The organism is Pauljensenia sp. C0254C2 (assembly GCF_056583835.1).
Genome location: NZ_JBWPJO010000001.1, coordinates 230,686 through 288,356, shown reverse-complemented (window position 1 = coordinate 288,356; position 57,671 = coordinate 230,686). Strand labels below are relative to the sequence as shown.

Sequence of the window (57,671 nt, the reverse complement as noted above, 5' to 3'; positions counted from 1 at the left end):
GTTCGAGCTGCTCCAAGAATCGCAGCGCTCATGAGAATCCCTCACTTTCAATCGTCGTACAAATGTTCGTCGAACACTTGTACGATATCATCATTTTATGAGGGCAACAAGACTTGCTCGAACAAATGTTTCACATTTGCCTAAGTCTTCGGTACCCTGTAAACACAGTGAAACAACGACCATGTGCATTTGCGTTCCAAATACTGATTGACCTGCATAAACGGGAGGATCGATGGCGAAGAAGACGGATGAGGCGACGTTAAGCCGTCGCAGGCGTGAGATTCTCGACACGATTCGTGAGAGTATCCGCGAACGCGGTTACCCTCCCTCGGTGCGTGAGATTGCACAGAACGTGGGGCTGGCCTCCCCCTCGACAGTGAAGCATCATATTGACGCACTGGAGGAGGCTGGTTTTATCCGTCGTCTTCCTGGCCAGGCGCGGTGCATTGAACTCACGGAGCAGGGTCTTGGAGATTCCCGCGATCCCCACGATGCTCAGGATCAGGCACCTGCCACTGTCCATGAAATCGAGATCCCGGTCAGCCATGCTGACCAGGACACAGTTCCTGTCCCCCTCGTCGGGCAGATCGCTGCCGGCGCGCCTATCACGGCAGAACAGCATGTTGAGGACACGTTCGAGCTTCCCACCTCACTGACGGGGCAAGGCAACGTGTTCATGCTGCGTGTCAACGGCGAGTCAATGATTGATGCGGGGATCCTTGATGGTGACTATGTCGTGGTACGCTCTCAGCCCACCGCTGTTGACGGGCAGACGGTTGCCGCGATGATCGATGGTGAAGCAACTGTCAAGATTCTGTCTCACGCCGACGGTCATGTGTGGCTGCTGCCGAAAAACGAGTCCTACAGTCCGATCCCTGGTGACGAGGCAACGATCCTCGGCCTCGTCGTCACCGTGATCCGCTGCCTGTAGGTCAGAACCCGAGCTCTTGCGCAACAGCACGCAAGCGTCGGGCTGATTCGGTCAGACCGTCGCGCTCAGCCAGCGTCAGCGGCGGGTTCAGCACCCGTCCTGCACCCATTCGCCCAACGATGGTGGGTGCAGCCATGCAGACATCTGAGATGCCTTCCCAGTCTTCAAGCAGCGAGGAGATCGTCAGAACTCGGTTTTCGTCTCGCAGCACCGCGCGGGCAATGTTAGCTGCCGACAGGCCAATCGCGTAATTCGTGGCGCCTTTACCTTCGATGATCTTGTAGGCCGATTGAGTGACTTCTTCCGCAATTTCCTTGCGCAGATCACTGTCGAAGAGCCTGCCGCTCAGGGTGGGCCCCCAGTGCCGGATCGGCACGTTTCCAATTTCAGCGGATGACCACAGTGCCACCTCTGAATCACCATGTTCGCCTGTCACGTAGGCGTGGATGTTCTGTGTGGCCACTCCGGTTTCGCGCGAAACCAAGTAGCGCAGGCGCGATGTGTCCAGCACGGTGCCCGAGCCGAAGACCTGGTTGCGTGGAACACCCATGATTTTCAGCGCCGCATAGGTCACGATGTCAACGGGGTTCGTGATGAACATGAAGCGGGCGTGCGGTGCGACGTTCTGCAGGTTCGGCACAATGGTTTTCATGAGGTTGACGGTGGAGCCGGCCAGCTCAAGGCGGGTTTGTCCCGGTTTCTGCTTCGCGCCGGCGGTGACAATCACCAGGTCGGATCCTCGCACGATTTCCACATCGTCGGATCCTTCAACGGCACCGCATGGGGTGAACTGGATGCCGTGAGCGATATCGAGCGCTTCAGCCTCGACCTTCTTCTTGTTGATGTCCTGGAGGACGATGGTGCGGGCGTCGCCCCTCATGGCGCACGCATAGGCGACTGCGGTGCCAACCGCTCCAGCCCCGATCACCGCGATTTTCGACGGGTGTCCTTCCGTCCCTGAGGGGTACAAGGTTTGAGCAGTCATGTGGTGCACCTGATGCCTCCTTCATTCCGATCCGGCACCATCATCCCAAATCAGATGAATTTTGAGAAGTGGTCTATGGTCTCATTCACGAGGGCGACTGGACGAATCGAGTGTGTCAAGACTGGCTGCAAGACGTTCAAGCGCCTGTACCACGATGCGCGAATCTGTCGTCGGCCACATCTGCGGCATGGTGGCGCGGATAAAGCTGCCATACGACTTTGTGACCAGTCGCGGATCCAGCACTGCCACAACTCCCTGATCCTGCGAGGAACGCAACAGTCGGCCTGCGCCCTGGGCCATCAACAGTGCTGCGTGAGGCAGTGCCACCGCGCCGAAACCGCTCACTCCCCGTTTCGCTGCATCGTTTTGCAGCGCCTGGAACACCGCGTTATCAGGATGAGGAAACGGAATCCGGTCGATGACAACAAGCCGACAGGACGGGCCCACAACGTCGACCCCCTGCCACAGTGACAGTGTGCCAACCAGACACGAATCGCGTTCGTTTCGAAAACGCGACACCAACGCCGACGTGGTTTCCTCTCCCTGCACGTACACGTCCAGAGATGTCCCCTCGCGAAGTGCTCGCGCACCGGCCTTCAGACCACGCCATGCTGAAAACAGGGCGAGTACACCTCCACCTGCCGCTTGAGTCAGGGCGACAAGCTCATCAAGCGCTTCCCCGCTCGGGCCCTCGCGACCCGGAACTGGCAGATGCCGCGCCACGTAGATGACGCCCTGACGAGCCACGTCGAAGGGCGAACCAACGTCAATGCCATGCCAGGGCACGTGGGAGACCATCAGCCCGCATTCCCGAGCCGCCGAATCAAAAGACCCGCCCAGTGCCAGCGTGGCAGACGTCAAGATCGCCGCACGCTCCCCCAGCCCGACCGCGCCGAGCGGTCCGGCGACATCCAGAGGCGCAATCTTCAACGAAACAGCGCTGCTATCCGTGTCCCTCTCGATGTACGTAATCGTCTGAGCTGGATCGACATTCCATGCGTCGATCGCCTCGATGAACTCATCACACGCCGCCTGCGCCATGAGTTTCTGACTCTGCTCCACCGAGGACTGCTCAACTTCACTGGCCACGGTCCGCACCGTTGAATCACATACGCTGATCGCCTCAACTACCGCATCTGGCCTGCACACCATCAGCCCGTCAGGCTGCGCGTCGAGGGCATCCATCAATGCGCTCGCTGCCTGCTCGAACGGTTGAATATCAACGGATTTGACCAGCGTGCGCACTACTCGCGCCACGCGCGTACACAGTGCCTTGGATATTTCACAACAGGCTTGAGAGCGAACGCGGGAAGCAAGTTCGTGGCATTCATCAACCACCACATGATCCAACTCTCCAAACAGGTTGAGCGCACTCATCGTGTCAATACCGAAGAGGGAATGGTTTGAGACCACCACGTCAGCTTCAAGCGCTTCATCGCGCGCGAGGCCAGCAAAGCATTCCTCCACAAATGGGCAGTCGCGCCCCATGCATTCACGCTTCGAGACACTCACCTGTCTCCACGCCCGGTCGGAGACGCCGGGGATCAGATCATCACGATCACCTGAATCCGTGGTGCGCGCCCATTCTCGCACCCGCGTCACTTCTTTGCCGAGGTCACTGATTGGTCCCTGATGCGCGTCGGCAGCGTCGAAAAGAGTATCCAGCTGGGAGCGCCCACCGTCAGCTCGAAACTTGCAGACGTAATTCGACCATCCTTTGAGCAGTGCGACATGCGGACGCACACCCGTTTCATCCGCCACGGCGTCAATGACCAAAGGAGCGTCCTTCGTCAGAATCTGGCGTTGCAGTGCCAGCGTGGCCGTTGTGATCAGGGTTCGTGCGCCTGATTCAGCTGCCCGAGCCAGCACCGGAATCAGGTAACCAATCGACTTGCCCGTGCCGGTTCCCGCCTGAATCATCACATGGTGACCTGATTTCAGCGCGGCGGCGCCCTCGTCAATCATGCGAACCTGGCCGTCGCGCCGACTGCCTCCCATCGCGGTGAGCACTCGGGTCAAAATACGATGTTCAAGGGCAGTCTCCTGCTCGTCAGCCTCACCCATGGGGCGCGGCATTCACATGATGAAGTCGGTCTGCAAGCGCACTGTCGACGTGAGCAGTGATATGCGTGCCTGCTGCCTCGTAGTCTTCACTGAGGACCTCGCCCTGTTCGTGGGCGGCATGGACGAGGTCGCCGTGGTCGTACGGGACGACCACGTCAACATAGACGCGCGGACGCGGCAACGTGTCTTCGATGAGCTGGCGCAGCTCCTCGATTCCCTGCCCAGTGCGAGCACTGATCGCAACAGCTTTGGGAAACAACGTACGGTTCAGCGCCCGGCGTTCAGGCGAGGCCAGGTCACTCTTGTTGAGCACAAGAATTTCGGGAATCGTCTCCGTGCCGTCAATCGTGTCCAGCACGCCGCGCACGGTTTCGACCTGGCCGACCGGATCAGGGTGAGCCGCATCAACGACGTGGACGATCACGTCCGCTTCACCGACCTCTTCGAGCGTGGATCGGAAGGCCTCCACCAGTTGCGTCGGCAGATTACGGACGAACCCCACCGTGTCAGACAGTGTGAAGACCCGGCCATCAGAAGTTTGCGTCCGGCGGACAGTTGGGTCGAGAGTCGCGAACAGCGCGTCCTCCACAAGCACGCCGGCATCAGTGAGCTGGTTGAGCAGGGTAGATTTCCCAGCGTTCGTGTACCCGACAATCGCCACAGAGGGCACACCCATGCGACGGCGTGCAGCTCGTTGAGTGAGTCGGGCGGGTTCCATGTCACGGATCTGTGCGCGCAGGCGCGCCATGCGTGATCGAATGCGGCGCCGATCCAGTTCGATTTTCGTTTCACCGGGTCCTCGTGAGCCGATACCTTCACCGCCGGCCACACGGCCACCGGCCTGACGCGACATGGACTCACCCCAACCTCGCAGTCGCGGCAACAGATATTCGAGCTGAGCGAGCTCCACCTGTGCCTTGCCTTCACGAGACTTGGCATGTTGGGCGAAAATATCAAGGATCAACGTCGTACGATCAACAACTTTCACTTTGACGACGTCTTCCAGGCCGCGGCGCTGAGAAGCGGTCAGTTCACCGTCCACAATGACCGTGTCTGCCCTGCTATCCGCCACGATTTCAGCGAGTTCACGCGCCTTACCGGAGCCGAGGTAGGTGCCAGGATCTGGGGTGGGGCGCCGCTGAATGACGCCATCGAGGACGTGGGATCCGGCTGTATCAGCCAGTGCTGCCAGTTCACGCAACGAATTTTCCGATTCCTCCAGACTCTGCGTTGTGCGCAGGCCCACCAGGACCACACGTTCGAGACGCACTTGGCGGTATTCAACTTCACTGACTTCGTCAAGCTCGGTCTGGCTCGCAATGTCATTGACGCGGCGCATACCGGCGCGCGCCTCCCGTTCCAGGTCACCAGCATCGTGCGTCGTGTCCTGAAAGCGCGTGGATGCCAGTGCTGTGCCCTGGCGGGCGAGGATACGCGCCACGACGTCTTCTGCTGCTTTGAACGATTCGTCGTCATGCGCTGAGGTTGAATCACGTGAGTCGGCCACTGATCTCCTTCGTTGCGGGTTCATCCTAGTGTGCCACGAGCAGACCCACCCGCGCAGATGCGACAGCGATGGGTGTGGACACCTGAGTGATCCACTAGGCTGGACATCATGACTGACCAGTACTTCACCAACGCTGCTCCTGCCGAAGAATCTGAACTGCGCCGCATTGACGTGGCGCTGCGCGGACACGATTTTCGCGCCTGGGTCAGTGATCATGTTTTTTCTGCCAACCGTCTGGACCTGGGGACACGCCAGCTTTTGGCAGAAGCTCCCACGCCGCCTTCGTCAGGAACGTTTGTGGATGTCGGGTGCGGATGGGGGCCGATCGCGCTGGCGATGGCGCTGGAGTCGCCCGAGGCTCAGGTGTGGGCAGTCGATGTGACAGACAGGGCGCTCGATTTGACGCGCCGCAACGCCACAGCCGCGGGAGTGTCCAATATCACGGCGTACCGTGCGCCCGCTGCCCTGGCCAAAGCTCACTCCGAGAACGTGCGTTTCGACCTGATCTGGTCAAACCCTCCGGTGCGTATCGGGAAAAAAGCATTGCGTGAATTGCTGACTCAATGGCTCAACCTGCTGGCCGATGAGGGTGAGGCGTACCTAGTGGTACAGCGCAACCTTGGCGCAGATTCCCTGATCTCCTGGCTATGCGAGCAAGGCTGGGATGCCGGCAAGATTGCATCCAAGAAGGGCTACCGCATTATTCGGGTCGCGCGCCGCTAGATCGCGATTCAGGCTGCGCAGCGCTAGAACGATTCGGGCTGTGCATCACTGAGTGCGCGCTCGATCAACTTCAACGCGTTCGCGCGCAGTGCCGCCTCATCGCACCCGTCTGCATCGATCCACATGATGCGTGGGTCCCGTCTGAACCATTTGATCTGTCGCCGTGCAAGCTGACGGGTGGCCAGTGCAACCGACTCAATCGCCTCATCACGACTCATATGACCGTCAAGCACGGACAGAGCCTGCGCATATCCCGTTGCCCGGGATGCCGTCTTGCCCTCGCGCAATCCGAGAGGAATCAGGTGGGCAACCTCGTCAAGCAGGCCCTCGTCAAACATGGCGTGCGTTCTGACCGCGATGCGCTCATCGAGGCGGGCAGGCTCACGCCTCATTCCGAGCATGACCGCCGGCTGGGCGAACTCGTAGCGCGGCAGGCGCGCTGAGAACGGCTCCCCCGTCAGTTCAATCACTTCAAGTGCGCGCACAATTCGGCGCGCGTTATGCGGGTCGATTCGGGACGCAGCAATCGGGTCACGCTCACAGAGCTTGTCCCACAGCCCTTGGACGCCCAGTGGCCCGTCACCCTCAGCTTCAATGCGGGCGCGTATGTCCGGATCTGTGCCAGGAAAGTCAATGACGTCAAGGAGCGCGCGAACGTACAGTCCCGATCCGCCGGCAACCACGGCGATGCCCGCACGACGATGAATATCCGCGATGTCACGTCGTCCTTCGCGCTGATAGGCGGCAACACTGGCCTCGTCTGTCACATCCAGGACGTCGATCTGGTGGTGCGTGATCCCTCGGCGTTCCTCCAGTGGTGTTTTGGCCGTGCCGATATCCATTCCTCGGTACAGCTGCATCGCGTCCGCGCTGACCAATTCGGCCTCACCGGATGTTCCCAGCAATGCCGGCAGATCCTGCGCAATGGTAAGGGCGAGGTCGGACTTTCCTGAGGCTGTGGGGCCGACGACGGCGATAATCGGAGTGTGGTCAGAGGTCACAGGTTCTGATCACCCAGCGGTTTGTACCAGTCCACGTCAATGGCAACGGCGCGAGCGTCAAAGTTGCGGTTGAGCGCCAATACTGCGCGGTTGGTCACGGCATTCGATGTCACGATGTGACAGATGTCGGGGCGTTCACGTTCCAGTGCCTGAGCATTGACAAGCTTGATCCACGCTGACAGTTTCCTGCCCCGGTATTGCGGGTCGATCAGCGTTGTTTCCTGGTAAGCGTAGCCGGATGTGTCGTCACGATACGTCAGCGTTGTCCAACCAACCAGTGGTCCTCCGGCTGGTCGAATTGCGGTCGTCATCCACTTGGTGCCGGCGCGGTAGAGTCCGTCCTCCATCAGTCGGATACGCTGTTCGTCCCAGATTGCGCTTTGATCAGTGGGTAGCGCACCTGAAGGGATGTCACGCGCGCACATTTCGTAGAGGCGCACCATCTGCCTGGCGAGCGCGGGCCGAGTGAAGGGTCCTGTCCACGTCACTGTTTCAAAACCGTCAGGCGCGACCGGTGCGGCTTCACGGATACGTTGGGCAGGAAGAACATTCACCCATTCACCGCACACAGGCTCATAGCCCCCGGCTCGCAGTGCCCGAGTGTCGGCATCCTCATCAAAATTGACGAGGGTGTCCGGCCGATCCGGGTGATATCCACTGACGTCAGCGATGGCTTCGGAATCCTCGATCTTGTGCCACGAGGTCGACACAACCCACGTGTCGATACCGGTGCGCCCATAGCGCCGCGCTTTTTCTTCACATCGGGCGCGAAGCGCCTGAGCGATCGCCTCATTGTGGGAATCTGCCAGATAGATGTCATACGTTGCCAGATGAGTGTTCTCCAGCAGCGGTAGCTCCAGATAGGCAAAGCCGATCACGCTGGCTCGATCGACGTCGACGGGCTGGGAACCTGCGCAGGCAACGATAAAGAGCTGAGCGCACGAATGACGAGCCGTGGAGAGCTGCTGGGCGGTCAGCGCCCACACAGATGTGCCAAAGATTCGCTGCGAATGTTGCTCCGTGAGAGCCGCCAACCGGCAGTAAAGATCAGCGTGCGGGTGTTCATTGTTGAACGGACGGCTGATTTGGGGGCGCACCTCAATAAGCGTGACGTCCTGGACGGCGTCAACGTCGCTTTGCTTCATGCATTCATGATCTCATGCGCAGCGTCGGCATTCCAAGAGTTACGCGTGGATCGGATGCCTCGTTGTGTGCACGCTGAACCTCCTGCCATGCGTCCCCTGCACGGGTACGGCGAACGTCGAAAAGTCCCCCGGTCAGGGCCGAGTCAGCGAGCAGATGGTGAGGCGCACCGTGCGTGACCGTTGCGCGCACCATATCGCCGGGTCGTGGCCTGTCCGCTTCTACAAGAGTGTCGGGCAGGGCGACATGTACCAGTCGGTTATCACGCGCACGCCCCGTGATGCGTTGAGTGGCACCGTCTTTGCGGCCTTGTCCTTCGCTGACGAGGACTTCGACGGCAGTGTCTTCGAGCTTCTCATTGTCCTGCGCGCAGATCTTATCTTGCAGGGCGATAAGACGGCTGTAGCGTTCGGAGGCGACCGCGGGGTCAACCTGGTCGTCGCGATCGGCTGCGGGCGTGCCGGGGCGCGGTGAGTACAGGAAGGTGAAAGCAGATGCGAAGCGTGCTTCTTCGACGACTTCGAGGGTCTGCTCGAAATCTTTTTCCGTTTCGCCGGGGAAGCCGACGATGATGTCGGTCGTAATAGCCGCGTCGGGCATTGCTGCGCGAACGCGTTCCAAAATGCCCATGAATTTCTTGCGACGGTACGAGCGGCGCATCTGGCGCAGCACCGTGTCTGAGCCTGACTGCAATGGCATGTGCAGGGATGGCATGACGGTGGGTGTCTGAGCCATCGCCTCGATGACGTCATCAGTGAAAGCTGCCGGGTGAGGGGAGGTGAAGCGTACGCGCTCAATTCCATCGACTGCGCCGACTGTGCGCAGCAGATCAGCGAAGGCTCCTCTGTGACCGAATCCCACACCGTAGGAGTTGACGTTTTGCCCCAGCAGCGTCACTTCGATAGCGCCTTGTGCGACAACTGCTTCGACTTCCTGGAGGATCTCACCTGGCCTGCGGTCGCGTTCCTTTCCGCGCAGATGCGGCACGATGCAGAATGTGCAGGTGTTATTGCATCCGACAGAGATCGACACCCATGCCGCATACACGGATTCGCGGTGTGTGGGCAGCGTCGATGGAAAAACCTTCAGCGATTCTTCGATCTCAACTGCTGCTTCCTGGTTGTGTTCAGCGCGCCGCAACAGTGCGGGCAGAACATCGATGTTGTGTGTGCCGAAAACGGCGTCGACCCAAGGTGCGCGTTCCACAATACCGCCGCGCATTTGCTGAGCCAGGCACCCGCCCACTGCGATCTGCATGCCGGGGCGTTCACGTTTGACCTGGGCGAGCTGGCCAAGATTTCCGAACAGACGAGTCGCAGCGTTTTCTCTGACCGAGCAGGTATTGATGACCACCACGTCAGCGCCCATGTCGCCGGCATCAGTGGCGCGTGCTGCAGCTTCGGGTACTTGTGAGACGGGAACCAGTCCATACTCTTCCAGTAGTCCCGCCATGCGTTCTGAATCATGCTCGTTCATCTGGCATCCGAGTGTGCGCACCGCGTAGGTACGTGGCAGTGCAGACGGTGCGGCTGGCGCGGAAAGATCGGTCAAAGAAGTCATCGTCTGAAGATTCTACTCAACAATGCCTTACTCCACCCTGTTGGGTTCGTCATGCCCGCGTGTGACCACGTCACTCACCAGCGTGATTGCAGCGTCCACAGCCGCGGTGCGCACCTGTGTGCGTGAGCGGTCAGTGAAGTGATATTCACGCTGCGTGAAGCCTTCTGGAGTGACACAGGCGATGTGGACGGTTCCTGCTTCGTGCCCGTCTGCCGGACCTGGGCCGGCCACGCCTGTGGTGGAGATACCGATATCGGCACCCATCAGGGTGCGTACCCCCTGAGCCATCTGAATGGCCACGTCCGCATCTACCGGACCGGTTCGTGCCAGGTGTGCCCGATCGACACCCAGAATGTCAGCCTTCAGCTCAGTGGCATAGGTACACACGCCTCCGCGCACCGCATCGGATGCGCCTGCAATGTTGACCAGTGTCGAGCACAGGAGCCCACCTGTCAGGGATTCAGCTGTCGCAATCGTCAGGTGTGAGTCGATAAGGTCGTGCACCAGGCGAAAAGTCGCATCATCAGATGTCATCGTCCGATTCTCTACTCCACTCATTCAACGCGGCGCCGACAACGCTGACGCACACGTGAGCCGCATATCCTTTGCGCGCCAGCATACCCGTCAGCCTGCGAAAGGCTTTATCGCGTTCAGCGCCGTCGAGCCCTCGTGACAGCACCGACCGTTTCTTCGCGTCGACAAGTTGTCGAGCCCGCGCCTGTTCATCCTCGTGAGAAATCTCGCTCAGGGCCTCGTTAATCAGCTCCAGCGCAACTCCGCGTTTCGCCAGATCTGCTGCCAGGGCGCGTCCTGCTTTGCCGCCCAGCGAGAAGCGGTCCTTGACGAACATGGCGGCAAACGCGCGATCATCAACCAGTCCAACGCGTTCGAGCCGATCCAGTACGTCATCGGCAACATCACTGGAAAAGCCGCGCGACGTGATGGCCGTGTGCAGTTCGGCGCGTGATCGCGCCCTGGCGTCCAGCTGGCGCAGTGCCACCTCACGTGCCGCTTCAATCGCGACTGTCCCCGTTAAAGAAGCGTTGCGTTCGCGAATTCGCGCCATGCGTTGCGCAGCCGAATCCGCGGTTGCACGCCGACGCTGGTCACCCAGCTCAGGATGGTCTTCGGGATCCGAGTAGTTGACCACGTGCACACACCTTAGAATCCTGCATCTTCGGAGGGGTCAACGGCCGGCTCTGCTGTCTCCGAAGCCTCCTCGGACTGTGTTGATTCTTCTTCGGGAGATGCTTCGATGCCAACGGCCTGCAGGATCTTGTGTTCGATCTCGTCGGCAAGTTCAGCATTGTCAACAAGGAACTGGCGGGCGTTCTCCTTGCCCTGGCCCAGCTGATCATCTCCGTAGGTAAACCAGGAACCTGACTTGCGCACGATGCCGCTTTCCACGCCCATGTCAATCAGGGAGCCTTCACGTGAGATTCCCTTACCGTAGACAATGTCGAACTCCGCCTGCTTGAACGGCGGCGCCATCTTGTTCTTGACGACTTTGGCGCGGGTGCGGTTGCCGACGGGTTGATCGCCATTTTTGAGAGTCTGGATGCGGCGCACGTCGATGCGAACTGAAGCGTAGAACTTCAGTGCCTTGCCACCCGTTGTTGTCTCGGGAGATCCGAAGAACACACCGATCTTTTCACGCAGCTGGTTAATGAAGATCGCAGTTGTCCCTGTGGCCGACAGGACGCCTGCGATTTTGCGCAGCGCCTGGCTCATCAGACGGGCCTGCAGGCCGACGTGCGAGTCACCCATTTCGCCTTCGATTTCCGCCTTGGGAACGAGCGCGGCCACCGAGTCAATGACGATGATGTCAATGCCGCCCGAGCGGATCAGCATGTCGGCAATTTCCAGTGCCTGTTCACCGGTGTCGGGCTGTGAAACCAGCAGGGAGTCAGTGTCCACGCCCAAAGCACGCGCATACTCCGGGTCAAGTGCGTGCTCAGCGTCGATGAACGCAGCGTTTCCACCCGCTTTTTGTGCGTTGGCAACGGCGTGCAGAGCAACGGTGGTTTTACCGGAAGATTCTGGTCCATAGATTTCAACGACTCGACCGCGCGGCAAACCGCCGATGCCCAGTGCGATGTCGAGGGCCAGCGAACCTGTGGGAATGACGCGTACGGGCGGGCGCGCATCGTCGCCCAGTCGCATCACAGATCCTTTTCCGAACTGCTTATCGATCTGCGCGAGTGCCACTTCCAGTGCTTTGTCGCGATCTGTGGTCGCTTGCTGCGCACGCGGGGCTGTTTTCCTGGCCATCGTGTTTCTCCTCGTCGTTGCGGGCTCTCCGCCCAATGGATCAGTCCTGGTCTCGGAATGCGGTCCCCTCGCCGGGGTGCATGAGTGACGATATGCCCGACCATAGGCATTTGGGATTCGTCGCGAGCAATCTGTGGAAAGCTGGAGCGAATCGGGCCACCTGTGGATACAGTAGTGGAACACGTGTTCGATTGTGAAACGACACGCTGATGTCACAAACATGAGCCGCCTCGCCCGTCAATTCTCGCGCAGGCAACCGTTCGGCTCGCCTTCAGCGCTTCTTCTTCGGGCGCCTGTGCACCCAGCGGGCTTCTTCGCCTTTTCCGGTTTCATCGACGAGGGCGTCCCATATCACCTCAACGTCAACACCGGCATCCATCGCCTCACGACCGCTCATTTTCAGCGGGACGAGGTAGAGGTCCTGAAACAGGGAACGCCCCAACGCAGGTCCATAGACCTGGTCAAGGGCGTTCCAGAATTCTGATTTGAGCACGAAGCTGAACCGTTCTAGCTCAGCAGCGCAACCGACATCAAATCATCGGGTACCGTATCGGGCACCGTTGTGCTTTCAATGATCGCCATGCGATCTGACACGGTGCGCAGGACGACCCACAGCGGGACGCCTAGTGCTCCGGTAATGGCTTGCAGCAGTTCAGAGGAGGCTTCTTTCTGTCCCCTCTCAACTTCGGACAGATATCCCAGCGACACCTGTGCCTGAGATGAAACTTCGCGTAAGGTCCGGCCCTGGTCCTGACGCAGTGAGCGCAGCACGTCGCCGATCTCGGTGCGAAGCAGTGGTGCTGTTGCAGTTGTCGTCATGTTCTGACTGTATCCTCTCATTGAACTCACATGCATCCTATGTTCACCAACTGGGAAGTTACTGAACACCAGCTTGCAATGCGCAGGATCATTTCCTTGTCTGATCATTTCAACGCCCTTGACGATGTCTTTATTCCCGGCACTTGACAGATCCCTAATGTGGGGTACGTCTCGATTCGGGGAGTTGGTACTCCCCTGGCCGGCAGCGTCAGTGCGTGATTTCAAATTGTTTGAGCAGTGTGCGGCTGGCGTGCGAGTCTGTGGCCTGTAGCGCCAGGAGCTGCGCGTAGATTCCGCCACTGCGCGCCAGTTCAGCAGGCGACCCGACCTCATCGATCGTCCCGTTCTTCAAGGTGACGATTCGATCCACCGTTGCGATCGTGGACAGCCTGTGCGCGATGATGATCGTCGTGCGCCCATGCATGAGTTCGTCGAGGCCGGCCTGAACCTGCCGTTCAGCTTTGGTGTCCAGGGCTGAGGTTGCCTCATCGAGCACGAGGATCGGCGCGTCCTTGAGCATGGCGCGAGCAACGGAGATGCGCTGTTTTTGCCCACCTGACAGTTTGATGCCGCGCTCACCGATCTGCGTGTCGAAGCGTTCGGGAAGGCGCTCAATGAACGACAGGGCGTTCGCTCGACGCGCCACCTCGACAATCTCGTCGTCCGTAGCGTCGGGTTTGCCGTAGGTGATGTTGTCACGAATCGTGCCGGAGAACAGGCTCGCGTCCTGGAAAACAACACCGATCTGATCGCGCAACGTCTGAGTCGGCACCTGCGTCACGTCATGTCCGCGTACCCTCAGCACGCCTGAATCAGGCGTGTACAGCTTCATCAGCAGGTTGATCATCGTGGTCTTGCCACCACCTGACTCACCCACAAACGCGATGCGTTCACCTTTGCGAATAGCGAGGGAAATATCGCGCAGGACTGTCTCGTCGGTGTAACCAAAGTTGACGTGGGAGTACTCGACGTATGGATCCTCGCTGGACCAGTCGATTGTCTCGTGCACGGCGGTCAGCGGCTCGTCGGGTTCTGACATGACTTTGAAGTACTCGTTGGAGCCCGTGATCGCTTTTTGCAGGGTGTCCACGTAGTAGCTCATCGACGTGACGGGCTGCTTGGCCATGTTGATCAGCTGGATCAGCAGCACCATTGATCCAACGGAGAAGGCGCCGCGAGCAGTTTGGATGAAGATAATCAGGTAGACCGCGAAGAACACCAGGTCCAGGCACACGCGACGAAGAATGTCCATGCGGTGCCAGTAAGCAGACTGGGAGCGCGTGATGCTGATTGCGTCGTCGTAGTGCCCGTCGAAGGTATCCAGTTCGGAGCGCTCGCGCGTATAGGACTTCACGACGCGAAGCTGGCCGATAACTTCAGCGAAACGGCCACCCGAGATGTCGTAGTGCTCGTTCTTCTGATGCTCCCACACCTGCCATTTCACCGAGGTCAAAGCTGTAAGCCAGACGAACAGCGGGTAGATGATGAACAGGCACAACGCCAGCCACGGCGAATGCAGGCCAGCCACCACCAGCACCGTGACGACAGTGAGGATCGTGGTGAAAAACGAATTGGCGAATACCTGCAGGAAGTCAGCCACCGAAGTGATTGAACGGTTCAGGCGCGAAATAATCGTGCCGGTCAGCTCGGAATCAAAATAGCGCTGCGGCAGGCGCAGCAGTTTCGAAAAATAGTTGTGCGACAGGATCGCACGGATCCTCGTGCTCATCTGGTCACCCATATAGCCGGTGACGTTCGTGATCAACGAGTTCAGCACCATGAGTGCGAGCAGTCCAACGGCCAGCCACACCAGAGTGGTGATCGTCGCGTTCGACTTGCCGCGGATCATGTCCACGACGATCTGCGTGCCCTGCGCGATGACGAAGGGGCTGAGCAGGGAGGTCACCGTCGTGACGATGGCGCCGATGATAATGCCGACGTAGAGCGGCCACAGTGACCGGGCACTTGACAGGATCCGCCAGATATTCTTCATGTCTGAGATGACACCTAATGTTTGCCGAACAGTTTGACGCTTTCGATCACGTAGCCGGCTCCACTCCACAATGTGGCGATCAGAGTCAGTGCTGCAACGACGACCATGAACCATGATCCCGGCATAACGATGTTCGAAAAAGTGGACCAGGGCAGCAGCAGGATGAAGATCAGGAACATTTGCAACAAGGTCTTGAACTTGCCTGCAAGCGATGCAGCAACGACAACTGAGCGTTTGAGCAGGAGTGCACGCAACACCGTCACGCCTAGTTCTCTTGCCGCAATGACGATGGTGAACCACCACGGGAGGTAACCCGCGATGCTCAGCATGATGAAGGCGCTCAAGGTCAGTGCCTTGTCGGCAATCGGATCCATGATCCGGCCGAAATCGGTAATGAGGTCCTGCGAGCGGGCGATGTGCCCATCGAGCTGGTCGGTGACGCCGGCAATCACGAACACGCTGACCGCCCACCAGTGCAGGTTCCAGTCATGCTGCAGCATCAAGATGATGAGGATGGGCACCATGATGAGGCGAAAAACAGTCAGGATGTTGGGAACATTGACCCAGGAGCGCTTCGGCCCCTCATCCAACATCGAGACGTTTTCCGGTGCTGACTTCATCATGATGAATCCTATCGTGTTCAGCGACCAGTCAGTTGCCAGGCGTCTTCATTTGGACCTGACCCGTCGTCATAGTCCTTCTCATCGACCCAGTCATCAGGTGCGCCGATGCTGGTCAGGTCCCGGTGAGGGTGGGCGAACGGCCCTGCATGTGAGTCATGACCCATTGAGTCGCCGTACGCGTCAGGTGCGTGATCAGCGGACGAGGGCGCGCCGTGGTAGCCGCCCCGACTGGAGGCCGGATCGGCAGGTTGTTCCGGTTCGGAAGCATGTACGGAATCCGTTTCCCCGCGCAGCATTGCCAGCACGTCCGGCAAGGACTCAGGTGGAACCAGCACTTCGCGCGCCTTGGATCCTTCGGACGGGCCGACAATTTCGCGCGATTCCAGCAGATCCATCAATCGTCCTGCGCGCGCGAACCCGATGCGCAGTTTGCGCTGCAGCATGGAGGTGGAGCCCAGCTGAGTGGAAATCACCAGTTCGGCTGCCTGCAGCAGATCCTCAAGATCATCACCAATATCCTCAGCAACCTTCGGCTTCTTCGCAGGTGCCGTGACGTCTTGACGGTACTGCACTTCCATCTGCTCCTTCACATGCGTGACAACAGCATGGATTTCAGATTCAGTGACCCACGAGCTCTGAACGCGCAAAGGTTTCGCCGCACCCGCCGGCAGATACAGGCCGTCACCTTGACCGATCAGCTTTTCAGCACCGGTCTGGTCCAAAATCACGCGCGAGTCAGTTTGCGAGGCTGTTGCGAACGCGAGACGAGAGGGAACATTAGCTTTAATGCCGCCGGTGACCACGTCCACCGACGGGCGCTGGGTGGCCAGCACCAGGTGAATGCCGGCCGCACGTGCCAGCTGTGTAATGCGCTGAATGGACGCTTCCACGTCACGAGGCGCCACCATCATCAGGTCCGCCAGCTCATCGACCACGACCAGCAGGTACGGGTAGGGCTTGAGCGTGCGATCCAGTCCCGGCAGCGCGTGCACCTGCCCGGACAGCACGGCCTTGTTGAAGTCGTCAATATGACGGAACTTGTATGTGTGCAGGTCGTCGTAACGCCTGGTCATCTCTTCAACAACCCATTCAAGCGCTTCGGCGGCTTTCTTCGGATCCGTGATGATCGGTGCGATCAGGTGCGGTATTCCGTCATAGACCGTCAGTTCCACACGCTTGGGGTCCACCAGAATCATGCGTACCTGCTGCGGAGTGGCGCGCATCATGATGGACGTGATCATCGAGTTGATGAAGCTCGACTTACCCGAACCGGTCTGGCCTGCAACCAGCAGGTGCGGTGTCTTGGCCAGGTTGGTGACAACGTAGCCACCCTCGACGTCCTTACCCACACCGACCATGAGCGGGTGGTGATTGCGCTTGGCGACACCGGAGCGCAGCACGTCACCCAATGCGACCGTCTCGCGGTCAGGGTTCGGGATCTCCACACCGATGGCGGACTTGCCGGGAATCGGTGAAATGATGCGCACGTCTGCTGTTGCCACAGCGTAGGCAATGTTCTTCGACAGGTTCGTGATGCGTTCGACCTTGACGCCCGGACCCAGCTCGACGACGTATCGAGTCACCGTGGGGCCGCGCGAAAAGCCTGTCACTGTGGCGTCGACGTTAAATTCGGTCAATACGCGCTGCAGGGCCTCGATGATCTGATCGTTCGCGGCAGAACGCGTCTTGTGCGGCGCGCCGCGGACCAGAAGGGATTCGTCAGGCAGCGTATAGGAAATCGACTCGTCGAGCTCGGGCTGGAAGGAACTGGCAGGCGGCTCGGTCGTGGGCGGTGCGGCCAGTATGGAGGTCTCCTCCCCTGCTCCCGTATCTGCCTGCGGCAGGACCTGGGTTGCTGCTTCTGGTTCGTGGTCTGACGAGGGGGGCGCCGTTTCCTCGATGTCCTGGTGTTCTGACACATTCGGGACGGCGTGTGCGCTCTCGTGTGCACGGCGGAATGCTTCATCCGCGTCGTAGGAATCCAGCTGAGCGGTGGCCGCAAGCTCGTCCTCGTCACTATCGACATCGTCTGCATCAATGCGTTCACGCTGGTCCTGGCGTGACAGGATGCGCCACCATGAGCGCAGCACTGCGGGAATGTCACTGATCCGCGTGCGGGTGGCGAGCAGAAGTGAGTACAGGGCGAGCAGCACCAAAATAGGGATTGCGCCCCAGGGTGACAGCAGCTGAGCCAGCGGGCGTCCGATGAACCAGCCGGCAAGCCCTCCGGCTGCTTCGATCCGGTCGAAGGAATCGATGTTCGGGTTTCCCGCGGTGATGTGGGTGATGCCCGCGATCGACATGGCCATGCCGATTCCACCTGCAATGTGGTGTGGCAGCGCGTGCTGGCCGGAGCGCGCCTTGATGAGCTCGATCGACAGGGCGACGAACACGATCGGCACCAGAACGGAGAACAGTCCGACCAGGCCGGCTACCGCGTGATGCACGATCATTCCTGCGGTTCCGGAAATGCCGAACCATTCACGCAGGGCGATGATAATGGCCAGCCCACACAAGATGAATGCCAACGCGTCGCGTTTAAGCTGAGGGTCCGTAGCGCGCCACTGCTCGTGTGCGCTGCGAACCGCGTGGCCTGTTGCCGACGCTGCCCGCGCCAGGCCGCCTGGGCGTGCCGGAGCGTTCTCGGCGCGTGCAGAGGAGCGCCCCGAGGTTCGAGAGCTGCGAGTACGCGAAGATGATGCAGATTTTTTGGCCATGATACTTCGACGCTACCGCGAACGCTTTCCGATCCGTTTCAGACGCGCCGACTGACGCGCCAGATCGCCTTACATGGAGTATTTCACGCGTTTTTCCCGCAGGACTTCCTCGATCTGGCTGCGCGTGGGCACCGGCAGTGCCGATTCATGTGAAATGGTCACCGCTGCCGCGGCGTTGGCAATGCGGCATGCTTCGATCAGGTCGTGCCCCTCCAGCAGTGCGGCCGACATGATCGCGATATGCGTATCGCCCACACCGACCGTGTCAACGGTAATGGAGTCGAATGCGGGAATCTGTACGCGCGGCGAGTTCTCATCGACCTGCACTTCGCACCCCATCACGCCCAGGCGACGCACAATTGCGGCGTCGGGGCGTATGACATGTCGAATCGCAGTTCCCGGCTCAGTAGTTGCCAGAATCCGGCTCAACGTGGAGGCCTGGCGGATATTCATGGTCAGAACGTCCACGCGTTTCAGCAGTCGCCGCCACGCCCACACCGGAACCTGCTCCACAGCCGGTGACACGGAGACAACCAGCGTGACATCATCGGGCAGGTCTGCTCCCCATCCGGACAGGACGCGCGCACTGGACTCGTTGACCAGGTCAGCGCCACCGATATGGACAAGGTCCCCCTCGTGCAGCTCAATACGGTCGAGGGCGGCGCGCGATGGCTCAGATTCAACGCCTGACGTAGCGACGGACGTGGTCGAGCCGTCGTTTTCCACCAGCATGATGGCAGCGCCGATGTCGCCCACCAGTTCATCAGTCACGATCTGGACGCCAGCGTGGGCAAGCTGGCGGCGCACGGTGAAGGAGTTCGGTCCGGTTCCCAGTGGTGAGGCCAGCAGCGCGGGGATCCCGTAGGCTGCCACGGCTGACAGCGTGGTGAAACCACCTCCCGGTCGTGACATGGCGCTGTCTGCCCGCACGGATGTTCCCCGCTCGGGGATGTGATCAACGTGCAGCGGGAGCGACAGCACGATGGAATCTGTCGAGATGAAACGACCGGTCATGCCATTACCGTACCTTCTGTTCCTGCGTGAGTCATAGGACGCACATATGGGAACGCCAGAATCTGACGAATCGTGCTGCCGGTCAACAACATGACCAACCGATCCATTCCGATTCCCACACCTCCGGTCGGCACCAATCCCAGGTCGAGGTCATCGAGAAATGCCGTGTCGATGCTCATTGCCTCAGGGTCTCCCGCTGCTGCCGCCAGCGACTGTTCAACGAAACGTTCGCGCTGGTCAATAGGGTCTGTCAGCTCTGTGTAGGCCGTGCCTAACTCCATGCCAAAAGCCACCAGGTCCCACCGTTCGGCAAGACGGGGGTCGTCGCGATGTTTGCGGGTCAGTGGCGAAGAGGATGCTGGGAAGTCGCGGTAGAACGTCGGCTGAACCGTTTGCGCTTCAACTAGGTCATCGTAGAGTACCGCGATCAGTGCTCCGTGGTCGACAACGGGTGGTACGTCAATGCCGTGCGCGTGACAGAGGCCGATCAGCTCATCATCGTCCGAATCCGGTGTCACTGTGGTGTTCGTGGCAGCACTGATCGCCTCATGGACACCAATCACAGGCCACTCACCTGACAGGTCGTATTCGACCATGTCTACACCGTCGTAGCGGCACACCGTCTGCAATCCCTCGGTACCGAATGACCCTGCCGGCCGCAGACATACGCATTGTCCGTTGACTTCCAGGGCGCAGCGTTGGATGAGTTCCTGGGCCAGATGACGCATCGTTGTGTAGTCGCCGCCCGCTCGGTAGGCCTCCAGGGAGGTGAACTCGGGATTATGGGTCATGTCCGCCCCCTCGTTCCTGAAGGAGCGTCCCATTTCGAAAATGGCGTCCATACCCGCCACAGCCAGTCGCTTCAAGTACAGTTCGGGAGCTATCCGCAAGAATACGTTGGAACCATAGGCATTCAGGTGTGTAATAAATGGCCGAGCGTTCGCCCCGCCCTTAATCGGATGCAGGATTGGCGTTTCCACTTCGGTAAATCCGTTGTGCGCCAGCACAGCGCGCGTAGTGGCCATCACGCGCGAGCGTTTGCGCAGAAGATCCACCGCAGTGGAGTCTGTCAACAGATGTGTCACACGCTGGCGGGAGCGGGTCTGAGCATCCAGCGTCGTGCCGTGGGCAGGCAGAGGACGCAGCGATTTTGCCGCCATCGTCCACGTTGCCACCCGCACCGTCGGCTCGCCAAAGCGTGTACGACCTGGGTGCCCTGTTACTGCCACCGAGTCTCCGATGTCACACAGGCCCCACAGTTCGAACACTGCCGGTTCCGTCGTGGATTGTTCCAGCATGATCTGAATCGTCTGCCCGCCTCGGTCAAGGTCGGCGAAGATGATGCCGCCATGATCTCGGATGGCACGGATGCGCCCACCGGTAGTGACCTCGTCAGGGGACCAGGTATCATCGGCACACTGCCGCGCTTGAGCGCGCACCTGATCAGGGAGAAGCCCCAGCGACAGTGACGGAGGCCACGGTTCCATGCCGCTTTGGCGCAGACGCTCAGCCTTGGAGCGGCGGACGCGTTCTTGCTCCGTGAGTGCACGCTGCGGCACAACAGCCTGATGGGCTTCCTGCTCGATGGCGTGCACTGCCCTGCGGTGTTCGTCATCAATGCCCCATGACTGTCCATGGTCAATGTCAGCCCATACGGGCAGGAAACCCTCTAGTCCACCGGCTGCAGCCAGAACATGTGTGATTTCTGCGAACGTGCGATAGCACATATAACGAGGAAACCACTCGGGGCGGTAGCGGGAATTGGATTCATACAGGGACTCGAGCTGCCACCATTTGGATGCGGCGCGCATGATGCGCCGGAGCAGCCGGGCACGCCACGTGGCATCAACCGCCTCGCCCTCGCGAAAAATACGACGGAACATCGCAAAGTTCAATGAGATCGCGTTGATCGGCCCGTCAGCGCAGTCCGTTATCAGGGCGACAATCATGGCTTCAATGATGCCGTTTGTCGCTGTAGCTGATCGACGCATCAGGTTCAGTGACAGCCCCGTATTGCCCCACGGCACGAATGTCAGAATTGCTTCGATAGTGCCGTCACCTGCGCGGGCAACGACTACTCGTGTGCGTGAATCCACCGGGTCGAACATGCGGTCCAGCGCCATGGAAAAGCCGCGTTCGTCGCCTCTGCGATACTCGTTGGCGACCCGTTCCAGGCAGCAGCGTTCCTCGGCGTCGATCTCTCCGAGTTGGCGGATCGAAATATCGATACCGGCGCGTGCCACTCGGCGAACCGCATGGGCAAGATCTTTCATGTAGGGATCACGCAATTCGAAGTCGCGGACGTGGACGATTGCTTCATCCCCCATGGCTCGCACGGCAAACCCCTGCTGTCGGTAGGCACGCGCTCCTGATTCGGAGGCAGAAAGAACGGCCGGAATCCATCCGAAGCGGGCGCAACGCAGACGCCACTGCGCGATCGCGTTCTGCCATGATTGGGGATCACCCAGCGGGTCGCCGGCAGCCATGCAGACACCAAACAGAACCGAATAGGATACGCCGGCACGTTGATCTGTTGACAGCACCAGGGACCGGTCACCACGGGTTGCGAAGTACCCGAGCGAATCTGTTCCCCAACGGGCCAGCAGTTCGCGCGTTTTCAGGTCATCTCCGCAAGTGCGTCCCGGCGTTTTCTGCCCGCGCAGGAAGTAGGCCAGTGCCAACAGATAGATCAGCGCTGACCATAAAGACAACGCCAGTGCAAGGGGGCGCGGCCCTATCGGCTCGCTACCGTCGGTCAGTGTCAGCGACACGAAGCCCAGAGAACGCGAAATCACCCATCCGGGTCCAGCAGTGGTATGCGACCACGGTCCCCACGTCACCAGCACAATTCCCCACACGATCGAAGTGCTGATCCCTGTGACCAGAATGACCAAGGCACCGACGAGGGACCCGCGCACAATGTGCGAGGGAAACGAGGCCCGATAGTGCAACAGCGCCACCATCACGATGAGCGCCACGAGCGGCGAGATCAGTAAGGACGGCATATCTAGCCACACAGCGCTACCGTCCGCAACGAAAAGGATGATGAACAACACGGACGTGAGGGCGCCAATGATCTGGAAAAAGGCGATGGCCCATAGTACGACGCGTTTTCGTCGCGATGCGGCCAGCGCGATTGACCCACACACTACTGCTTCGAACAGGCCGGCACCCGACGGCAAGTTCAACGCGCTCGTGATCAACATGCCGATTTCAACGACGCGCGGAGCGATCAGGTGGATCAGCACCGACAGAAGGGACCAGATCATCGTAATGGCGTAAATGTCCGAGACGATGGTCGGTATTCTCAGCGCGCGGGCGGTGGCCTGCTCGCTGGCTGGTGGAAGCGGACTGCGTTTCGATGTGGACGGTGTTACGTTCACTGCTCGACCACGACAGGCACAATCATCGGGCGGCGACGCAGCTTGCGCGCCACCCACCTGCCCAGAACGCGCCGCATGGCCTGTTGCAGTTTGTAGGGATCCTGTCCTCCTGGCGCTGCTGCCTGGCGCAGTGCGTCATCCACATCAGGCAGGATCTCGTCGAAAACAGAATCGTCCTCAGCCATGCCGATCGCGCGGATCGTCGGCGGTGCGAGCACCATCCCTGAATCATGTTCCACCACGGCGTACACGCTGATGAACCCTTCGGCTCCCAGCGTGCGACGCGTCTCGAGTTCGTCGTCCGAAATTTCACCGATCGAGCGTCCGTCGACGTAGATGTATTCACATGGAACCGCGCCCACAACGCGCGCTTTCCCATCGATCAGGTCAACGACCACGCCGTCTTCAGCCAGCACGACATTTTCCGGGGAGACACCTGTCTTGACGGCCAGCTGTCCGTTGGCCACCAGGTGGCGGATCTCGCCGTGAATCGGCATGACGTTGGCGGGCTGCACGAGGTTGTAAGCGTAGATGAGTTCACCGGCAGAGGCGTGACCGGACACGTGAACCTTCGCATTGGCCTGGTGCACGACTTTTGCGCCCAGTCGAGTCAGGTCGTTGATGACCCGATAGACCGAGTTTTCATTGCCCGGGATCAGTGAGGAAGCGAACACCACAGTGTCGCCCGGTTCGATCGTGACGAATCGGTGCGATCCTACGCTCATGCGTGACAGCGCGGCCATCGGTTCGCCCTGCGAGCCGGTCGCCATGTAGACGCGCTGCTCTGGAGGCAGCTCCCCTATCATCGAGCGTTCGATCAGGACACCCTCGGGAATTGACAGGTAGCCTTTTTCTTCCGCGATGCGCATATTGCGTTCCATTGACCGTCCCACGAGGGCAACCCTGCGTCCACTGCGCGCCGCCGCATTGATGACCTGTTGGACGCGGTGCACGTGTGAGGCGAAGGAGGCCACAATGATCTGGCCGGTCGCATCTGAGAACACCTGGTTGAGGACGGGGCCGATTTCGCGTTCAGGAGTGATGAATCCTGGCACCTCGGCGTTTGTGGAGTCCACCATGAACAGGTCGACGCCTTCTTCGCCGAACCGGGCGAATGAACGCAGGTCGGTCAGGCGGTGGTCGAGGGGCAACTGGTCCATCTTGAAGTCGCCGGTCATCAGAACTTTGCCGGCGGGAGTGCGCACGAACACTGCGAGCGCATCCGGAATGGAGTGCGTCACCGCAATAAATTCCAGGCTGAACGGGCCGACCTCGGCAGTGTCATGTTCATCTACGACGTTCAGGGGTGGGTTCTCCAGGCGGTGCTCGCGCAACTTGGGCTCAACGAACGACAATGTCAGGTCCGACCCATAGATCGGGATGTCAGAGCGCAGTTTGAGCAGGTAGGGGACGGCGCCGATGTGATCTTCGTGGCCGTGGGTCAGTACCATCGCCTCCACATCGTCGAGGCGCTCCTCAATCCACGAGAAGTCAGGCAGAATCAGGTCAACACCTGGCTGACTTTCTTCGGGGAAGAGAACGCCGCAGTCGACGATGAGCAGCTTTCCGTCATATTCGAGGACGGTCATGTTGCGGCCGACCTCACCGAGACCACCGAGGGGCACGATCCGCAGGGCGCCCGCGGGTAGGGGTGCCGGTTCGGTTAAGTTTTCGTACAGGGACTTCATGGGGCAAGTGTCTCACGCATTGGACCGCGCTGAAAGCGGCGGCGCGCGTCCAGATGTTTTCCCACGCTATTTCACAGCAGGTTCATGCGTTCCATGACCTGACGCAGGCGCGTGAGCTCCTCATCAGATGCCGGCACGAGCGGCAGGCGGACGGCCGGTGTGTCGATGATTCCCTGCAGTGCCAGTGCGGCCTTCGCCATCACTGTCCCTTGTCCACCTCCCATGATGGCGTCGACCAGTGGGCGTAGTTCGAAGTGGATTTCGCGCGCTTCCCACACCTGGCTGTCATCCAGAAAATCAATCATCCGGCGGTACTGGGCGGCGGCAACGTGGGCAACCACTGAGATCAGTCCTGATGCGCCGGCCACCAGCCAGTTGAAGTTCTCACCGTCATCGCCTGAGTAGTATTCCAACCCTGTGCGATGCATACGTGCCGATCCTCGTTCCACCTGACCGGTCGCATCCTTCACGCCTTTAATGCGGTCGTATTGGGCCAGCTCATCGAACGTCTCGTCGCTGAACGCCAGGCCGGTGCGCCCCGGAATGTCGTAGAGCATGATCGGCAGGTCGGTCGCGTCCATTATGGCGCGCACGTGCGCAATCAGTCCAGCCTGGGAAGGACGGTTGTAGTACGGGGAGACGACCAGCAGACAGTCAGCTCCGCATGCCTGCGCTCCTTCCGCGATGCGCACGGCGTGAGCAGTGTCGTTCGAGCATGCGCCGCACATGATGTGAGCGCGCTGCCCCACAGCTTCCTTGACAGCTCTGGTCAGTTCGTCCTTTTCAGGTTGGTGGGTGGTCGGTGATTCACCCGTCGTACCCGACAGAAGGATCGTGTCGCATCCGTCGTCGACCAGTTTGGTGGCCAGCTTGGCTGCTGCCTCGGCATCAAGTGAGCCATCCTGGTGAAAAGGGGTCACCAGTGCGGGCGCGAGGGATCCGAATGTACGTGACGGAAGATGTTTCATGTTTCACAGTCTAGGAGATGGCGTCACGAGGGGCCGCGTTGTTTCAGTTGGTGGATTCTGCAGGGTGGTCGCACCCTTCAGGGCCGCGAGCACCGGCACTGTCTGCTTGCGCATTCGGCCTGCCACCGTCACCTGATCCCGCGGAGTCGAGTCCTGCCCACCACAGGTGCTGCGTCATCGGCGTTCCTGCCACATCGAGCCGTCTGAGCAGCCCTGCCGGCGCAAAACCTGCTGACTGGAAGAATCTGACGCGCGCTTCATCGTTGGGGCTGATCCACACCTGGAGACTGCGGGCAGACAGCCCCGCTTCCCGCGCGGTATCCACAATCGCGGCCAGCATGCGGGAGGCGTGTCCAGAGCGCCTGAATCTCTCGTCCACGTCGAGGGCGGCCAGCTCAAGGCCGTCTGGAATATCAGGTGCCTTCGCATGGTCAATGTGATGGGACGGTGCCGGCTGTGCGACCACGAACCCGACAACGCGGGTGCCGTGCAGCGCCACCATTGTGGAGCATCCCGGCGGTGGTATGCGTGAGAGCGTGTCATTCCAGGCGCGCTGCACCTCCAGAGGCGAAACGTCGACGGATGCTCCCCCTACGGCGCGGGCAACGCTGCGTAGGGATGCGACCTGAATGGCAGCAATGTCGGCTGCATCCGGGGCGGTTGCGGGGCGTACTGAGACGCGGCTATCAGCGTTGCTCATAGTGTCATGAGCTGATCGACACCGACGGTCAAACCAGGCTGTTCGTGCACGTGACGGATAGCGAACAGGACGCCGGGCATGAACGATGCGCGGTCAAAGGAATCGGTGCGGATGACGAGCTGCTCGCCCTCGTTTCCCAGCAGGATTTCTTCATGTGCGACCAGTCCACGCAGCCGCACGGCGTGCACGGGGACACCGTCAATGACGCCGCCGCGAGTTCCTTCAGGGTCGGTGCGGGTCGCATCGGGCATCGGATCGCATCCTGCTTCGCGGCGGGCACGGGCAATGTGTTCGGCTGTGGCGCGAGCCGTTCCCGAGGGTGCGTCCAGCTTGTTCGGATGGTGCATCTCGATCACTTCAGCCGATTCGAAGTACGGCGCGGCCATTTCGGCAAATTTCATCGCCAGAATTGCTGACATCGCAAAGTTCGGCGCGATGATGACGGATCTACCTGCGCGTTCGGCGTGCTCCGCGACGCGCCCGCGAGACTCATCGGTCCAGCCCGTTGTCCCCACCACGACGTTTACGCCGCAGTCCAGCAACGCATGCACATTATCTTCTGTCACGGCCGGAGCGGTGAAATCAACAGCGACCGTCGCCTGGTTGAGTGTGTCAGTGGCGATCTGGTCATCGACATCGATGCGCGCGACAACCTCCATGTCTGGTGCTGCGCTGACGGCCTCAACGACGGTCGCACCCATGCGTCCTCGAGCACCAACGACTGCAACTCGCAGTGTGTTCATCTCTCCTCCTTCGCCGCGGTGGCCTGCGGCTGTCTTAGCTGCGCGCGTTCGGCAGCACGACCGCGCGGCCCTGCTCGGCGTTGACCAGCTCAGCTGCCAGCGCTCGCACGTCTTCCTGGGTGACTGCGTTGATGCGGGCCAAGCCCTGATCGACCGTGAAATACGTGCCGGTCAGCTCGGCGTTACTCAGCCGGCCCATCCGTGACAGGTTATCTTCCAGCCCCAGGGCGATCGCGCCGCGCACGTGTCCACGTACCCGAACGATCTCTTCCTCGGTCGGCCCGTCAGAAGCCAGAGCCTGCAGTTGTTCGTTCATGAGCTGTTCAACCTGCTCCACGTGTGCGGGCGACGTACCGGCATACATCCCGAATGCGCCGGCATTCGAGTAGCGCATGTTGAAGGCATATGTCGTGTAAGCCAGGCCGCGTTTTTCACGGATCTCCTGGAACAGGCGTGACGACATCGATCCGCCCAGGATAGACAGCAGTACTGACATCGCAGGGATGCGGTCATCACCGACCTGCAGCGCAGGGCATCCGACGATCACATGAGCCTGTTCGACGTCGCGGTGACGTTCCTGGACAGTGGGTTGTGCCAGCTGTGCCGGTGTTGTGTCACGCCTGGGAGCAGGTCCGAGGCCTCCCTCGTCCCCACGCCACCCTGCCCGGTCGAGCGAAGCAGCAACGAGGTCGACGATGTGGTCGTGTTCAACGTTTCCGGCAACGGAGACGATGAGGCGGTCTGGACCGTAATGGGACTGGTAGTGCTCCCACACGTCGTCACGGCTGACGGCTCGGATTGCTTCAGGAGTTCCGCCGACCGGTTTGCCCAGCGTTGTGTCACCGAAAACAGCGGCAGCGAATGCTTCGTGGACTGCATCGAGCGGTGAGTCCTTCGCCATCGCCAGTTCGTCAAGGATCACGCCTTTTTCCACGTCGAAGGCGTCGGGCACCAGCGATGAGGAGGTCACCATGTCGGTGAGGACACTTAGCGCCATATCCACATCCGCGTCACGCACCCGCGCATAGTACTGCGTGTGTTCCTTGTCGGTTTCCGCGTTTGTTTCACCGCCGACCGCGTCGAATGCGACCGCAATATCGAGCGCAGTCATCGTTGGTGTGCCTTTGAACAGCAGGTGCTCCAGGAAGTGTGTGGCTCCAGCGTGAACAGGGCTTTCGTCGCGCGAGCCGACCGGCACACACAGCCCGATTGCCGCTGAGCGCGTGGCGGGGACGTGCTGAGTGATGATTCTGACGCCGCGTGGCAGGATCGTGCGCGTCACCGTCGTTTCATCATCGCTGACGGTCATTGACGAGGCCGCTGCCTGCGCGCCGCCGAGTGGAAGATCGATACCAGTTATGGTTGGTGCGGTCACTAACGAGATTCCTTTGGTGCATTCGTTGATGTGCCATTTGACGCGGATGGCGTAATTGACGAGTCGGGCAGGTCAAGCGGGTCGGTACCCTGGCGCGCCTGCTTCGACGTCATCTTGGAGCCTTCAGTTGTGGAGGCGCCGACAGGTGCGATGTCTTGTGGCGGATCGCTTTCCAGGCTCGAGCGGGATTTGTGCGGAGCCGTTGTGCGTGTTTTGGCGCTTGCCGTCTTGTCGTTGCGACTGGCTGAGGTGTCAGCGTTGGACTCCTTGGCGCTGGTGCCCAGGTGCTTTTCCGACGGGATGCCGCCGGTGAGTGCGATGATCAGAGCGATCAGAAGTGCGAGAGCCATGATGGCGAAGAACCACGTCATCCATCCGAATCCCACTTCAATACCCCATGCAGATGTTGCGGCGCTTGCGATTCCGACGATCACGGCGGCGGCAACCGTCATGCACAATGCCCACATATAGAAGCTGCGTGGTGACTGGCGGGTGATAGCGCGCGCAAAGCCGAGAACGGTGGCAACCAACAGAGCTGGGCAGGCGATGACAATGATGCTGCCGACCGTCATCGGTGCGACGTAGCCGGGGTCTGCGGTTTCAATGCCGCCGGTGGACATCAGTATCAGCCATGCCAGCGTATCCAAGACAAAAAGGGCGCCGAATAAGACCGGATCCGTGAAGCGCTTCATGAGCTGTCCTTTCGTTGGTTCGCAGCTGTGTTGCACGCGTCAGACTTAGCTTATGCCATTGAGCCGCGGCGCACCTGCCTGTGACCATACCGGCGTTGTTCGAGGCAGGCCTTCGGCCAGCCCACGAAGAAGGCGCGGCACCCTCAGTCGGGTGCCGCGCCTTGCCGAGTCAGCATCACTCAGCGTTCAGACTTATTCAGCGTTCTCACTTACTCAGCATCGTCGGAGGAGTCAGTGGAATCTGACTGATCCTTCGAGTCTGCGTCGTGAGAGCCGCCCTCGTCGTTGTGATGACGACGGGTGCGGGTGCGCTGGCGACGCTCTCCACGGCCGCGTCCGCGACCGCGTCCGGAGCGCTCTGAACGATCATCCTGGTCCTTGTCGGACTGTCCGGACTTGTCCTTACGCGGTTCCGGCTCGAATTCAGCGGCCTCTCCGTCAACGACGGCATGCAGAGACAGCTTGCCACGGTCACCGATTTCAGCGATCTCAACCTCGATCTGCTGGCCCACCTGCAGCACATCATCGACAGATTCGATGCGCTTGCCACCGACCAGGCGACGAACCTGCGAAATGTGCAGCAAACCGTCCTTGCCTGGCGTCAGGGAGACGAATGCGCCGAAGGATGTCGTCTTGACGACGGTGCCGACGAAGCGCTCACCCACCTCAGGCATCTGCGGGTTTGCGATCTGGTTGACCATGGTGCGTGCCGCTTCTGCAGAAGCACCATCGGAGGAAGAGATGAACACTGTGCCGTCATCTTCGATGACAACTTCAGCGCCTGTCTCGTCCTGAATCTGGTTGATCATCTTGCCCTTGGGTCCAATGACCTCACCGATCTTGTCGACCGGAACCTGGACGGTGATGATGCGAGGCGCGTTGGCGGACATCTCATCGGGGCCGTCGATCGCGTCGTGGATCAGCTTGAGGATCGCCAGGCGGGCATCGCGAGCCTGTGCGAGCGCGGAACGCAGGAGCTGTGAATCAATGCCGTCCAGCTTGGTGTCCAGCTGCAGAGCGGTGATGAATTCGCTGGTGCCCGCGACCTTGAAGTCCATGTCGCCGAAGCCGTCTTCTGCGCCGAGGATGTCGGTCAGGGTCACGGCCTTCTGCTCACCGTCAATTTCGCCGGTCATCAGGCCCATTGCGATACCGGCAACGGGTGCGCGCAGCGGCACGCCAGCCTGCAGCAGTGACAACGTTGAGGCACACACCGATCCCATTGAGGTGGAGCCGTTCGAGCCCAATGCCTCGGAGACCTGACGGATGGCGTAGGGGAATTCTTCGCGCGTGGGCAGAACCGGCTTGAGTGCGCGTTCAGCTAGGTCACCGTGACCGATTTCGCGGCGCTTCGGGGATCCGACGCGGCCGGTGTCACCGGTGGAGAATGGCGGGAAGTTGTACTGGTGCATGTAGCGCTTGGAGGTAATCGGGCTCAGGTTGTCGAGCTGCTGCTCCATGCGCAGCATGGCCAGCGTGGTCACACCCAGGATCTGGGTTTCGCCGCGCTGGAAGAGTGCTGAACCGTGGACGCGAGGCAGCAGACCGACCTCAGCGAACAGGGAGCGGATCTCGCGCGGATTACGGCCATCCATGCGGATGCCTTCACGCAGTGTGCGCTCACGAATCGTCTTCTTCTCCAAGGCGCGGAATGCAGCCTTGAGGTCCTTCTCGCCTTCAGGGAACTGTTCCTCAAGTGCTGCCAGAGCCTCGTCGCGCACAGCGTCAACGGCCTCGTCGCGGGCAAGCTTGCCTTCAGTCTTGAGGGCCTCGGCCAGCTTGTCACCCACCTGCTTTTCGAGGGCGTCGTACTCTTCGTCGGTGTAATCAAGGAAGAGCTCAAATTCGCCTGTTTCCTTGGAGGCCTTCTCCGCCACCTTCATCTGTGCTTCGCACAGCGCGCGAATGAATGGCTTAGCGGCTTCCAGGCCGTCGGCAACGACATCTTCAGTCGGCGCGGTGGCACCGTTTTGAATGAGTTCCCATTCGTTCTCGCCGCCGCCGGCTTCCACCATCATGATGGCCACGTCATCCGTGCCGTCCTCGTTGGTGACGATGCGGCCGGCGACCACGATGTTGAACACGGAGCGCTGCAGCTCGGACCAACGCGGGAATGCGACCCACTGGTCATCGATCAGAGCCAGGCGCGTACCACCGATCGGGCCAGTGAAGGGCAGGCCCGCGATCTGGGTGGACATCGACGCCGCGTTAATGGCGAGGACGTCGTATGCGTCATCGGGGTGAACCGCAAGAACGGTCTCAATGATCTGGACTTCGTTGCGCAGGCCCTTGACAAATCCGGGGCGCAGCGGGCGGTCGATGAGACGTGCAGCCAGAATGGCTTCAGTTCCGGCGCGGCCTTCGCGACGGAAGAATGATCCGGGGATGCGGCCAGCAGCGTAGGAACGCTCTTCCACGTCGACGGTCAACGGGAAGAAGTCGAACTGATCTTTGGGATTTTTCCCTGCGGTCGTGGTGGACAGGACGACTGTTTCGTCGTCGAGGTATGCCAGCGTTGAGCCGGCAGCTTGTTGCGCAAGCAGTCCGGTTTCAAAACGGACGGTGCGCTTACCGAATTTGCCATTGTCGATAATGGCTTCGGCAGCGGTGATTTCTTCGCCTTCCATCATGGGCGTAATACTCCATTTCTTGTTCTGGTCATGCGCCCGACGTCGGCCTTCGATCGAAGCCCACGGACCGGCATTTTCTGTTCATGCGTTCCGTAAGCCACTGTCGAAAACCGCTCGTTCAAGGCGCGCATTGTCGAGTCGGGATAGCAAAAGCGGCCCGGTTCCAGGTGGAGCCGGGCCGAGCTTTACTCAGCGACGCAAGCCAAGGCGGTCGATCAGTGAACGGTAGCGTTCAATATCGATGTCCGACAGGTATCCGAGGAGCCTGCGGCGACGACCAACCAGCAGCATCAATCCACGACGTGAGTGGTGATCGTGCGGGTGCGACTTGAAGTGCTCCGTCAGATCCTTGATTCGCTGGCTCAGCAGAGCAATCTGCACCTCGGGAGAGCCTGTGTCGCCCTCATGAGTTGCGTACTCAGCAATGATCTGGTCTTTAACATCTTTACTCAGCGGCACGTGTTCTCCTCAAATGTCTCGCTGCGCGGAGCATCGAAGCTTGTCTTCGTGCAATCCATCCCGCGGCCGATCTAACGGCGAATACAGGCTAACACGCTCCGCCCTCACTTCAGCCTGATCAGGGCGAAAATCACGCTGCGAGCGCGGTGAGATGGCGCACGTTCAGCTTTAATGTCTCATCATAAGAAATTCAGGTGGCGCCTGTTGATCAGGCAGGCTGAAATAACCATATGAGTATTGAATTGGATGGAACAGCGACATGGCTCCCTGCCCTCGAGCATCTCGATCTTCTCGCGGATCCTACCGCGAAGGCACTTCAGGAACTGGCCAAGCGCGAGCCGGAGCTGGCTGCGCAGGCCCTTGTAGCCGACATTGATCCAGACTACGCCGATACCGAGGCGATGACTGAGCACTACCAGATGAATCTGGCTTTGTCGTGTAACTGCGTCCTCATTGCTGGCAAGCGCAACGGTGATGAACGCGTGGCTGCCGCTGTCGTGCGCGCAACGACGCGAGCCGACGTCAACCATGTCATCAAGAAGACACTGGACGTGCGCAAGTGCTCGTTTTGGCCGCAGGACAAAGCAGTGGAAGCCTCCGGCATGGAATATGGCGGCATCACACCTGTGGGCGTGCCGCCACAGTGGCGCCTGCTGCTTGATCCACGCGTGATAGTCGACATGTGTGTCATCGGGTCAGGTCTGCGTCGCTCCAAGTTGGCGGTGCCCGGCGAGTTGCTGGCGGCCCTGCCCGGTGCCGAGGTGATCGAGGGACTCGCACAGCCGGTCAGCGAACAGGCCTGACGAGGCTCACATCCCATGCTGCTGTGAGCGACCACTCACATACGTGCTGTCGCCCTGCTAGCATCACGGTATGGATCCCGACGACGTGACCTTACCGACCAGACTGCATCTGGGCGTCGCCACGTCCTCCCTTCAGATCGAAGGCGGCGACACCCACAACGACTGGCATGACTGGGCTCAAAAGCCCGGCACTATCCGCGACAACTCCGACCCCGCTACTGCGGTCGACCACTGGCAGCATTGGCGCGAGGACATCGAACTGATGCGCAACCTTGGCATTCGCGACTACCGAATGTCCCTGGAGTGGGCGCGCATCGAACCCGAAGAAGGTGTCTTCGACACTGACGCCATTGCCCATTACCGACACGAGCTCGAAGCACTCGTCGAAGCAGGGATTCGACCCCTCGTGACGCTGCACCACTTCTCTAATCCGTGCTGGTTTGCCCAGCGAGGTGAATTCACCCGCCACGAGAACATCAACTGCTTCATGCGTTTCGTCTACCGGGTAGTACGCGAATTTCGCGACCTCGTCACCGACTGGGTGACGATCAACGAACCCAATGTCTATGTCACGCAGGCGCACCTGTTCCAGGAAGGTCCCCCGGCAGATGTATCGTGGCGCAGCGTGCGCGCCTGCCTGCGCCACCTCGCTCAGGCTCACTGCCGCGCCTACATGCTGATCCACCGGCTGCAACCAGAAGCGAAGGTCGGTTTCGCGCACCACATGCGTGTTTTTGTGCCGCGCGTCGCCTCGAACCCGTCGCACAGGGTACTCACCCGCGTTGCCCGCTACGCGTTCCAGGACGCCATCGCACAGGCAATGCTGGTCGGTGAGTTTCCGGTCGCTCTCGGCACAAGTGGCGGAGTGAAACCGGGGCGCTACTACGACTTCCTGGGCATCAACTACTATTCGCGCAGCGCGATCGACAAGCTCGAAGATGGCACCATACCCGGTGCCCCTGTCAACGACCTGGGCTGGGAGGTCTACTCTGACGGCATCGTGGAGGTGACACGCGAACTGGCTGAGCGCTACAACGCACCCGTATGGATCACTGAAAACGGTACGTGCGACAACGGCGATGCAAACGCCGACGAATCATTCCGCTGCCGCTTCATCTGGGATCACCTGAATGCACTGGCGCACAGCGGCCTGCCCGTCGAGCGCTACTACCACTGGTGCTTTACCGACAACTGGGAGTGGAGCGAGGGAATGACAGCGCGCTTCGGCCTGGTCAGTGTGGATCCTGCCACCGGTCAGCGCACGTGCAAACCCTCCGCCCTCATGTACCGCGACATCATTCGCGAAGGCGCACTGACACCGGATCTTTACGACACCTACGTTGCCGGCCAGCGTTACCGGGAGGATCCGCAATGAGCACCGCATCTGACCAGACCCACCACCACGATCACTTCGTTGATCCTCATGCGCGACCACCCGTCACCAAAGGCTGGATCGGTCGCTACGGATTGGCTTACCTGGGCATCAACCTGGCGTGGGCGGGCCCCAGCCAGCTCCTCATCGCCAAGCAGGTCCTTGACTTCTTCGGAGACAACGGCAAAGAGCAGTACCTTGCGCTGATCATGGCGGTCGGCGGTGCGGCCTCCATTATCGCCACCGCATTGTGGGGATTTGCCACCGACTGGACGCGTTCGCGTTTTGGGCGTCGATCCCCGTGGGTGCTGATTGGCGCGGTAACATCAGCTGCCTTGCTGGTGTGGATGGGCGGGGCATCCTCGTTCGTCAGTTTGCTGATCGCGTGGACGCTGTTCCAGATCATGATCGCAAGCGCCGTGGGAGCGAGCCAGGCGATGGCACCCGACCGTGTTCCGACCAACCAGTACGGCACGGTTTCGGGCGTCATGGGTCTGACGTACACACTCGCCCTGGTCCTCGGCACGGCAATCGGCACGGTCTTCGATGTCGCACCGGCCTACTGGATTTCCGCTGCAGTCGTGGTGGTCCTGGTCGTACAATTCCTGGTTTTCTACCGCGAGGTCCCCACTGGCGAGGGCGTCTTCGCGATCTCACCGACCACACCTGCCGCGACCGATGACAGTGATGAGGATGTGAAGAAACCCGTCGGCGCTCAGGCGAATGCCGACCGTCCATATGCAGACTTTATCTGGGTGTTCATTGCGCGCATGGCTGTGACCCTGGGGAACGTGACGGCTCTGTTCTACCTGTTCTACTACCTGAGAGATCGCATCAAGCTGGACGATCCAGATACGGGCGTGCTGATCCTGACCGGAATCTATGCGCTGGCCGTGGTGGTGTGCGCCGTGGTGGCCGGGTCGATTTCTGACAAGATGCATCGGCGCCTGATTTTCGTGGCCGGATCATCCGTTGGGGTTGCGGCCGCCTGCTTGATCATGGCGTGGGCGCACGCGTTCTGGGTGGTCATTATTGCCGCGCTGGTACTCGGCATTTCGTGGGGCGTGTACATGGCGGTCGATCAGGCGCTGATCAACGAGGTACTGCCAATCCCCGCGCAACGCGGACGCGATGTCGGAATCATGAATATCGCGGTTGTCACGCCAAATGCGCTGGCACCGGTCGTGGCAGCGGGAGCCTTGTCATTCCTGGGCGGCTATGCGGGCCTGTATATCCTGTCCGGAGTGCTCGCACTGACCGGCGCACTCGTGATGTATCGGGTGAAGAACGTGGCGTGAGCAGCTTGCCTGGTGCCGAGCAGATGTCTGCTCTCAGTCAGTTGGCCGTCACAGCATCAGGATCCACACGTCCTGACACGCCGATCCCCAGCACCAATGCTGTTTGCCGCAGATCATCATCCATCTGAGCCGTCAGAGCATCGACCGAGTCGAACGCCTGCATCGCACGGATGCGTTCCACGAAGTGCACCGCGATGCGCTCGCCATACAGGTTCAGGTCGGCGCGCCCCAGCACGTGCGCTTCAACGGTGCGCTTATCTCCACCGAACTGCGGGTTGGTGCCCACTGAAATCGCTGCCGGATAGAACTCACGCGCCGTCGTATTCGGCACCGAGCGCACGACCCATCCGGCATACACACCGTCCGCAGGCACCACACCGTCGATCCCCTCGGACAGATTGGCAGTCGGAAAACCGAGTTTGCGTCCGCGTTTGAATCCGTGCTGAACAACGCCACGCACTCGGTGCTGTCGGCCCAAAACATATGCCGCCTGAGCAACGTCACCCTCGTCAAGTAGTTCACGAACCCAGGACGACGACCAGCGCCGACCTTGCGGGCTGATGATGTCAGCGACCATCACCACATCAAAGCCGTATTCTCTGCCCAGTTCACGCAGGGTTTCGACCGTGCCGGCGTTGTCTTTGCCGAAGCGGAAATCCTCACCAACCACAACTTCCACAGCACCCAGTACCTCAACGAGCGTGAGCTGGACGAACTCGCGCGCCGTCAGCGAATAGAAGGAGCGGTCATAGTGGATGACAAGCGTGTGATCGAGGCCGGCAGCATCCATCGCGCTCAGGCGATCTTCCAGTGGGCTGATCAGCTGCATATGCGAGTCGGGCTGGTGGACTTGCCGGGGGTGCGGGTCAAAGGTGCAGGCCACTGCCGCCACCCCACGTTTGCGCGCACGGTCCACGCAGGCGGAGATCACACGCCGATGACCGCGGTGCATACCATCGAAGTTGCCGATGGTCACCACGGAGGCGAAATCTCGTGGCACTTGGTCAATTGACGTCCACACCTGCATGTCTTACCACACCCTTATCGTGCGCAGAGCACCGTTTTGTACCTTCACCAGGCCTAAACACCGGCCTTCACAATACACGCCGATCGGCTGGTCCACACTCATATCAGCCAGCTGCGCGCCGCTGCGTTCAGGCGGATTCCCGTGAGCAAAGCGCGCGGCCTCCTCCTGAGAAATCTCAAGGGTGTCAAAGAGTCTGCTGACGGCCTCACCAATGGGAATGATCGGCACGTCGGCTCCTTCAGCGCACAGCGCTTCAAGCCGATCCAGTGGCGCAGCATCGTGCAGGGTGAATGCCCCGGCCTGCAGCCGGCGCAAAGCAGTCAGGTGTGCAGCTGTGCCGAGCTGTTCGGCAATGTCGCGGGCAATGGCTCGCACGTAGGTGCCGGCCGAACATTCAACGTGAATATCACAGTCCACCACCGGCACGCCTGCCTCCGCTGCGGTCGGGCGGAGCGGCCCAGTCAGGTCAATCGCGCTGATATGAACCTCGCGCGGAGGGATGTGGACGTCTTCTCCTTCGCGCACCAGAGCGTGCGCACGCTTCCCACCGATCTTGATGGCAGAGACGGCAGAGGGCACCTGCCACCCACGTTCACGCACCACACGGGCAGCGTCGGCCACCTGATCGGCTGTCACATCGCTGGCTCCTGGGCACTCCGTGACCTGCCCATCTGCGTCCTCGCTGGTTGTCCCGATTCCCAGACGCATGGTGGCGTCATAGGTCTTCGTACTGGCGCTCAGGTAGGTGAGCAGCCGCGTCGCTTTGCCGATACCGATCACCAACACACCGGTCGCCATCGGGTCGAGCGTGCCGGCGTGCCCGACTTTACGGGTGTGCGCCAGTCGTCGCACACGGCTCACCACGTCATGACTGGTCATCCCTTGGGGCTTGTCAACGATCAGAATTCCCGAGGGTGGCTGTGGCTTCTGCTTCGAATCGGTAGGTGTCATGGATCTGGGCGGGCCTAGATTTCGTCGGTGTCGGCGTCGGCCTCGTCGATGTCTGATTGATCGACGTATGTGTCGTCAGCGCCTCCCTCGTCGGCGTATTCCTCGTCGTCTTCTTCGGGATGACGGTAGGGGTCTGCCTCGCCGGCATAGCTGGCACCTTGAGCACCGCGCGCGATCTCCTCATCACGCGCACGAGCCTTGCCCAATGCATCTTCAATGGAGGCGGCCGTCTCTGGAAGCGCGTCGAGGATGAATTCGAGCGTCGGGGTCAATCGAATGCCCAATGCCTTGCCCACTTCGGAGCGAATCAGCCCCTTGGCGGATTCGAAAGCGCGCGCCGTTGCTGCGCGTTCCTCGTCATCACCCAGGACGGTGTAGAACACGGAGGCGTGCTGCAAGTCTCCTGTGACGCGCACATCTGTAATGGTCACGAACCCCAGGCGCGGATCCTTGATGCGTCGGCCCAGCAAGCGTGCGACCGTCTGATGAATCCGGTCCTCCACCTTATGTACTCGCGATTCATCTGCCATGGTGATGCCTCCTGTGCTGGTAAACAAACGTTGCGACCCTCTATCGTACGTGTCTGCGCCGTCGTGTTCCTAGTGATCGTGTCCATCACCTCATGTTCACCGTCAGCACATCGGCGGCTGCATAATAGGAGCCGTGATCACTGAGCCGCACGCAGATTTTTCCGCCATCCATTTCCTCGCGCTGTCCGCTGCGCGCCATGCCGGGCGCGACAATCTCATCGAGCTGCATCTGGATCCTGCAGCGCACACCTACTCGGAAGCCTCGCGCCGCACCCTGGCTCACAGCCTCGACAACGCGCTGCGCGCTGCTCAGGTCTTATTGGACTGGAATGTCGGGCCCACCTGCCGCGTCATTATCATGGCGCCGAACTGCGCCTGGCATATGCTCGTGCACGTGGCCTGCTCCGCAATAGGAGCCATCACTGTGCCGCTCGATCAGCACCTGCAGGCCGGGGAATTAGCCGCCATCCTGGTCAACTGCGAGCCGGATGTCGTCATCTGCGGGGATGCTCAGATTGACCGCGTTGAGCGCGCGACCACCTTGAATATCGACGCCGACAACGCTTCCCACCCGGCCCGCCAGCCACGCGTCGTGACAGTTGACCAGTGGAGTCGCGCGGTTGCTGAGACCTCTCCCCTGCCGCTTGCTGATGTGGCGGCACTGCCTGCGGACACGGTCGGCGCAATTTTGTACACCTCGGGAACGGCCGCTCATCCCAAGGGCGTCACACTCACCCATGAGAACCTGTGGTGGGGCACGCGCAATTTCCGCGACGTCTTCGAATATGGTCCACGCACCGTCGAAGCCGTCAGCGTTCCCCTGTCCCATATCGGTGGTTTCAACGGCACCACGCTGGACCTGGCGGTCTCGGGCGGAACGGTGATCATCGTGGATGCGTTCCATCCAGCTGCACTGGTCGAAGCCCTGGGCAGCTACCAGGTGGAGATGATGTTCGCCGTTCCCACGATGTACCGCATGATGTGTCAGGTTCCCACTTTCACCTCGGATGGGTTGCCCTCATTCACGCGCCCTTTGATCGGCGGCGCACCCGTACCGGCTGACCTTGCCGCCATGTTGCGCGAACGAGGCCTTGAACCGTTCAGCGTATGGGGGATGACTGAGCAGGCAGCGTCAGGTACGTGCCTGGTTCCCGGTCTTCCAGCCGACCGCTCCACAACCAGCGGTTTTCCTTTCCCGCACACACGTATCGGTATCGAGATGGTGGATGGGCTGGACGCACACGCTGTCCCAGTTGAAGGTACCCGGGCGGGCGAGTCCCCCTCGTTAGTTGCGAGCGTTCTGCCGCCCAGCTCGCGCGGGGGAGACATCCGTGCGAACACTATTGGTGAACTCATCTGCACCGGCCCATCCGTTACCAACGGGTACTGGAATGACGAGGAACTCAACGCGGCATCGTTGAGGGGCCCGTGGCTGCGCACCGGCGACTTGGGTTTCATTGACGAGGACGGCTTCGTTCACATCGTGGGGCGCAAAGTGGCCACGGTGAACACAGGCGGCGAAAAGGTGCTCCCTCACGAGGTTGAACAGGTGCTCACGCGCATGGACGGAGTCCGATCCGCGCATGTGGTGGGTGTGCCCGATGTGAAGTGGGGCGAAGCTGTCAGCGCGGTACTGGTCATGAATGAGGGGTGCGAAGCGCCATCGCTTCACGATGTACGTGAGTTTGCCGGTCGATATCTTGCGCGCTTCAAGGTGCCTCAGCGCCTGGCGGTAGTTGAGTCACTGCCGGTATCGTCCAACGGCAAGGTCACCGTCTCCGCGCTTCGCGCAGTGTTCGCACCAGGCGACTAGCAGGGCGGTGTGTGTACCGGAAGCGTGTGTACCAGACATGTGCGTGTACGAGGCACATTGGCATTGAATCCAATGAACGGGTGAATGTGCGCGCATACGCACGCGTCACGTTCTGTCGCAATGTGGACGCGTATCGGTAAAAGAACATTGCATGACGGTGCAGCGGCCGGTGTACGGAGCAAATGTAAATGTGCGGAAATTTGCTGTCAGGTATGGACAAAGGTCCTGTTTTCCGTTTACATTCCTAGGTGTGGACGAAATTGCACAAGCACAAGAGCGGGTCAAGCGTCAAGTGGCCCAAGCTCAACAGCACGCAGAAACCGCAACAGAATTTCGTCGCCGAGCAGAGAAGGTGACCGGACAGGGCACCAGTCGCGACCGTCTCGTGCGAATCACGGTGAATTTTCAAGGTCATCTCAGAAGTACAGATATCGATAGTCATGCCCAGGGCGTGCCAGCCGATCACATCGCCTACGACGTGATGGAGGCTTACAACGCGGCGCGCACGGACCTTCGCGGTCAGGTGCACACGATCGCGGGCGAACTGTTTGGTGAGGATTCTCCGATTGTCTCAAGATTGATAGGTGAAATGTGAGCGACCTCGAGATCAGAACAGACGAACTGTCCCAGCACAAAGCACACGTAGCACAGGTGGCCAGCGCTGTTGACCTGGCTAAGCAGGCCTCATATGAAGCGGGTATAGGCGGCACCGCTTTTGGGCTTCTCTGCACCCCGATCTTGCTGCCTCCGTTGTTGATCATGGAAAGCGCAGCGCGCCGAACCATGCAAAGCGCGACCGACGCCTTGGAGAGGACGTCCAGGCAGCTCGGATTGACCACTGAAGACTTCAACTCTCAGGAAGCGGACCTGACGCGCGGGTTCAAAGCTGAGGTAAACGTATGGGGTAAGCGGGGTCGCCATGAGTAATTCTTTGGTTGCTGAACGCCAGGAATCCACAGGGCAGCTGGCCGGTACGCTGCTGATCGAAGATGGTGAGGCCCTCGTCAAGGCCTTTGAATCGAAGGACTGGGTCAGTGGCGGCGTCGCGCTCTTTTCAACCGCGCTGGATATCGGTGCCGCGGTCCTCGACCCGCTGGGCACACTGATTGCGATGGGTCTGGGGTGGCTCATCGAGCATGTTCACCCTCTGGACGAATGGCTCGATGCGTTCACCGGTGATGCCGACCAGGTGGCCGCCTACAGCGCGACGTGGAAAAACATTCACGCTCAGCTCGCTGAAGCCGGTACGCTTCTGCAGAACCACACCCGCGTCGACCTGTCCGATATGCGCGGTGAGACCATTCAGGCGCTGAATGCCCTCGAAGGCGACATCGCCAAGACCGTTGAGAAAGCCGGACGTTGGGCAGATGCAATGGGCACGGCACTGGAAGTAGCTGCGTCCCTCGTCCAGGTCGTTCATGACCTGGTCCGCGACGCGCTCTCACAGATCATCGGTGCTTTTGCTTCAGCATTAATCGAAGCAGTCGCGACCGCTGGTTTGGCACTGCCGGCGATCATCCAGCAAGTCACCGCCAAAGTATCCAGCCTGGCCACTCGCATCAGCGAAACGATCAACAAGGTGATCGAGTCGATCGGCAACCTCAAAGGCCTCCTGGGTCAGCTTGCGGGCCTGTTCGACAAGGTAAGCGGCCTGCTGAATCAGTTCCTGGCCACCCCCGGTGGTCAGATTCTGAAAGATGTCGGCACCAAGCTTCTCACCACTGGTGGAAACGCGCTGCTCAACAAGATCACGGGTGGCTCACAGGGTGGCGGCCTCTTTGGTTCTCAGCGTCAGATGATGGATCCTGCGGCGTACGGTCGAGGCACCTCGTTGAACCGAGGTTCAGGATATTACGGTGGCGGAGCATATGGCGGCTTGGGTTACTCAGACTACTATGGCACCCACTACGCCTCAGCTTTGCCGAGTTCGTATCACGCAGGCTCCTACGGCATGCCAGGCTCCTATGACGTGTCGGGCGCTCATAGCGCGTCTGATGTGAGAATGAGCCACTCTGCTGCCTTCGCGGGTATCCGGCACAACGGTGATATCACTCCTGACTCACGCATCCCGGTGGCTCCGGCAGGTGCAGAAGCTGTCCACGCGTCTTCATCTGCTCCCACGCAGGCGGGCCGTCTGGGCTTCCACGCCGCTGAATCGTCAGCCGCGTCCTCTGCCTCCTTGGCAGCTCGTGGTGGCGCCGCGGCGACTGGGCGCGGCTTCATGGTTCCGCCGATGGCGATGGCAGGCGCCGGTGGTTCGATGGCGGCAGCAGCCTCGTCCGGATCTGGTTTCAGGGGAGCGCATGCGTCCCGGCAGATTATCAACGAGGAGAATTTTCAGTCATTGTTCGACACGGAGCCAGAAGCTCCTGCTTCGAACGTGCCAGTCATCACTGGTAGCCATCACACTGAACACGCCTTCTCGCCGAGGTCATAACTTCTGGTTGCCGACGCACAACGCGCGCCTTGACTGGCTCATCAGCCAGCTTCAAGGCGCGCGTTGTGTAATGTATGAGGTTCCTAGAGGGCCGAAACCGGAAGCGGACGTCCTACCAGCGACCCGCTGGCAGGGATCGCAGGTTCGGCCGACGTTGAGTGAGCACACTCTGCCGGAGACATCCGTCCCACAACAGCTGAGGCTTCCTGACGCGCCGCACCAGCGGAGGCCAGTTCAACGAGGTCAGCATATTGGGACGGGATTTCCCGACCCAGGTTCTTCATCGCTTCGCCCCACAGTTTGCCTGAACGGTAGGAGGAACGCACGAGCGGCCCTGACATACAGGCGGGGAATCCCATCGCATACGCCACGTCACGCAGTCGCACGAATTCCTGAGGTTTGACCCATCGGTCAATGGGATGGTGCAATGCCGAGGGGCGAAGGTATTGCGTAATGGTCAAGATGTCACACCCCGCGTCCAGCAGGTCACGCATGGTGGATTCGATTTCTTCGGTCGTCTCCCCCATGCCCAAAATCAGGTTCGATTTTGTGACGAGGCCAGCCTCCTTCGCTGCGTTGATGACACTCAGCGAACGGTCGTAACGAAACGCCGGCCGGATTGTCTTCATCAGGCGCGGAACCGTTTCCAGATTATGAGCGAACACCTGAGGCTCGGATTCGAATATCTGTGCAAGGGCATGTGGATCGCCTTTGAAGTCATCGACCAGCAATTCGACACCGGTACCAGGCTGCATGACATGGATCTGTCGGCACGATTCTGCGTAGAGCCACGAGGCTCCGTCTTCAAGGTCGTCTCTACTGACGCCTGTGATCGTCACATAGCGCAGTCCGAGTTCTTTAACCGACTCAGCCAGGCGCTTGGGCTCATCCCGGTCGTATTCAGTTGGCCGTCCGGTGGCAATATCGCAGAAGTCGCATCGACGCGTACACAGCGCTCCACCAATCAGGAAGGAAGCCTCACGGTCCTCCCAACATTCATAGATATTCGGGCAGTTAGCTTCTGCGCAGACGGTGTGCAGTCCGCCGCGATGAACCAGCTGCTGCATATCCTGATATCCCGGCCCATTGGAAACGCGCGTCTTCAGCCATGTGGGACGTTGCTTTTCGATAGGCGTGTGCGAGTTGCGCTCTTCGACGCGTCGGAGCTTGCGGCCTTCAGGTTCTGGCAGTGTCGACAACGCTGGTCCTCACTTCGTTGCAGCTAGTTCAGATTCGTGTGCAGAGTATGTCAGTGGCTCCAGGTGGGCTGTCAGGGACGCGATGAGCGGGTCAGCCGCATCGGCAACGCTGACACCATCGACGCCTTCCCCAACGAGGGAGGCGACACCGCAGTCGTGCAACCCACAGGGAATGATACCTGTGAAGGCGCGCGAAAAGTCAGGATTGACGTTCAAAGCAAGACCATGCATCGTTGCGCCCTGAGCCACTTTGAGTCCGATGGCGCAGAGTTTGCGATCAGGGTCACGCAACCACACACCGGCTTTGCCCTCAATGCGAACAACCGGCAGGTGCCATGTAGTGCGGACAGCCTCGATGACTGCCGCTTCGACGGCGCGAATGTATCCAATCGTTTCCGTTGGATCTGCCAGGCGAATAATCGGGTAAATCACCAGCTGCCCGGGCCCGTGCCACGTTACCGATCCTCCACGGTCAACCGAAATGACCGGCAGGTCAGCATCGACGATATCTTCAGGCTTCGTGCGCCTCCCAGCCGTGTAGGTCGGTTCGAACTGAGCAACAATGAGCGTGTCATCGCAATGGCTCACCTTCACGTCATCGAAGGTCTCACGCTGGATTCGGTCACCTTCCATGTACGGGATCAGTCCGCGATCCAAGAGGTTCTTTACCTGCATGCTTCTACTCTACGCTGGCGAAACTTATCGCCCCACCCGAGCAAGCGTGAGATACGCCGATGTTGGCAGTACTGCGAGCGCCCTCAGTTCGCTACGATTCAGATATGACTGATCATGAACGCCAACGCGCGATTATGGAAGAACTGGAAGTTGTCGAAGATTTCGATGCGGCTCACGAGGTCGAGCGTCGAATCACGTTCCTGGCCGAATATCTCAAGGAAACTGGCCTGAAGGGCTATGTCCTGGGCATTTCGGGCGGAGTAGATTCTACCGTTGCCGGTCGCCTGTCTCAGCTGGCGTGCGAAAAAGTGCGCGAGGATGGTGGTGACGCCACATTCGTCGCGATGCGCCTTCCATACCAGGTCCAGGCTGACGAGGACGACGCGCAAGATGCCCTGTCGTTTATCGATGCTGATCAGGTTCTGACAGTCAACATCGGAGCGTCGACCGATGCCATGTGGCAGGCAGTGAGTGAAGCAGATGATGATCATGTCGATTCCTACACGGAGTTTGTCAAGGGCAACGTGAAGGCTCGCGAACGCATGATCGCGCAGTTCACAGTTGCCGGTGCTCGCGGAATGCTCGTCGTCGGCACTGATCAGGCTGCGGAAGCCCTCGTCGGGTTCTACACGAAGTTTGGTGATGGTGCTGCTGACGTGACACCGCTGACTGGACTGCCCAAGCGCCGCGTGCGGGAGCTGGGCCGCTATCTGGGCGCTCCGGCGACACTGACTGACAAGGTTCCTACCGCGGATCTGGAATCTGATAAGCCGCTGCGTCCTGATGAAGTTGCTCTGGGCGTCACGTATGAGGCCATTGACGACTACCTTGAGGGCCGCGAGGTGAGCGAAGAAGATGAGCAGACCATCGTCAGGTGGCACTCGCGCACCGCTCACAAGCGTGCACTGCCTTTGACACCTGGCCGTTGGGAGAAGACGCACTGATGGCACGACGCTCGCGTCAGCCTTCACCTGTCACATGGGTGTTAGCTGGTCTCGCGTGGGGCGCGCAGCTTGCAGCACTCTATGCCCCTGATCCGCGAGCTGTGACACGGTCGGATTGCGGCGCCAGCGGAATCGGCGTCACTGACGCTGATGACACCGACGGCAATGGCACCAATTACCTCAGCGATACCGGCACCAGCGATACCGGCACCAGCGCGGCCTGCTCCACTGGCGGAACCTGTGCCACCGACGATACCAGCGCCATCGACAGTGACGATCACGACAGCATCGCGGACGCCGTGTTGAAATCGATGCCGCGTGATGCCGACAAACTTGTGCACGCTGTGTTGTTTGCCGCAGGCACTGCCAGCCTCGTTGCTGTGGGAGTGCCGTGGTATGTGGCCGCTGCGGGCCAATGCGCGCACGGATGGATCTCCGAAAAACTTCAGGCTCATATTCCGGGTCGCGGTGCCGATTCGGTAGATGTGGTGGCCGATGCGGCGGGCGTCGCGGTGGGGACAGCACTGGGCGTGATCGCTACCCGTTGACGACAAGGAGTCACAATGGGCAGCTCTCATCTTATTGATAAGTATTCTCACTTGCACTAGTGTGGTGGTAACTTCACCGCCTACGAAAGGTGCACACCGTGCCCGCCATCTCCCGCCAACGATTCTTCCGATATGCCGGCGCCACCCTCGTCACTGCAATCATGACCATCGGCGCCGCACTGTCGACAACTCCGCCCACCCATGCCGCTCCCGATGACGGGAAAACCGTGGCAACGCTCGGACATATCGATGCGCCGAAAACGTATTGGGAAGGCGGAACCTTCGTCCTCAAGAACGAGGCGCATGGGAAGGTCTATCCGCTTGAGCAGACCGTAAACTGGGTCGGCAAGGGGTACAACGACACAACCCAGGCTCAGCAGTTTATCTACCACGTTCCTGACGATCCTGAGGTGAGATTCCTGCGAGACACCAGTGCCACGTGGTACATGGCTCCGCAGCTTCCGGGGTGGAATCAGGCTCCGATCTGGGCAGGATTTGGTGCCGATGCAGATATTCCGATTGAACAGTTTGCTGGTCGCACTTTCACCCTCGACCTGGTTGATTTTGATGGACCTGGTCGCATGGAACTGATGAATTACACGACGTTGGGGCCATTGAAGATTCTGACGCGCTTAATCTCCAGCCATAATCCGGATCTGCGCTCAACATGGTTGACTGCAGGATCTCACACGCACAATATGACGCTGTTTTCCAAACCCGGACGCTACACGGCGACATATCGCGTCACCGCACGCTCAGCTGACGGCACCCTGATCGCGTCAAGAAAGTACCCGCACGTGTGGCAGGTCGGCGGCAGCCAACCCGGAAGCACACCCTCTGCTTCGCTGTCCGATCAGTTTGCCGCGGCATCTGATGCTCCACCGCAGGCCGGTACCTACTCCTTGACCGTTCGCCCCCACCACGGGCGAGACAATGATGGTGATGATCAGCTGACGGATCTGGTGGCGAGCGTGCCTGAAGGTGCCAGCGGAACAGTGACCTTCTTGATCGACGGCTATTTCCTGGCGGAAGTACCTGTTAAAGACGGGCGTGCAACGTGGCCTGAAATGCTGGGGAACACCACCAGCTCCCTCCAAGCCGTTTTTATTCCCGCAGATGGCACACACGCCAGGTGGGTCTCACCCGAAGTGTCTTACTCGACAGGCGATGCTGCGGCAACGGTATCGTCTCCCGCAAGCGCTCAGGGGCTGCCGCAGCCCGCTTCACACGATCCGGCGCCTGCATTTTCGACCGACGCGTATACGCCCACTGACTTGGGATTCGCTCTCACGCTCACCCCGGAAGACGGGGAGACATTCAGCACGACTATAAGGTTCAATGACCCGAAGATCCGTGCGACGCTCCGTGGCGGATATTACGAGGCTGGCGCGAATAATCCCACCTGCGGTCTTGAGCCCTCGGAGATGGTGTCGGGGTCGAAGGGCGCAGCCACCGCTTCCATCACCTATATGCAGTCTGACTGCGATGGGATGTCACTGAAATTCACGGTGCTCCCTCACGCTCTGATCGGAGCGCTGCCGACCGAGGTCACGATCCCCACGCCTGTCAATACTGCTCAGCCGCTGACGTATTCAGGCACGCTGAGAGCTGCTTCTCCCGCAGCACCTGCCGATCCAGATTCCGATCCGTCCGACGCAGCCGGTACGGATGGAAAGCCGGGCGGATCCGAGACGGGGACTGATCCTGGCTCAAATCCCGGTGCGAAACCAGGCACCGCTCCCGGAACCGATAGCGACTCGCCGCACACACAGGCTGACCCGCGTCTGATCCTGAACGATGGCCACGTGGATATTCAGGCCCGCTTGGAGGCAAATGGTCGTCTGGGGATCGCATTGAAGGATGACACCAGGCAGCATGCACATTCATCGCAGGTTCGCGAACTATCGTCAGTCGCGTTCGCACTGGATGACAATACGCGTCGGTCCACTCCGCGCACTCCGTCAGGCGCGGCGAACGGACCCAATTTCCTTCCCACACCTCCAGCCAAGTACTACCTGCTGGACCAGGAACAGCGCCAGGGCGCGTTGTGGCCAGGCTGGTCGACGACCGAGGTTGACGCTGAGCGTGCCGAGTCACTGACTTTACACCTTGAGCCGCGCTCCATTCCCAAAGGCGCCTCATACCACGTCTTTACCCTGGGAACCTTCGGTGAGACCACCGAATTGATAAATTCGACCCGCGAAATGACAAGCATCACCATGCCGGCGAACATTCACGCACATGCGGCGTGGGCATTCACCCAGCCTGGCGTGTATCTGCTCGATGCGTCCTACAGCGGGACGATCGATGGCGCGCCCGCATCATCAGGCAAGCAGTGCCTGACCGTACTTGTCGGTCACCAGGCAATCCTTGATCACAGGTCAGGAAAGACGCCCTCGTGCGCTGACACGCCCACCGCAGGCACTCCCACGCCAGATACTCCCGCTGGCGGGGCTCCCTCCAGCGAATCTCAGCCGACAGACTCTGGCAAGACGAAGACTGACGGTGCAGATGCAGGTACCACACCGCAGGACGCGGCTGGCGCGCAGAGCACGGGCGAGCAGCATGCCTCCGCCTCGGCTTCAGGTGCCCCGTTGGCATCAGTTACGCCACTGGGCACGCAGCGCCTTGCCAGCAGTGGCGCCCATGGAGGAATGGTCGCAGGCGCACTCATACTGGCCGCGCTCGGGTGTGCGTGCGTGGCCAGGCACCCTCGCTGTTCTTAGTGAGCAACCATATTGCGGCCGGCCTTTTCTGCGATCGTACGCGCGGCAACATACCCGAAGACCAGAGCGGCCCCAATCGACGTGCCGCCGGCAGTGTAGGTGTGTCCAACAATGGATTTGGTGGTATTGCCGGCCGCATACAGACCGTCAATGACACTGCCGTCCTCGCGCGTGACCTGCGCCTGCGGATTAATCACCAGGCCGCCCGACGTTCCAATGTCACCGGGGTAGACCTGCGTGGCGTAGAACGGGCCTTTCTCCACTGTGCCGAGCGACGGGTTCGGCTCATGGTAGCGGTCACCGTAGAAACGATCGTGTTCGTTTTCGCCGCGGTGGAAATCCTCGTCGATGCCTGTGCGCGCAAAATCGTTGAACCGCTCGAGGGTGAGGCGCAGCTGCTCGACCGGCACGTCGATCTTCTGCGCCAGCTCGTCCACGCTGTCTGCCTGTACCATCGCCCCTGATTCGAAGTATTCCCTGGGCAGGGGCACGACCGGCATGTGTCCGTAGCCGAACACGTATTTCGAGCGGAACTGATGATCGAAGATCAGCCAGGCGGGAAGGTTTTCAGCGTCTCCCTCGCCCTTGCCGAAATGCCCACCATACAGGCCCTGGCCAGCGGTGCAGTATGGCAGCGCTTCGTTCATGAAGCGCTTGCCCTGGCCGTTGACAATCACGGTGTGTGGCAGGGACCGGTCCGGGACGATAAAGCGTTCCTCATCTTCAATGACGATCGGCGTCCACGCGGATGAACGCGGCAACTGGATAACAGGTGACCAGATCGCATCAGCCATATTGTCGATCGCAGCACCGTGTTGCAGGCCGACCTGAATACCGTCGCCCGTGTTCGTTTCCGCGCCGACAGTCCACGTGCCATTAATCGGGTGGCGCTGGTATTTCTGACGCATCTGCGCGTTTCGCTCGAACCCGCCGCACGCCAGGATGACGCCCTTGGCAGCGCGGATACGTGACTCCTTGCCTTCGTGCGTCACGACGATGCCGCGCACCGCGTCATCCTCCACAATGAGGTCCTTCAACGCGGTGTTCATGGCAATTTCGACACCTGCGCGCAGGCATCCTTCCATGAGGGCGCCGGTCAGTCCCATTCCCATTGTGCGCGGTGTGCGCCGGGCAAAGAGATGCTTGATGTTGCGTGCAGTCAGTCGGGCCAGTCGCGCCCACGGCTTCCAGCTTGACGCAAAGAGCAGGATGTCGGCGGAGTCGAACGAATTCAGATCCAGCGGAACAGCCGGTTTGAAATAGGCCTCCATCTGGTTCTTTTTCCATTTGCCCAGTTTGTTCGAGTCGAAGGCACCGGCCTCCACGCCGCGTCCTTGCGGCTGAGCTCCCGGAGCGTCGAGCCAGTAATCGGGGTAGCCTTCCATGTTGCGCCACACCAGTCCGGGGCAGTTTGCAGTCAGGAAATCCATCGCGCGCGTACCGTTGGTCAGGAACGAATCAATCATTTCGTCACTGGTGCAGTCTCCAACCGTCGCCTTCATGTAGGTGCGACCCATTTCCATATTGTCGTTGCCGCCGACACGTTGAAGCTGTTTGTTACCCGGCACCCACACCATGCCGGCCGACTTAGCGGTGGACCCGCCCCATTTGTCGCCTTTTTCGATCATCAGTGTGCGTAGCCCGTTTTTTGCCGCCGTCAGTGACGCGCTCAGGCCGGCTGCACCCGACCCGACGACAACGACATCGAATTCTGTTCGCTTCATTGCTGGCCTTTCATGTGTCGTTCGGACGAGGGATCACGCTTCACCATTGCCAGTGAGTGCCCACTCGTTTCACACTTACCGCTACTGTACGGCATTGAAGCGACGAACGTGCCGGATCGCACTCCCCCTCTTGTCACAAACGAAATTCACATTCATACAATCTTCTGTTCGTCCTCGTGGGTTCCACTTTCGTCGCTTTGAAGGGCTTTCTGTTTTCGCCGCTGTCCGTTTTGTCTCGTTCCTCTTTGTCATCTCACCCGTCAGCGCAGTGAGATTCGGCGGGGTTTTCTTCTCTTACACGATCTGGGGTGAGGTCGGGCAGATTCTCCCGGCCTCACCCCAGCGTTCACGTACTGCGGGCAGTTGTCTTACTGCAGGTAGTCGTTCGTCCACGCGCCATCAATGTCATCCATCGTCGCGGTGGTGAACCCGTTATCAACCATCCACTGGGTGTAGGAGCGGATGACCCCCTCGTCCATCTGCCCCCACTGTCCACTGGGCGCGTGCCACGTGGGCGCCATAAAGGCCAGGGAAGCTTTGAGGGTGTCTTCTTCGCTGGCGCACATGGTGCTGGCAATCAGCTGGATCGTCTCATCCTGATTGTCGCGCGCAAAGTCGTATCCCTTGCCGGTGGCCTGCAGGAAGCTGCGCACCGTGTCGCCATGCTCACGCAGGTAGGACTCTTCGACGCATAGGAAGTAGGCATGGTGTGGCGTGACCTCAATGTCGTCGAAGGAGATCTGAACGACCTGACCAAAGTCTTCCGACCCCTGGTAGGCTTCCCAGCCAAGCACGTTGAAGATCGCGTCATAATGACCTTTTTCGACTGCGCGGATGTCCGGCTCGAACACGCCAGGATCTTCCACGATGACCTTCGAGTAGTCTCCCCCGTCCTTTTCGACAGCTTCCTTGACCATTTCAGTCAGGCGTCCCACCGGTGGGATCGACACATGCTTGCCTTCCAGGTCACGGAAGCGGGTGATGCCCTTGGACTTCAACGTAATGACGCCGCCAAGCTGGTTCTGGTTGAATGTGGCGACCGCAACAAAGGGGTGATCAGTCTTCCGGGTTTCGAGCAGCTCGCCCAAGCGGATCGAGGCGAACTGGAATTCGCCGCGGGCGGTCAGTTCAGCGGGCGTGCCACGGTCAAAACCGTCCCAGGAGATGTCGACGTCCAGATCCTGGTCGGCATACAAGCCTTTCTTGCGTGCCACGAACAGGCCGGCGTGGTTGGGCCACGTCACGACGTATTCCAGACGAATTCTGACGAGGTTCATTGCTACCTTCTTTCTGCCCCTTGTTCGAGGGCGACTCTGATACTGGTGAGTGCGTGTAAGAACCGGGGATCTGTGCGCAGATTGGGATCGGTGCGGTTAGGCAGATCAATGGGGTAATCTGCGACAATGCGACCCGGCCGAGCGGACATGACAAGAACCCTGTCAGCAAGGGTAATGGCCTCTTCCACATCGTGCGTGACCAGCAGGATCGACAGTGCGCGCTGCCGGGCGGCGCTGACCAACCACCGTTGAATGCCGGCGCGCGTCATGGAATCAAGGGCGCCGAACGGCTCATCCAGTGCGATCAATGTGGGTTCAGCGAGCATCGTCCGCAGAAATGCCACACGCGAGCGCATTCCACCAGAGAGCTGGTCCGGATAGGCGTGTGCGAATTCGTCGAGCTCAAACTGAGCGAGAAGGTCGAGGGCGGCCTGCCGTGCCGTGGCCGGGGGTAGTTTGTGGATGAACAGCGGCAATGCGACGTTGTCAACAACAGTGCGCCACTGAAACAGACCGTCGTTTTGCGGCATCAGTGCGACGTGCGGGTTATCCACCTGCCATTCGAGCTGGCCGCTCGTGGCGTGATCCAGGCCGGACACGATACGCAGCAGCGTGGACTTGCCACATCCTGATGGCCCGACGATTGCCACAGTCTGATGTGGGTACAGAGTGGCTGAAATGCGATCGAGGGCCAGAGTGGGCGGGACCTGGAATTGTTTACTGACGTCATTGATGTGAAGCATGTGTCACCGCTTTCCAGGGAAACGCAATGCGTTCGGCCAGAGCAACAACGCCGTACAGCACCAGTGTCATCGCCGTCAACACTGCTGCGCCGACAAAGACCAGCTCGGTGCGAAACGAGGATTGCGCGGTCAGCAGGTAGATTCCCAAGCCATTGCGCGCTCCGACAAACTCAGCAGTCGCTGCCGTAGCCGGCCCGTAGGTGACGGTGATACGTAGCCCGGACATGAACACTGCGGCCGCAGCGGGCATGCGCACATGCGTGAGTATCCACCATTTCGATGCGCCCAAGGTCGTGGCCACGTCAATCTGGTCTCTGCTGGGCGATGCCAGTCCGCGCGCCAGCGGCACCACGATCGGGAAAAGCCCGAACAATCCGACCAGCAGTACTTTCGACGTGATACCGAAGCCGAACCAGATAATGAGCAGCGGCGCAATAGCGACGACCGGAATGGTCTGCGAGATGATGAGAACAGGGATGGCGACACGACCGATCGGGCGAATCGCAAAGATGATGAAAGCCAGGCTCACACCGCACACGAGTGCAAGCACCGTTCCCAGGCCAACTTCAAGGGCGGTGATCCTGGTGGCTTCCCAGACATTGGGCGCATCATCAAAGCCGGCGTGGATAATCGTCGAGGGCGCCGGCATAAGGCGTTCGTTGACGTTGAACGCGCGCACCGCCACCTCCCACGCGCACAGGAGCAACACCACAAACATCAGTGCGGGCATGAAACTGCCCCGGTGGTGTTGGTCGCGCTCACGTGCAGAGACGGCGGTGCGGTACCTCGCGGGCATCTGTTACTTCACGAACTCATTGGTGACGATGTCGTCAGCTGCGATCGGTTCGGTGACCGCAGTCCCCTTCTCGTCATACACGAGGCCCTGCTCGACAATGAATGCCAGGTAGGTGTTCCAGCGATCAATGTCGGCAAAGCCCACACCACCCTTTGAATCAGGCCAATACTGTGTGGAGAGTATTTCCTGGCTGCGGGTGACCAGTTCGGGATCAAGTTTGGCCTGTGGGTTGGCATCGACCAGAGTTTTCGCCGCTTCATCGGGGTTATCCTTGGCGAACTCGTAGCCCTTTTGTGCTGCCTGCACGAAGGCGCGGACAAGGTCGGGATCCGATTCGATCAAGTCGTTGCGCGTCGAAATGCCGATCATTGCCGGAGTGGTGGGAACGTCATAGTCGGCGGGCTGGAACATGTGCAGCTTGGTGCCCGACAGTTCTGCCTCAATTGCCTCCCACGTGCTGAGAACCTCAGCAAAATCCGCCTGGCCTGATTCCAGAGCCGCCATCGCCTGCGCGCCCACAATGACGCGGTCAAATTCGCCTGTTCCGCCATCGTGCTGAATCATCATCTGGGTGGAGATATGGGCCGAATCGCCCGAGTAGTCTGCAATTGTCTTGCCGTCCAGATCTTTTGGACGGGTGATCCCCGAATCTTCCAGAACTCCCACGCCATAGGAGGACTTTTGCTGAATATTCAGCACCATCGTCAGCCCAAGGTTGGCGGCGTGAGCCGATGCCAGTGCATCTGCTCCCGAGATTCCAAAATCAGCGCCCTTCGCGCTGAGGACAGCGTCAACACCTGACTTGGAGAAGCCCATGATGTCCACATTCAATCCGGCGTCCGCGAAGTAGCCTTTTTCCTGGGCGACGAACAGTCCAGTGTGATTCGTGTTCGGTGTCCAGTCCAAGATGACGGACACATCACGCATCTGTCCAGAGGCCTGCGAAGCCGACTGGCCGGTGGCGTCGGCGCCTGACTGGTCAGCTGAGGACATATCCGACGATCCGCCTGATGAGCATGCGCCCAGCATGGCGACGCTGAGGAGGAGGGGCAAAAGCCTGGTTGTTTTCATGATCTCTCGATTGCTAGTTGGGTAACTGTGCGGATAAATTGAGTGCCGGATTCAGTGGTGAACCACCGGTGATGAGCATCCATCCCGATCGTGTACGCCCAATCCGACGTACGCCCCGGTATCGGGGCACGCTGGTCATACTCGATAACAGCGAGTTCGAACTCGGTGTTCGACACTGCCACCATCGGCGCGAGCATGCGAGCCTCCTCGCGCATCAGTGGGTACTGACTGACATACCCGTCCAGAAGGTCGCGCACCACCTGGGGACGCCACGCATTTTCGATACCTTCAGTGATGGTCAGCCAGTCGATCGCGTGACGTTCAATGAGCTGTGCCAGATCGAACAGCGACGGGTTGGCGTATGCCAGCCCAAAATCAAAGACACTGGTGATGACGGGACCCTGCCTGGTGTCCTTCCACATCGTGTTGGACACGTGCAGGTCCCCGTGTGTCCAGTAACGAGGGCGCTCCCGCAGCGGCTCAAGGGCCCGCGCAAAAGGAGCGACAACTGCCAGGTCACCAGCCAGGTCACGGCCGGTTCTGGACACATAGTTGGCAACGATGGGGTGCGCTTCGCACCAGGCTTCAAGACGGTCAAACGGATCACCCAGCATGAGGTCCATGCGCGACTGGTAAGGATTGGGCGGTGCGACCACTGCCGGAATCTTTTCAGAGGCGCGACGAAGCTGCCCCGCCACTCGGCCGATTTCCACGCTCTCTTCGCGTGTGTACGGCGGCATCCAGCTGGTCGTCGCACGGTAACGGTCTTCACCCGGCGCGCATTCGCTCACTTCCCAGACCCATCCGCCCATCGTCAGACATGTTCTGCCGGTATCGAAGGTGAAGAAGCGCGGCGTCGGGAAGGCGCCTGCGGCAAGCCGGTTCACGTAGTCATGTTTGGCACACAGGTCGTATTCGCTGATCAGGTGGGGCGCATAGCGTTTGATGAAGACGCGTGTTCCACATGCCAGCTGGGCGATACACGCCGAGGCCATTGGACGCGCCGAGTGAGTGAGGACCTGCGGGCACTGGGCGGAAGCACCCGCCAGATGCGGCATATCCACCAGGCGCTCTTCCAGCGCCGCCACATCCTGATCTGAGATCAGTGGCCACACATTGTTAATGATGTCGAGTTGTTCGTCTCGATTCATTTGCGGCTCCTCGTGCTCACCAATGCGCACGACTAAACCGCGTTCCTACGCCAGCATGATCTGGTTCAGGTATAACGGTCGGAGAATTTTCCCTCTCAGCCCGCCTGTCCGGGCTCCCGTGCCCCCTCACCATACCATCAGCTGCACGTCATACGTAAAACGAGGGTGCCCCACCCTCACATAGTGGATGGGTCACCCTCGTCAATGGGACAGGAAACACAGTGCGAACTAGTCGAGAGCCTTTTCCTTCATTTCCCACGTTTCGATGATGTCGCCCTCGGCAATGTCCTTGAAGCCCAGGGTGATACCGCATTCGTAGCCTTCGCGAACCTCGGTGACATCGTCCTTTTCGCGGCGCAGCGACGCGATCTCCAAATCGGGAGCAACCACGACACCGTCGCGAACCAGGCGGGCCTTCGAGCCGCGGCGAATGATGCCGTCACGGACAATGGAGCCTGCGATGTTACCGAACTTGCCGGAGCGGAAGACCTGGCGGATCTCAGCCGTGCCCAGCGCGACCTCTTCATAAATCGGCTTGAGCATGCCCTTCAGGGCCGCTTCGATATCGTCGATGGCTGCGTAGATGACCGAGTAGTACTTGATCTCCACGCCTTCCGCGTCGGCCATTTCAGCCACGCGCTCAGCCGGACGCACGTTAAAGCCGATGATGACCGCGTTATCGACGGTGGCCAGGTTGACATCGTTTTGCGTAATGGCTCCGACGCCGCGGTGGATGATCCGCAGGGCAACTTCGTCGCCCACGTCGATACGCAGCAAGGAATCTTCCAGAGCCTCAACGGCACCGGACACGTCACCCTTGATGACAAGGTTGAGGGTGTCAACTTCACCTTCCTTGAGAACCTTATCGAAGTCTTCGAGGGTGACGCGCTTGCGACGCTTGGCCAGCAGTGCTGCGCGCTCGGCAGCTTCTCGCTTGTCAGCGATCTGGCGGGCGGTGCGGTCATCGGATGCCACAAGGAAGGAGTCGCCTGCCCGTGGAACTGATGTCAGGCCGATCACCTGCACCGGTCGTGACGGACCGGCTTCCTGCACATCCTTGCCATACTCGTCGAACATGGCGCGCACGCGTCCGGAGGCGGATCCCACAACGAGGGCGTCTCCCACGCGCAGCGTTCCACGCTGGACCAGCATGGTGGCAACCGCACCACGACCACGGTCAAGGTTCGCTTCAATGGCGACGCCTCGCGCCTCGGTGTCAGGGTTTGCCTCCAGGTCAAGTGCGGCATCCGCTGTCAGGAGGACTGCTTCGAGCAGGTCACTGATGCCGGTGCGCTGCTTGGCGGACACGTCCACGAACATGACGTCGCCGCCATATTCTTCAGCCACAAGGTTGTATTCGGTGAGCTGGGAGCGGATCTTATCCGGATTGGCATCTTCCTTATCCACCTTGTTGACGGCCACAACGATCGGCACGTCCGCTGCCTGCGCATGGTTGATCGCTTCAACGGTCTGCGGCATGACGCCGTCATCGGCTGCGACCACCAGGATCGCAATGTCCGTCACCTTGGCGCCACGGGCACGCATAGCGGTGAAGGCTTCGTGACCAGGCGTGTCGATGAATGTGATGGGGCGGTCCTTGCCCTCCATATCCACCGTGACCTGGTAGGCGCCGATGTGCTGGGTGATGCCACCGTGTTCGGTGTCGACGACGTCGGTGTGCCGGATGGCGTCCAGCAGCTTCGTCTTACCGTGGTCGACGTGACCCATGACGGTGACGACCGGTGGGCGCGGCTTGAGGTGCTCTTCATCATCAAGTTCTTCGGCCTCAAGGTCGATATCGAAGGACTCAAGCAGTTCGCGATCCTCGTCTTCTGGGGAAACGACCTTGACGTTGTAGCCCAGTTCGTCGCCCAGTGTTTCAAAGGTGTCCTGATCCAGTGACTGCGTGGCCGTTGCCATTTCACCGAGGTGGAACAGAACAGTCACCAATGCTGCCGGATTGACGTCGATCTTTTCGGCAAGATCAGCCAGGGATGCGCCCTGACGGATGCGAATCTCCTGGCCATTTCCGCGAGGAATCTTCACGCCGCCGATTGTCGGTGCACTCTGCTCTTCGTATTCCTGCCGCCTTGCACGCTTGGACTTGCGTCCGCGACGCGAGCCGCTTCCACGGCCGAATGCGCCCGGTGTGGAGCCGCGACCACCGCGACCGCCACGGGGACGGCCACCGCTCGGGGGCGCAAATGCACCTGCGTGTGCGCCGACTCCTGGGCTGTTGTGACGTGAATTGTTGGAACGTCCACGTCCGCCACGTGACGGGCGGTCAGGCTTGGCGAACCGTGCCTGATCGGGCATCATCATCGGGTTTGGATGGTTGCCGCCGCGTGAACGGTTCGGGCGTTCAGCGCGGTGCTCGCCACCGCCGGAGCGGTTCGTGTGCGCAGCGCCACCTTGTGTGCCGCGGCCACCGGGCCTGTTGGTGCGCTGGCCACCGCGTGTTCCACCAGGTCGAGGCATACCTTGCGTGGATGCGAAGGGATTGTTGCCTGGGCGTGGCCCAGCAGGGCGCGGGCCGGGACGAGGTCCTGGGCGCGGTGCCGACTGGCGGCCATGAGCCTTGGAATCTGAAGCCGATG

The 57,671-nt window shown here is 60.2% G+C and carries 49 protein-coding genes and 1 riboswitch (2 of these 50 only partly in view); of the genes, 12 read left to right on the top strand and 37 right to left on the bottom strand.

From position 1 onward, the window contains the following. Nucleotides 1–32 carry the beginning of a LysM peptidoglycan-binding domain-containing protein gene (locus AC1DA5_RS01350; RefSeq protein WP_070725911.1) on the bottom strand. It extends 451 nt beyond the left edge of the window, so the window shows 32 of its 483 coding nt (coding positions 1–32); it begins with the start codon at nt 30–32; its stop codon lies off the left edge, out of view. Between the two features lie 200 nt (nt 33–232). Between AC1DA5_RS01350 and lexA the strand changes: the two genes are divergently transcribed. Continuing rightward, nucleotides 233–931 carry a transcriptional repressor LexA gene (lexA, locus tag AC1DA5_RS01345; RefSeq protein WP_070725913.1) on the top strand — a complete coding sequence of 233 codons (699 nt, stop codon included), beginning with the start codon at nt 233–235 and terminating at the stop codon, nt 929–931. Between the two features lies 1 nt (nt 932). Here the strand turns inward: lexA and AC1DA5_RS01340 are convergent, their stop codons facing one another. From AC1DA5_RS01340 to hflX, 3 genes are all read right to left on the bottom strand, one after another. Further along, complete coding sequence (locus AC1DA5_RS01340) at nt 933–1,916, bottom strand: L-lactate dehydrogenase (RefSeq protein ID WP_058236451.1); 984 nt, start codon at nt 1,914–1,916, stop codon at nt 933–935. A gap of 81 nt (nt 1,917–1,997) precedes the next feature. Then, a complete protein-coding gene (locus AC1DA5_RS01335) occupies nt 1,998–3,992 on the bottom strand; it encodes an ATP-dependent DNA helicase (RefSeq protein WP_480289067.1) in 1,995 nt (664 codons plus the stop codon). Further along, nucleotides 3,973–5,511, bottom strand: coding sequence for a GTPase HflX (gene hflX, locus AC1DA5_RS01330; protein ID WP_480289066.1), 1,539 nt, complete (start codon nt 5,509–5,511; stop codon nt 3,973–3,975). Before hflX ends, AC1DA5_RS01335 begins: the two co-directional genes overlap by 20 nt. 84 nt (nt 5,512–5,595) lie before the next feature. Here hflX and AC1DA5_RS01325 point away from each other — a divergent pair, with 84 nt between their 5' ends. Further along, nucleotides 5,596–6,210 carry a class I SAM-dependent methyltransferase gene (locus AC1DA5_RS01325; protein ID WP_092648462.1) on the top strand — a complete coding sequence of 205 codons (615 nt, stop codon included), beginning with the start codon at nt 5,596–5,598 and terminating at the stop codon, nt 6,208–6,210. Between the two features lie 23 nt (nt 6,211–6,233). Here AC1DA5_RS01325 and miaA read toward each other — a convergent pair whose 3' ends face one another. The 21 genes from miaA to rpsO all read right to left on the bottom strand — a co-directional run bounded on the left by miaA (nt 6,234) and on the right by rpsO (nt 31,989). After that, nucleotides 6,234–7,211, bottom strand: a complete 978-nt coding sequence (gene miaA / locus AC1DA5_RS01320) for a tRNA (adenosine(37)-N6)-dimethylallyltransferase MiaA (protein ID WP_285014603.1) — start codon at nt 7,209–7,211, stop codon at nt 6,234–6,236. Next, nucleotides 7,208–8,356, bottom strand: a complete 1,149-nt coding sequence (locus tag AC1DA5_RS01315) for a hypothetical protein (protein WP_058236447.1) — start codon at nt 8,354–8,356, stop codon at nt 7,208–7,210. The genes miaA and AC1DA5_RS01315 overlap by 4 nt, the downstream gene beginning before the upstream one ends. A 4-nt stretch (nt 8,357–8,360) precedes the next feature. After that, entirely contained in the window at nt 8,361–9,914 is a 1,554-nt protein-coding gene (gene miaB, locus AC1DA5_RS01310; protein ID WP_480289065.1) for a tRNA (N6-isopentenyl adenosine(37)-C2)-methylthiotransferase MiaB, read from the bottom strand. Between the two features lie 27 nt (nt 9,915–9,941). Next, entirely contained in the window at nt 9,942–10,448 is a 507-nt protein-coding gene (locus AC1DA5_RS01305; protein WP_058236445.1) for a CinA family protein, read from the bottom strand. Next, entirely contained in the window at nt 10,438–11,064 is a 627-nt protein-coding gene (locus AC1DA5_RS01300) for a regulatory protein RecX (protein WP_480289064.1), read from the bottom strand. Before AC1DA5_RS01300 ends, AC1DA5_RS01305 begins: the two co-directional genes overlap by 11 nt. A gap of 11 nt (nt 11,065–11,075) precedes the next feature. Further along, complete coding sequence (recA, locus tag AC1DA5_RS01295) at nt 11,076–12,185, bottom strand: recombinase RecA (protein WP_058236443.1); 1,110 nt, start codon at nt 12,183–12,185, stop codon at nt 11,076–11,078. Nucleotides 12,186–12,456: 271 nt separating this feature from the next. Next, nucleotides 12,457–12,678 carry a DUF3046 domain-containing protein gene (locus AC1DA5_RS01290; RefSeq protein ID WP_058236442.1) on the bottom strand — a complete coding sequence of 74 codons (222 nt, stop codon included), beginning with the start codon at nt 12,676–12,678 and terminating at the stop codon, nt 12,457–12,459. A 14-nt stretch (nt 12,679–12,692) separates the two neighbouring features. Beyond that, entirely contained in the window at nt 12,693–13,004 is a 312-nt protein-coding gene (locus AC1DA5_RS01285) for a helix-turn-helix domain-containing protein (RefSeq protein ID WP_058236441.1), read from the bottom strand. A 208-nt stretch (nt 13,005–13,212) separates the two neighbouring features. Beyond that, complete coding sequence (locus AC1DA5_RS01280) at nt 13,213–14,997, bottom strand: ABC transporter ATP-binding protein (RefSeq protein ID WP_480289063.1); 1,785 nt, start codon at nt 14,995–14,997, stop codon at nt 13,213–13,215. A gap of 14 nt (nt 14,998–15,011) precedes the next feature. Then, nucleotides 15,012–15,620: a CDP-diacylglycerol--glycerol-3-phosphate 3-phosphatidyltransferase gene (gene pgsA, locus AC1DA5_RS01275; protein ID WP_227469210.1), complete on the bottom strand. Its 609-nt coding sequence runs from the start codon at nt 15,618–15,620 to the stop codon at nt 15,012–15,014. A 17-nt stretch (nt 15,621–15,637) separates the two neighbouring features. Then, complete coding sequence (locus AC1DA5_RS01270; RefSeq protein ID WP_285014597.1) at nt 15,638–18,337, bottom strand: DNA translocase FtsK; 2,700 nt, start codon at nt 18,335–18,337, stop codon at nt 15,638–15,640. Between the two features lie 69 nt (nt 18,338–18,406). Continuing rightward, a complete protein-coding gene (locus tag AC1DA5_RS01265) occupies nt 18,407–19,351 on the bottom strand; it encodes a PfkB family carbohydrate kinase (RefSeq protein ID WP_285014595.1) in 945 nt (314 codons plus the stop codon). Then, entirely contained in the window at nt 19,348–22,734 is a 3,387-nt protein-coding gene (gene lysX, locus AC1DA5_RS01260) for a bifunctional lysylphosphatidylglycerol synthetase/lysine--tRNA ligase LysX (RefSeq protein ID WP_480289062.1), read from the bottom strand. The genes AC1DA5_RS01265 and lysX overlap by 4 nt, the downstream gene beginning before the upstream one ends. After that, on the bottom strand, nt 22,731–24,422 hold the full coding sequence (locus AC1DA5_RS01255; protein ID WP_070725933.1) for a ribonuclease J: 1,692 nt from the start codon (nt 24,420–24,422) through the stop codon (nt 22,731–22,733). Before AC1DA5_RS01255 ends, lysX begins: the two co-directional genes overlap by 4 nt. Before the next feature lie 71 nt (nt 24,423–24,493). Continuing rightward, a complete protein-coding gene (dapA, locus tag AC1DA5_RS01250; RefSeq protein ID WP_480289061.1) occupies nt 24,494–25,390 on the bottom strand; it encodes a 4-hydroxy-tetrahydrodipicolinate synthase in 897 nt (298 codons plus the stop codon). Between the two features lie 43 nt (nt 25,391–25,433). After that, entirely contained in the window at nt 25,434–26,090 is a 657-nt protein-coding gene (locus AC1DA5_RS01245; protein ID WP_480289060.1) for an N-acetyltransferase family protein, read from the bottom strand. Next, a complete protein-coding gene (gene dapB, locus AC1DA5_RS01240) occupies nt 26,087–26,833 on the bottom strand; it encodes a 4-hydroxy-tetrahydrodipicolinate reductase (protein WP_480289059.1) in 747 nt (248 codons plus the stop codon). Before dapB ends, AC1DA5_RS01245 begins: the two co-directional genes overlap by 4 nt. Nucleotides 26,834–26,867: 34 nt before the next feature. Then, the gene (locus AC1DA5_RS01235) at nt 26,868–28,193 is read right to left on the bottom strand and encodes a M16 family metallopeptidase (protein WP_480289076.1); all 1,326 of its coding nucleotides are present in this window, start codon (nt 28,191–28,193) and stop codon (nt 26,868–26,870) included. Nucleotides 28,194–28,207: 14 nt separating this feature from the next. Next, entirely contained in the window at nt 28,208–28,900 is a 693-nt protein-coding gene (locus AC1DA5_RS01230) for a hypothetical protein (RefSeq protein WP_480289058.1), read from the bottom strand. A gap of 209 nt (nt 28,901–29,109) precedes the next feature. Next, nucleotides 29,110–31,530, bottom strand: coding sequence for a polyribonucleotide nucleotidyltransferase (locus tag AC1DA5_RS01225; RefSeq protein WP_058236432.1), 2,421 nt, complete (start codon nt 31,528–31,530; stop codon nt 29,110–29,112). Between the two features lie 189 nt (nt 31,531–31,719). After that, complete coding sequence (rpsO, locus tag AC1DA5_RS01220; RefSeq protein ID WP_058236431.1) at nt 31,720–31,989, bottom strand: 30S ribosomal protein S15; 270 nt, start codon at nt 31,987–31,989, stop codon at nt 31,720–31,722. Nucleotides 31,990–32,219: 230 nt separating this feature from the next. On the opposite strand from rpsO, the gene AC1DA5_RS01215 reads away from it, so the two are divergent. From AC1DA5_RS01215 to AC1DA5_RS01205, 3 genes are all read left to right on the top strand, one after another. Then, nucleotides 32,220–32,792, top strand: a complete 573-nt coding sequence (locus AC1DA5_RS01215; protein ID WP_058236430.1) for a YbaK/EbsC family protein — start codon at nt 32,220–32,222, stop codon at nt 32,790–32,792. 70 nt (nt 32,793–32,862) lie between these two features. Then, complete coding sequence (locus AC1DA5_RS01210; protein WP_092648453.1) at nt 32,863–34,167, top strand: glycoside hydrolase family 1 protein; 1,305 nt, start codon at nt 32,863–32,865, stop codon at nt 34,165–34,167. Next, on the top strand, nt 34,164–35,462 hold the full coding sequence (locus AC1DA5_RS01205; RefSeq protein ID WP_092648452.1) for an MFS transporter: 1,299 nt from the start codon (nt 34,164–34,166) through the stop codon (nt 35,460–35,462). Before AC1DA5_RS01210 ends, AC1DA5_RS01205 begins: the two co-directional genes overlap by 4 nt. A 37-nt stretch (nt 35,463–35,499) precedes the next feature. Here AC1DA5_RS01205 and AC1DA5_RS01200 read toward each other — a convergent pair whose 3' ends face one another. Genes AC1DA5_RS01200 through rbfA form a run of 3 tightly spaced genes read right to left on the bottom strand, consistent with a single transcriptional unit; the run spans nt 35,500 to nt 37,970 of the window. Next, nucleotides 35,500–36,489: a bifunctional riboflavin kinase/FAD synthetase gene (locus tag AC1DA5_RS01200; protein WP_058236427.1), complete on the bottom strand. Its 990-nt coding sequence runs from the start codon at nt 36,487–36,489 to the stop codon at nt 35,500–35,502. A 3-nt stretch (nt 36,490–36,492) separates the two neighbouring features. Next, nucleotides 36,493–37,440: a tRNA pseudouridine(55) synthase TruB gene (gene truB, locus AC1DA5_RS01195; RefSeq protein ID WP_480289057.1), complete on the bottom strand. Its 948-nt coding sequence runs from the start codon at nt 37,438–37,440 to the stop codon at nt 36,493–36,495. A gap of 14 nt (nt 37,441–37,454) precedes the next feature. Further along, complete coding sequence (gene rbfA, locus AC1DA5_RS01190) at nt 37,455–37,970, bottom strand: 30S ribosome-binding factor RbfA (RefSeq protein WP_092648451.1); 516 nt, start codon at nt 37,968–37,970, stop codon at nt 37,455–37,457. 133 nt (nt 37,971–38,103) lie between these two features. Between rbfA and AC1DA5_RS01185 the strand changes: the two genes are divergently transcribed. From AC1DA5_RS01185 to AC1DA5_RS01170, 4 genes are all read left to right on the top strand, one after another. Continuing rightward, nucleotides 38,104–39,783: a class I adenylate-forming enzyme family protein gene (locus AC1DA5_RS01185; RefSeq protein ID WP_092648450.1), complete on the top strand. Its 1,680-nt coding sequence runs from the start codon at nt 38,104–38,106 to the stop codon at nt 39,781–39,783. A 250-nt stretch (nt 39,784–40,033) separates the two neighbouring features. Then, nucleotides 40,034–40,378, top strand: a complete 345-nt coding sequence (locus AC1DA5_RS01180; RefSeq protein ID WP_157886343.1) for a YbaB/EbfC family nucleoid-associated protein — start codon at nt 40,034–40,036, stop codon at nt 40,376–40,378. Further along, nucleotides 40,375–40,710 carry a hypothetical protein gene (locus AC1DA5_RS01175; RefSeq protein WP_058236422.1) on the top strand — a complete coding sequence of 112 codons (336 nt, stop codon included), beginning with the start codon at nt 40,375–40,377 and terminating at the stop codon, nt 40,708–40,710. The genes AC1DA5_RS01180 and AC1DA5_RS01175 overlap by 4 nt, the downstream gene beginning before the upstream one ends. Further along, the gene (locus tag AC1DA5_RS01170) at nt 40,703–42,220 is read left to right on the top strand and encodes a hypothetical protein (protein ID WP_157886342.1); all 1,518 of its coding nucleotides are present in this window, start codon (nt 40,703–40,705) and stop codon (nt 42,218–42,220) included. Before AC1DA5_RS01175 ends, AC1DA5_RS01170 begins: the two co-directional genes overlap by 8 nt. Nucleotides 42,221–42,303: 83 nt before the next feature. Here AC1DA5_RS01170 and lipA read toward each other — a convergent pair whose 3' ends face one another. Then, entirely contained in the window at nt 42,304–43,419 is a 1,116-nt protein-coding gene (lipA, locus tag AC1DA5_RS01165) for a lipoyl synthase (protein WP_092648447.1), read from the bottom strand. Between the two features lie 9 nt (nt 43,420–43,428). After that, nucleotides 43,429–44,094: a lipoyl(octanoyl) transferase LipB gene (gene lipB / locus AC1DA5_RS01160; RefSeq protein ID WP_058236420.1), complete on the bottom strand. Its 666-nt coding sequence runs from the start codon at nt 44,092–44,094 to the stop codon at nt 43,429–43,431. A gap of 104 nt (nt 44,095–44,198) precedes the next feature. On the opposite strand from lipB, the gene nadE reads away from it, so the two are divergent. The 3 genes from nadE to AC1DA5_RS01145 all read left to right on the top strand — a co-directional run bounded on the left by nadE (nt 44,199) and on the right by AC1DA5_RS01145 (nt 48,312). After that, nucleotides 44,199–45,038, top strand: a complete 840-nt coding sequence (gene nadE / locus AC1DA5_RS01155; RefSeq protein WP_058236854.1) for an ammonia-dependent NAD(+) synthetase — start codon at nt 44,199–44,201, stop codon at nt 45,036–45,038. After that, nucleotides 45,038–45,586: a hypothetical protein gene (locus tag AC1DA5_RS01150; RefSeq protein ID WP_092648446.1), complete on the top strand. Its 549-nt coding sequence runs from the start codon at nt 45,038–45,040 to the stop codon at nt 45,584–45,586. Before nadE ends, AC1DA5_RS01150 begins: the two co-directional genes overlap by 1 nt. Nucleotides 45,587–45,684: 98 nt before the next feature. Beyond that, nucleotides 45,685–48,312 carry a choice-of-anchor M domain-containing protein gene (locus AC1DA5_RS01145; RefSeq protein ID WP_162272391.1) on the top strand — a complete coding sequence of 876 codons (2,628 nt, stop codon included), beginning with the start codon at nt 45,685–45,687 and terminating at the stop codon, nt 48,310–48,312. On the opposite strand, the gene AC1DA5_RS01140 is transcribed toward AC1DA5_RS01145, so the two are convergent. From AC1DA5_RS01140 to infB, 7 genes are all read right to left on the bottom strand, one after another. Further along, nucleotides 48,309–50,036 carry an FAD-dependent oxidoreductase gene (locus AC1DA5_RS01140; RefSeq protein ID WP_070725958.1) on the bottom strand — a complete coding sequence of 576 codons (1,728 nt, stop codon included), beginning with the start codon at nt 50,034–50,036 and terminating at the stop codon, nt 48,309–48,311. The two genes, AC1DA5_RS01145 and AC1DA5_RS01140, sit on opposite strands and share 4 nt — an antisense overlap. A 368-nt stretch (nt 50,037–50,404) precedes the next feature. Next, a complete protein-coding gene (locus tag AC1DA5_RS01135) occupies nt 50,405–51,313 on the bottom strand; it encodes an ABC transporter substrate-binding protein (protein WP_092648444.1) in 909 nt (302 codons plus the stop codon). A gap of 2 nt (nt 51,314–51,315) precedes the next feature. Continuing rightward, nucleotides 51,316–52,056, bottom strand: a complete 741-nt coding sequence (locus tag AC1DA5_RS01130; RefSeq protein WP_058236415.1) for an ABC transporter ATP-binding protein — start codon at nt 52,054–52,056, stop codon at nt 51,316–51,318. Continuing rightward, nucleotides 52,040–52,786, bottom strand: a complete 747-nt coding sequence (locus AC1DA5_RS01125) for an ABC transporter permease (protein WP_070725984.1) — start codon at nt 52,784–52,786, stop codon at nt 52,040–52,042. The genes AC1DA5_RS01130 and AC1DA5_RS01125 overlap by 17 nt, the downstream gene beginning before the upstream one ends. A 69-nt stretch (nt 52,787–52,855) precedes the next feature. Then, nucleotides 52,856–53,923: an ABC transporter substrate-binding protein gene (locus AC1DA5_RS01120; RefSeq protein WP_480289056.1), complete on the bottom strand. Its 1,068-nt coding sequence runs from the start codon at nt 53,921–53,923 to the stop codon at nt 52,856–52,858. After that, nucleotides 53,920–55,074, bottom strand: coding sequence for a phosphotransferase enzyme family protein (locus AC1DA5_RS01115; RefSeq protein ID WP_092648443.1), 1,155 nt, complete (start codon nt 55,072–55,074; stop codon nt 53,920–53,922). The genes AC1DA5_RS01120 and AC1DA5_RS01115 overlap by 4 nt, the downstream gene beginning before the upstream one ends. A gap of 24 nt (nt 55,075–55,098) precedes the next feature. Beyond that, nucleotides 55,099–55,204: riboswitch (TPP riboswitch) on the bottom strand. A 98-nt stretch (nt 55,205–55,302) separates the two neighbouring features. After that, on the bottom strand, nt 55,303–57,671 hold the 3' portion of the coding sequence (gene infB, locus AC1DA5_RS01110) for a translation initiation factor IF-2 (protein ID WP_480289055.1). 529 nt of this gene lie beyond the right edge of the window; 2,369 of the gene's 2,898 nt are visible here — the last part of the coding sequence; the start codon falls outside the window, past its right edge; its stop codon occupies nt 55,303–55,305.

What these genes read in the sequence shown, in the direction of transcription:
- lexA (WP_070725913.1), top strand. Translation starts at nt 233, where the DNA reads ATGGCGAAGAAGACGGATGAGGCGACGTTAAGCCGTCGCAGGCGTGAG.
- AC1DA5_RS01340 (WP_058236451.1), bottom strand. Translation starts at nt 1,916, where the DNA reads ATGACTGCTCAAACCTTGTACCCCTCAGGGACGGAAGGACACCCGTCG.
- AC1DA5_RS01335 (WP_480289067.1), bottom strand. Translation starts at nt 3,992, where the DNA reads ATGCCGCGCCCCATGGGTGAGGCTGACGAGCAGGAGACTGCCCTTGAA.
- hflX (WP_480289066.1), bottom strand. Translation starts at nt 5,511, where the DNA reads ATGAACCCGCAACGAAGGAGATCAGTGGCCGACTCACGTGATTCAACC.
- AC1DA5_RS01325 (WP_092648462.1), top strand. Translation starts at nt 5,596, where the DNA reads ATGACTGACCAGTACTTCACCAACGCTGCTCCTGCCGAAGAATCTGAA.
- AC1DA5_RS01315 (WP_058236447.1), bottom strand. Translation starts at nt 8,356, where the DNA reads ATGAAGCAAAGCGACGTTGACGCCGTCCAGGACGTCACGCTTATTGAG.
- miaB (WP_480289065.1), bottom strand. Translation starts at nt 9,914, where the DNA reads ATGACTTCTTTGACCGATCTTTCCGCGCCAGCCGCACCGTCTGCACTG.
- AC1DA5_RS01305 (WP_058236445.1), bottom strand. Translation starts at nt 10,448, where the DNA reads ATGACATCTGATGATGCGACTTTTCGCCTGGTGCACGACCTTATCGAC.
- recA (WP_058236443.1), bottom strand. Translation starts at nt 12,185, where the DNA reads ATGGCCAGGAAAACAGCCCCGCGTGCGCAGCAAGCGACCACAGATCGC.
- AC1DA5_RS01285 (WP_058236441.1), bottom strand. Translation starts at nt 13,004, where the DNA reads ATGACGACAACTGCAACAGCACCACTGCTTCGCACCGAGATCGGCGAC.
- AC1DA5_RS01280 (WP_480289063.1), bottom strand. Translation starts at nt 14,997, where the DNA reads ATGAAGAATATCTGGCGGATCCTGTCAAGTGCCCGGTCACTGTGGCCG.
- pgsA (WP_227469210.1), bottom strand. Translation starts at nt 15,620, where the DNA reads ATGATGAAGTCAGCACCGGAAAACGTCTCGATGTTGGATGAGGGGCCG.
- AC1DA5_RS01270 (WP_285014597.1), bottom strand. Translation starts at nt 18,337, where the DNA reads ATGGCCAAAAAATCTGCATCATCTTCGCGTACTCGCAGCTCTCGAACC.
- AC1DA5_RS01265 (WP_285014595.1), bottom strand. Translation starts at nt 19,351, where the DNA reads ATGACCGGTCGTTTCATCTCGACAGATTCCATCGTGCTGTCGCTCCCG.
- AC1DA5_RS01255 (WP_070725933.1), bottom strand. Translation starts at nt 24,422, where the DNA reads ATGAAGTCCCTGTACGAAAACTTAACCGAACCGGCACCCCTACCCGCG.
- dapA (WP_480289061.1), bottom strand. Translation starts at nt 25,390, where the DNA reads ATGAAACATCTTCCGTCACGTACATTCGGATCCCTCGCGCCCGCACTG.
- AC1DA5_RS01245 (WP_480289060.1), bottom strand. Translation starts at nt 26,090, where the DNA reads ATGAGCAACGCTGATAGCCGCGTCTCAGTACGCCCCGCAACCGCCCCG.
- dapB (WP_480289059.1), bottom strand. Translation starts at nt 26,833, where the DNA reads ATGAACACACTGCGAGTTGCAGTCGTTGGTGCTCGAGGACGCATGGGT.
- AC1DA5_RS01230 (WP_480289058.1), bottom strand. Translation starts at nt 28,900, where the DNA reads ATGAAGCGCTTCACGGATCCGGTCTTATTCGGCGCCCTTTTTGTCTTG.
- AC1DA5_RS01225 (WP_058236432.1), bottom strand. Translation starts at nt 31,530, where the DNA reads ATGATGGAAGGCGAAGAAATCACCGCTGCCGAAGCCATTATCGACAAT.
- AC1DA5_RS01215 (WP_058236430.1), top strand. Translation starts at nt 32,220, where the DNA reads ATGAGTATTGAATTGGATGGAACAGCGACATGGCTCCCTGCCCTCGAG.
- AC1DA5_RS01210 (WP_092648453.1), top strand. Translation starts at nt 32,863, where the DNA reads ATGGATCCCGACGACGTGACCTTACCGACCAGACTGCATCTGGGCGTC.
- AC1DA5_RS01205 (WP_092648452.1), top strand. Translation starts at nt 34,164, where the DNA reads ATGAGCACCGCATCTGACCAGACCCACCACCACGATCACTTCGTTGAT.
- AC1DA5_RS01200 (WP_058236427.1), bottom strand. Translation starts at nt 36,489, where the DNA reads ATGCAGGTGTGGACGTCAATTGACCAAGTGCCACGAGATTTCGCCTCC.
- truB (WP_480289057.1), bottom strand. Translation starts at nt 37,440, where the DNA reads ATGACACCTACCGATTCGAAGCAGAAGCCACAGCCACCCTCGGGAATT.
- rbfA (WP_092648451.1), bottom strand. Translation starts at nt 37,970, where the DNA reads ATGGCAGATGAATCGCGAGTACATAAGGTGGAGGACCGGATTCATCAG.
- AC1DA5_RS01170 (WP_157886342.1), top strand. Translation starts at nt 40,703, where the DNA reads ATGAGTAATTCTTTGGTTGCTGAACGCCAGGAATCCACAGGGCAGCTG.
- lipB (WP_058236420.1), bottom strand. Translation starts at nt 44,094, where the DNA reads ATGCAGGTAAAGAACCTCTTGGATCGCGGACTGATCCCGTACATGGAA.
- nadE (WP_058236854.1), top strand. Translation starts at nt 44,199, where the DNA reads ATGACTGATCATGAACGCCAACGCGCGATTATGGAAGAACTGGAAGTT.
- AC1DA5_RS01150 (WP_092648446.1), top strand. Translation starts at nt 45,038, where the DNA reads ATGGCACGACGCTCGCGTCAGCCTTCACCTGTCACATGGGTGTTAGCT.
- AC1DA5_RS01140 (WP_070725958.1), bottom strand. Translation starts at nt 50,036, where the DNA reads ATGAAGCGAACAGAATTCGATGTCGTTGTCGTCGGGTCGGGTGCAGCC.
- AC1DA5_RS01135 (WP_092648444.1), bottom strand. Translation starts at nt 51,313, where the DNA reads ATGAACCTCGTCAGAATTCGTCTGGAATACGTCGTGACGTGGCCCAAC.
- AC1DA5_RS01130 (WP_058236415.1), bottom strand. Translation starts at nt 52,056, where the DNA reads ATGCTTCACATCAATGACGTCAGTAAACAATTCCAGGTCCCGCCCACT.
- AC1DA5_RS01125 (WP_070725984.1), bottom strand. Translation starts at nt 52,786, where the DNA reads ATGCCCGCACTGATGTTTGTGGTGTTGCTCCTGTGCGCGTGGGAGGTG.
- AC1DA5_RS01120 (WP_480289056.1), bottom strand. Translation starts at nt 53,923, where the DNA reads ATGAAAACAACCAGGCTTTTGCCCCTCCTCCTCAGCGTCGCCATGCTG.
- AC1DA5_RS01115 (WP_092648443.1), bottom strand. Translation starts at nt 55,074, where the DNA reads ATGAATCGAGACGAACAACTCGACATCATTAACAATGTGTGGCCACTG.